This is a genomic window from Serratia sp. Ser99, from assembly GCF_024519545.1.
In the GTDB taxonomy this organism is placed as follows: domain Bacteria; phylum Pseudomonadota; class Gammaproteobacteria; order Enterobacterales; family Enterobacteriaceae; genus Serratia; species Serratia liquefaciens.
In genome coordinates this window covers 1-57,671 of record NZ_JALJRT010000010.1, presented here as the reverse complement: position 1 = coordinate 57,671, position 57,671 = coordinate 1, and the positions used below count along the sequence as shown (strand labels likewise).

Annotated in this window: 51 protein-coding genes, 2 tRNA genes, 1 pseudogene and 1 other annotated feature (1 of these 55 running past the window's edge); of the genes and pseudogenes, 17 read left to right on the top strand and 37 right to left on the bottom strand. The window is 56.2% G+C overall.

The genetic code is table 11. From position 1 onward, the window contains the following. Window positions 1-2,736 carry the 5' portion of an isoleucine--tRNA ligase gene (gene ileS, locus NR114_RS18990; protein WP_020825151.1) on the bottom strand. The gene continues 81 nt to the left of window position 1, outside the view, so the window shows 2,736 of its 2,817 coding nt (coding positions 1-2,736); its start codon is at window positions 2,734-2,736; its stop codon lies off the left edge, out of view. A gap of 156 nt (window positions 2,737-2,892) precedes the next feature. Then, the gene (gene ribF / locus NR114_RS18985; RefSeq protein ID WP_020825150.1) at window positions 2,893-3,831 is read right to left on the bottom strand and encodes a bifunctional riboflavin kinase/FAD synthetase; all 939 of its coding nucleotides are present in this window, start codon (window positions 3,829-3,831) and stop codon (window positions 2,893-2,895) included. Between the two features lie 390 nt (window positions 3,832-4,221). On the opposite strand from ribF, the gene rpsT reads away from it, so the two are divergent. Continuing rightward, window positions 4,222-4,482, top strand: a complete 261-nt coding sequence (rpsT, locus tag NR114_RS18980) for a 30S ribosomal protein S20 (RefSeq protein WP_012005147.1) — start codon at window positions 4,222-4,224, stop codon at window positions 4,480-4,482. A gap of 69 nt (window positions 4,483-4,551) precedes the next feature. Here the strand turns inward: rpsT and nhaR are convergent, their stop codons facing one another. The 4 genes from nhaR to dnaK form a co-directional block, all read right to left on the bottom strand. Continuing rightward, complete coding sequence (gene nhaR, locus NR114_RS18975) at window positions 4,552-5,451, bottom strand: transcriptional activator NhaR (RefSeq protein ID WP_004950031.1); 900 nt, start codon at window positions 5,449-5,451, stop codon at window positions 4,552-4,554. A gap of 194 nt (window positions 5,452-5,645) precedes the next feature. Continuing rightward, a complete protein-coding gene (nhaA, locus tag NR114_RS18970; RefSeq protein ID WP_234528915.1) occupies window positions 5,646-6,812 on the bottom strand; it encodes a Na+/H+ antiporter NhaA in 1,167 nt (388 codons plus the stop codon). Window positions 6,813-7,047: 235 nt separating this feature from the next. Continuing rightward, window positions 7,048-8,178, bottom strand: a complete 1,131-nt coding sequence (gene dnaJ, locus NR114_RS18965; RefSeq protein ID WP_020825148.1) for a molecular chaperone DnaJ — start codon at window positions 8,176-8,178, stop codon at window positions 7,048-7,050. A gap of 106 nt (window positions 8,179-8,284) precedes the next feature. Then, on the bottom strand, window positions 8,285-10,198 hold the full coding sequence (dnaK, locus tag NR114_RS18960) for a molecular chaperone DnaK (RefSeq protein WP_020825147.1): 1,914 nt from the start codon (window positions 10,196-10,198) through the stop codon (window positions 8,285-8,287). A gap of 324 nt (window positions 10,199-10,522) precedes the next feature. Between dnaK and satP the strand changes: the two genes are divergently transcribed. Then, window positions 10,523-11,122, top strand: coding sequence for an acetate uptake transporter (satP, locus tag NR114_RS18955; protein ID WP_041415204.1), 600 nt, complete (start codon window positions 10,523-10,525; stop codon window positions 11,120-11,122). 51 nt (window positions 11,123-11,173) lie between these two features. On the opposite strand, the gene NR114_RS18950 is transcribed toward satP, so the two are convergent. The 3 genes from NR114_RS18950 to tal all read right to left on the bottom strand — a co-directional run bounded on the left by NR114_RS18950 (window position 11,174) and on the right by tal (window position 14,296). After that, window positions 11,174-12,481, bottom strand: a complete 1,308-nt coding sequence (locus NR114_RS18950; RefSeq protein WP_020825145.1) for an MFS transporter — start codon at window positions 12,479-12,481, stop codon at window positions 11,174-11,176. Window positions 12,482-12,604: 123 nt separating this feature from the next. Then, window positions 12,605-13,192, bottom strand: a complete 588-nt coding sequence (mog, locus tag NR114_RS18945; RefSeq protein WP_020825144.1) for a molybdopterin adenylyltransferase — start codon at window positions 13,190-13,192, stop codon at window positions 12,605-12,607. 150 nt (window positions 13,193-13,342) lie between these two features. Next, window positions 13,343-14,296: a transaldolase gene (gene tal / locus NR114_RS18940; protein ID WP_020825143.1), complete on the bottom strand. Its 954-nt coding sequence runs from the start codon at window positions 14,294-14,296 to the stop codon at window positions 13,343-13,345. Window positions 14,297-14,677: 381 nt separating this feature from the next. Here tal and NR114_RS18935 point away from each other — a divergent pair, with 381 nt between their 5' ends. Further along, entirely contained in the window at window positions 14,678-16,102 is a 1,425-nt protein-coding gene (locus tag NR114_RS18935) for a sodium:alanine symporter family protein (protein ID WP_048762902.1), read from the top strand. 104 nt (window positions 16,103-16,206) lie between these two features. Then, window positions 16,207-16,980, top strand: coding sequence for a peroxide stress protein YaaA (yaaA, locus tag NR114_RS18930; RefSeq protein WP_046374550.1), 774 nt, complete (start codon window positions 16,207-16,209; stop codon window positions 16,978-16,980). A gap of 63 nt (window positions 16,981-17,043) precedes the next feature. Here the strand turns inward: yaaA and thrC are convergent, their stop codons facing one another. From thrC to NR114_RS18905, 5 genes are all read right to left on the bottom strand, one after another. Next, entirely contained in the window at window positions 17,044-18,333 is a 1,290-nt protein-coding gene (gene thrC / locus NR114_RS18925; RefSeq protein ID WP_256814463.1) for a threonine synthase, read from the bottom strand. Window positions 18,334-18,336: 3 nt separating this feature from the next. Then, window positions 18,337-19,266 (bottom strand): homoserine kinase, encoded by a 930-nt coding sequence (gene thrB / locus NR114_RS18920; protein WP_020825139.1) that lies wholly within the window; start codon window positions 19,264-19,266, stop codon window positions 18,337-18,339. Between the two features lies 1 nt (window position 19,267). Then, window positions 19,268-21,727, bottom strand: coding sequence for a bifunctional aspartate kinase/homoserine dehydrogenase I (gene thrA, locus NR114_RS18915; protein WP_122077094.1), 2,460 nt, complete (start codon window positions 21,725-21,727; stop codon window positions 19,268-19,270). A 25-nt stretch (window positions 21,728-21,752) separates the two neighbouring features. Further along, window positions 21,753-21,871, bottom strand: a sequence feature (Thr leader region). Beyond that, on the bottom strand, window positions 21,810-21,878 hold the full coding sequence (gene thrL / locus NR114_RS18910) for a thr operon leader peptide (protein WP_071998276.1): 69 nt from the start codon (window positions 21,876-21,878) through the stop codon (window positions 21,810-21,812). It overlaps the preceding feature by 62 nt. A gap of 212 nt (window positions 21,879-22,090) precedes the next feature. Continuing rightward, window positions 22,091-22,777, bottom strand: coding sequence for a tRNA/rRNA methyltransferase (locus NR114_RS18905; RefSeq protein ID WP_020825137.1), 687 nt, complete (start codon window positions 22,775-22,777; stop codon window positions 22,091-22,093). A gap of 633 nt (window positions 22,778-23,410) precedes the next feature. On the opposite strand from NR114_RS18905, the gene arcA reads away from it, so the two are divergent. Continuing rightward, window positions 23,411-24,127 carry a two-component system response regulator ArcA gene (gene arcA, locus NR114_RS18900; RefSeq protein ID WP_004949989.1) on the top strand — a complete coding sequence of 239 codons (717 nt, stop codon included), beginning with the start codon at window positions 23,411-23,413 and terminating at the stop codon, window positions 24,125-24,127. Between the two features lie 44 nt (window positions 24,128-24,171). Here arcA and creA read toward each other — a convergent pair whose 3' ends face one another. Further along, the gene (gene creA / locus NR114_RS18895) at window positions 24,172-24,651 is read right to left on the bottom strand and encodes a protein CreA (protein WP_020825136.1); all 480 of its coding nucleotides are present in this window, start codon (window positions 24,649-24,651) and stop codon (window positions 24,172-24,174) included. A 342-nt stretch (window positions 24,652-24,993) separates the two neighbouring features. On the opposite strand from creA, the gene robA reads away from it, so the two are divergent. Then, complete coding sequence (robA, locus tag NR114_RS18890) at window positions 24,994-25,863, top strand: MDR efflux pump AcrAB transcriptional activator RobA (protein WP_020825135.1); 870 nt, start codon at window positions 24,994-24,996, stop codon at window positions 25,861-25,863. Here the strand turns inward: robA and gpmB are convergent. Then, complete coding sequence (gpmB, locus tag NR114_RS18885) at window positions 25,860-26,507, bottom strand: 2,3-diphosphoglycerate-dependent phosphoglycerate mutase GpmB (protein ID WP_020825134.1); 648 nt, start codon at window positions 26,505-26,507, stop codon at window positions 25,860-25,862. The two genes, robA and gpmB, sit on opposite strands and share 4 nt — an antisense overlap. Window positions 26,508-26,618: 111 nt before the next feature. Between gpmB and yjjX the strand changes: the two genes are divergently transcribed. Continuing rightward, window positions 26,619-27,158 carry an inosine/xanthosine triphosphatase gene (yjjX, locus tag NR114_RS18880; RefSeq protein WP_020825133.1) on the top strand — a complete coding sequence of 180 codons (540 nt, stop codon included), beginning with the start codon at window positions 26,619-26,621 and terminating at the stop codon, window positions 27,156-27,158. Window positions 27,159-27,179: 21 nt separating this feature from the next. Here the strand turns inward: yjjX and trpR are convergent, their stop codons facing one another. Then, window positions 27,180-27,509, bottom strand: a complete 330-nt coding sequence (gene trpR, locus NR114_RS18875; RefSeq protein WP_234528916.1) for a trp operon repressor — start codon at window positions 27,507-27,509, stop codon at window positions 27,180-27,182. A gap of 55 nt (window positions 27,510-27,564) precedes the next feature. Next, window positions 27,565-29,493 carry a murein transglycosylase gene (gene sltY / locus NR114_RS18870; RefSeq protein ID WP_256824847.1) on the bottom strand — a complete coding sequence of 643 codons (1,929 nt, stop codon included), beginning with the start codon at window positions 29,491-29,493 and terminating at the stop codon, window positions 27,565-27,567. 737 nt (window positions 29,494-30,230) lie between these two features. On the opposite strand from sltY, the gene NR114_RS18865 reads away from it, so the two are divergent. The 4 genes from NR114_RS18865 to ettA all read left to right on the top strand — a co-directional run bounded on the left by NR114_RS18865 (window position 30,231) and on the right by ettA (window position 34,430). Then, on the top strand, window positions 30,231-30,845 hold the full coding sequence (locus NR114_RS18865) for a YfiR family protein (RefSeq protein WP_020825130.1): 615 nt from the start codon (window positions 30,231-30,233) through the stop codon (window positions 30,843-30,845). Further along, window positions 30,842-32,089, top strand: a complete 1,248-nt coding sequence (locus NR114_RS18860) for a diguanylate cyclase domain-containing protein (RefSeq protein WP_020825129.1) — start codon at window positions 30,842-30,844, stop codon at window positions 32,087-32,089. The genes NR114_RS18865 and NR114_RS18860 overlap by 4 nt, the downstream gene beginning before the upstream one ends. A gap of 35 nt (window positions 32,090-32,124) precedes the next feature. Further along, window positions 32,125-32,622 (top strand): OmpA family protein, encoded by a 498-nt coding sequence (locus NR114_RS18855; protein ID WP_020825128.1) that lies wholly within the window; start codon window positions 32,125-32,127, stop codon window positions 32,620-32,622. A gap of 140 nt (window positions 32,623-32,762) precedes the next feature. Continuing rightward, window positions 32,763-34,430, top strand: coding sequence for an energy-dependent translational throttle protein EttA (ettA, locus tag NR114_RS18850; RefSeq protein WP_041414175.1), 1,668 nt, complete (start codon window positions 32,763-32,765; stop codon window positions 34,428-34,430). 30 nt (window positions 34,431-34,460) lie between these two features. Here the strand turns inward: ettA and NR114_RS18845 are convergent, their stop codons facing one another. Next, on the bottom strand, window positions 34,461-35,372 hold the full coding sequence (locus NR114_RS18845; RefSeq protein WP_256824846.1) for a LysR family transcriptional regulator: 912 nt from the start codon (window positions 35,370-35,372) through the stop codon (window positions 34,461-34,463). A gap of 98 nt (window positions 35,373-35,470) precedes the next feature. Between NR114_RS18845 and NR114_RS18840 the strand changes: the two genes are divergently transcribed. Next, a complete protein-coding gene (locus tag NR114_RS18840; protein ID WP_234528917.1) occupies window positions 35,471-36,472 on the top strand; it encodes a zinc-binding alcohol dehydrogenase family protein in 1,002 nt (333 codons plus the stop codon). Between the two features lie 33 nt (window positions 36,473-36,505). Here the strand turns inward: NR114_RS18840 and nadR are convergent, their stop codons facing one another. The 3 genes from nadR to serB form a co-directional block, all read right to left on the bottom strand. Continuing rightward, the gene (gene nadR / locus NR114_RS18835) at window positions 36,506-37,762 is read right to left on the bottom strand and encodes a multifunctional transcriptional regulator/nicotinamide-nucleotide adenylyltransferase/ribosylnicotinamide kinase NadR (protein ID WP_234528918.1); all 1,257 of its coding nucleotides are present in this window, start codon (window positions 37,760-37,762) and stop codon (window positions 36,506-36,508) included. 56 nt (window positions 37,763-37,818) lie between these two features. Next, on the bottom strand, window positions 37,819-39,204 hold the full coding sequence (radA, locus tag NR114_RS18830; RefSeq protein ID WP_020825123.1) for a DNA repair protein RadA: 1,386 nt from the start codon (window positions 39,202-39,204) through the stop codon (window positions 37,819-37,821). Between the two features lie 65 nt (window positions 39,205-39,269). Next, window positions 39,270-40,247, bottom strand: coding sequence for a phosphoserine phosphatase (gene serB, locus NR114_RS18825; protein ID WP_020825122.1), 978 nt, complete (start codon window positions 40,245-40,247; stop codon window positions 39,270-39,272). A 104-nt stretch (window positions 40,248-40,351) separates the two neighbouring features. On the opposite strand from serB, the gene NR114_RS18820 reads away from it, so the two are divergent. After that, the gene (locus tag NR114_RS18820) at window positions 40,352-41,038 is read left to right on the top strand and encodes a YtjB family periplasmic protein (RefSeq protein WP_048762896.1); all 687 of its coding nucleotides are present in this window, start codon (window positions 40,352-40,354) and stop codon (window positions 41,036-41,038) included. Between the two features lie 111 nt (window positions 41,039-41,149). Here the strand turns inward: NR114_RS18820 and NR114_RS18815 are convergent, their stop codons facing one another. The 14 genes from NR114_RS18815 to NR114_RS18750 all read right to left on the bottom strand — a co-directional run bounded on the left by NR114_RS18815 (window position 41,150) and on the right by NR114_RS18750 (window position 53,840). Beyond that, a complete protein-coding gene (locus NR114_RS18815; protein ID WP_234528919.1) occupies window positions 41,150-41,356 on the bottom strand; it encodes a helix-turn-helix domain-containing protein in 207 nt (68 codons plus the stop codon). A 139-nt stretch (window positions 41,357-41,495) separates the two neighbouring features. Beyond that, window positions 41,496-42,227: a purine-nucleoside phosphorylase gene (deoD, locus tag NR114_RS18810; protein WP_020825118.1), complete on the bottom strand. Its 732-nt coding sequence runs from the start codon at window positions 42,225-42,227 to the stop codon at window positions 41,496-41,498. A 111-nt stretch (window positions 42,228-42,338) separates the two neighbouring features. Further along, window positions 42,339-43,562, bottom strand: a complete 1,224-nt coding sequence (deoB, locus tag NR114_RS18805) for a phosphopentomutase (protein ID WP_020825117.1) — start codon at window positions 43,560-43,562, stop codon at window positions 42,339-42,341. Window positions 43,563-43,631: 69 nt separating this feature from the next. Beyond that, on the bottom strand, window positions 43,632-44,954 hold the full coding sequence (deoA, locus tag NR114_RS18800; RefSeq protein ID WP_116691316.1) for a thymidine phosphorylase: 1,323 nt from the start codon (window positions 44,952-44,954) through the stop codon (window positions 43,632-43,634). 68 nt (window positions 44,955-45,022) lie between these two features. Then, the gene (deoC, locus tag NR114_RS18795; RefSeq protein ID WP_020825115.1) at window positions 45,023-45,802 is read right to left on the bottom strand and encodes a deoxyribose-phosphate aldolase; all 780 of its coding nucleotides are present in this window, start codon (window positions 45,800-45,802) and stop codon (window positions 45,023-45,025) included. Between the two features lie 366 nt (window positions 45,803-46,168). Continuing rightward, complete coding sequence (locus NR114_RS18790; RefSeq protein ID WP_020825114.1) at window positions 46,169-47,446, bottom strand: NupC/NupG family nucleoside CNT transporter; 1,278 nt, start codon at window positions 47,444-47,446, stop codon at window positions 46,169-46,171. 195 nt (window positions 47,447-47,641) lie between these two features. Further along, complete coding sequence (locus tag NR114_RS18785) at window positions 47,642-48,418, bottom strand: TatD family hydrolase (protein ID WP_129941564.1); 777 nt, start codon at window positions 48,416-48,418, stop codon at window positions 47,642-47,644. Beyond that, complete coding sequence (locus NR114_RS18780; protein ID WP_041414172.1) at window positions 48,415-49,536, bottom strand: patatin family protein; 1,122 nt, start codon at window positions 49,534-49,536, stop codon at window positions 48,415-48,417. Before NR114_RS18780 ends, NR114_RS18785 begins: the two co-directional genes overlap by 4 nt. 10 nt (window positions 49,537-49,546) lie before the next feature. After that, window positions 49,547-49,732 carry a hypothetical protein gene (locus NR114_RS18775; protein ID WP_020825111.1) on the bottom strand — a complete coding sequence of 62 codons (186 nt, stop codon included), beginning with the start codon at window positions 49,730-49,732 and terminating at the stop codon, window positions 49,547-49,549. Window positions 49,733-49,790: 58 nt separating this feature from the next. Continuing rightward, entirely contained in the window at window positions 49,791-49,952 is a 162-nt protein-coding gene (locus NR114_RS18770; protein ID WP_004857650.1) for a DUF1328 domain-containing protein, read from the bottom strand. A gap of 155 nt (window positions 49,953-50,107) precedes the next feature. After that, window positions 50,108-50,722: a molecular chaperone OsmY gene (gene osmY / locus NR114_RS18765; protein WP_020825110.1), complete on the bottom strand. Its 615-nt coding sequence runs from the start codon at window positions 50,720-50,722 to the stop codon at window positions 50,108-50,110. A 532-nt stretch (window positions 50,723-51,254) separates the two neighbouring features. Then, window positions 51,255-52,844, bottom strand: coding sequence for a peptide chain release factor 3 (gene prfC / locus NR114_RS18760; RefSeq protein ID WP_020825109.1), 1,590 nt, complete (start codon window positions 52,842-52,844; stop codon window positions 51,255-51,257). A 170-nt stretch (window positions 52,845-53,014) separates the two neighbouring features. Continuing rightward, a complete protein-coding gene (gene rimI, locus NR114_RS18755) occupies window positions 53,015-53,458 on the bottom strand; it encodes a ribosomal protein S18-alanine N-acetyltransferase (protein ID WP_234528920.1) in 444 nt (147 codons plus the stop codon). After that, complete coding sequence (locus NR114_RS18750) at window positions 53,403-53,840, bottom strand: DNA polymerase III subunit psi (protein WP_020825107.1); 438 nt, start codon at window positions 53,838-53,840, stop codon at window positions 53,403-53,405. The genes rimI and NR114_RS18750 overlap by 56 nt, the downstream gene beginning before the upstream one ends. A 281-nt stretch (window positions 53,841-54,121) precedes the next feature. On the opposite strand from NR114_RS18750, the gene rsmC reads away from it, so the two are divergent. Then, complete coding sequence (gene rsmC, locus NR114_RS18745) at window positions 54,122-55,165, top strand: 16S rRNA (guanine(1207)-N(2))-methyltransferase RsmC (RefSeq protein ID WP_020825106.1); 1,044 nt, start codon at window positions 54,122-54,124, stop codon at window positions 55,163-55,165. 61 nt (window positions 55,166-55,226) lie between these two features. Here rsmC and NR114_RS18740 read toward each other — a convergent pair whose 3' ends face one another. Then, on the bottom strand, window positions 55,227-56,219 hold the full coding sequence (locus NR114_RS18740; RefSeq protein WP_234528921.1) for an aldo/keto reductase: 993 nt from the start codon (window positions 56,217-56,219) through the stop codon (window positions 55,227-55,229). A 132-nt stretch (window positions 56,220-56,351) separates the two neighbouring features. Here NR114_RS18740 and NR114_RS18735 point away from each other — a divergent pair. The 3 genes and pseudogenes from NR114_RS18735 to NR114_RS18725 all read left to right on the top strand — a co-directional run bounded on the left by NR114_RS18735 (window position 56,352) and on the right by NR114_RS18725 (window position 57,576). Beyond that, window positions 56,352-57,296: pseudogene (locus NR114_RS18735) on the top strand (LysR family transcriptional regulator). Between the two features lie 72 nt (window positions 57,297-57,368). Continuing rightward, window positions 57,369-57,455: transfer RNA gene (locus tag NR114_RS18730), tRNA-Leu, on the top strand. Between the two features lie 34 nt (window positions 57,456-57,489). After that, a tRNA-Leu gene (locus NR114_RS18725) sits at window positions 57,490-57,576 on the top strand. The last annotated feature ends 95 nt before the right edge of the window (window positions 57,577-57,671 follow it).

The following is a 57,671-nucleotide window of genomic DNA, read 5'->3' as shown; positions in this document are numbered from 1 at the left end:
GCCGATATCGGTGGTGTAATGCCAGCAGCGCGGGCACTTCTCACCTTCTGCGGTGCTGAAGGCAATTTTCAGACCTTTCACCAATTCTGCTGTTTGTGCATCCGCCGGCGCATCGGCCAGTGGAGCAACGCGCGCCGCCGAGGTCAGCAACACAAAGCGCAGCTCATCCTGCAGACTGTTAAGACGTTCGGCCAGTTCGGTATCGGCATACAGCGTGACTGCCGCTTCCAGAGAACCCCCCAGGCGTTTGTCGGCACGTGCCTGTTCCAGCACTTTGTTCACTTCGCCGCGCACTTTCAGCAGCTCGGCCCAGAAGGCGTCGTTCATGCCTTCACCTTCGGCCAAACCGAAGAGACCGTCGTACCATTCTTCAGTGAACACGTACTGCGCACGTTTGCCTGGCAGGAAGCTCCAGATTTCATCGGCGGTGAACGACATGATCGGCGCCATCCAGCGAACCAGCGCTTCCGCGATGTGGAACAATGCGGTCTGGCAGCTGCGGCGAGCAACGCTGTCGCTCTTCGCGGTGTACTGACGATCCTTGATGATATCCAGATAGAAGGAGCCCATCTCGACCGAGCAGAACTGCATCAGGCGCTGCACCACTTCATGGAAGTCATAGTTGGCGTAAGCCTGTTCGATATCCTTCTGCGCCGCCAGTGCACGGCCCACCGCCCAGCGATCCAGTACCACCATGTCTTCCGGGGCCACGCAATCGGTGCTTGGCTCAAACCCGTTCAGGTTGGCCAACAGGAAACGCGCGGTGTTACGGATGCGACGATAAGAATCGGCAGAACGTTTGAGGATCTCGTCGGACACCGCGATTTCACCGGTGTAGTCGGTAGACGCCACCCACAGGCGCAGGATGTCGCCACCCAGCTTGTTCATCACGTCTTGTGGACTAACGGTGTTGCCGATGGACTTGGACATCTTGCGGCCCTGACCGTCAACGGTGAAACCGTGGGTCAGCACTTCTTTGTATGGCGCCTTGCCCTTCATCGCGGTGGAAATCATCAACGATGACATAAACCAGCCGCGGTGCTGATCGGAGCCTTCCAGATACATGTCGGCACCGTGGCCCTGGAATTCCGGACGCACGTCAACCACGGAAGAGTGGGTAGAACCGGAGTCGAACCACACGTCCAGGGTGTCTGGCACTTTGACGTAGTCGGCAGCATCCGCGCCGAGAATATCGGCAGCGTCCAGATCCCACCAGGCTTGAATGCCGTCTTGCTCAACGCGCTTCGCCACTTCTTCCATCAGCTCAACGCTACGTGGGTGCAGTTGTTCAGTGTCTTTGTGCACAAACAGCGACATCGGCACGCCCCAGGTACGCTGACGCGAAATACACCAGTCCGGGCGATTGGCCACCATGGTTTCGATACGTGCCTGGCCCCATTCCGGGATCCACTGCACGCCTTTGATCTCTTCCAGCGACTGCTGACGCAGGCCTTTCTGGTCCATGCTGATGAACCACTGTGGCGTTGCACGGAAGATGATCGGCGTTTTGTGGCGCCAGCAGCATGGATAGCTGTGAACCAGTTTTTCAACGTGCAACAGTGCGCCTTTCTCACGCAGCAGGTCTACGATCAGATCGTTGGCCTTGAAGACAAACTTGCCGTCCAGCAACGGATGAGTGCCGGTCAGGTAGCAGCCGTTCGGCCCTACCGGGTTGGCAATCTCCAGACCGTATTTCTGGCTGATGACAAAGTCATCCGGACCGTGGCCACCGGCGGTATGGACCGCACCGGTACCGGCATCCAGCGTGACGTGTTCGCCCATGATCGCCGGCACGTCGAAGCCCATGAACGGGTGTTCGAAACGCATCAACTCCAGATCGGCGCCTTTGCAGCTGCCCAGCACGGTCCATGAGCTGATACCGGCGCGCTTCATCACGCTTTCTACCAGCTCAGCCGCCAGGATCAGGCATTGGCCTTCGACCTGCACCAGTTGATAAGCAAATTCAGGGTGCAAAGAGATCGCGCGGTTAGCCGGCAAGGTCCACGGCGTGGTAGTCCAGATCACCAGAGAAACCGGGCCGTTGAAGCTGGTGACGCCAAATTTGGCCGCCACGGCAGCCGCGTCAACCGCGTGGAAAGCCACATCGATCGACGGCGAAGTCTTGTCGTAATATTCCACTTCCGCTTCCGCCAGCGAAGAGCGGCAGTCGGTACACCAGTGCACCGGCTTGGCGCCTTTCAGCAGGTGGCCGTTGTCGATGATTTTGCCCAACGCGCGGATGATATTGGCTTCGGTTTTGAAGTCCATGGTCAGGTACGGGTGATCCCAGTCGCCCAACACGCCCAGACGGATAAAGTCTTTTTTCTGGCCTTCAACCTGCTCAGCGGCGTACTCACGGCACTTCACACGGAATTCCGCGGCGGTGAGTTTCTCACCCGGTTTGCCGTATAGCTGTTCAACTTTCAGTTCGATCGGCAGGCCATGGCAGTCCCAACCCGGAACGTAAGGCGAGTCGAAGCCGGACATCCCTTTCGACTTGATAATAATGTCTTTGAGAATCTTGTTAACCGAGTGACCAATGTGAATGCTGCCGTTCGCATACGGAGGGCCGTCATGCAAAATGAAGGATTTTTTGCCCTTTTTGGCAGTACGAATAATCCCGTACAGATCCTGTTCATACCAACGTTGCAGCATGCCAGGTTCACGCTTGGCCAGATCGCCGCGCATCGGGAACCCTGTTTCCGGCAAGTTCAGGGTATTCTTGTAGTCACTCATGAGATTCTCGTTTCCGTTTTCGGCTATTTACCCGTCACACTTCAAGCTGCATCTTTGTTGGCTGCCCTTTCTTACCCGAATCACTTGCCTGTGCAAGCTCATCGGGGTTCGCGCGGTTGCCGCCACGATGCCACTCGAATTGTTTAGGGTAAACGATTAAACCAGTGTTTTTAACCCGAAAAACTTTCGGGCCGTCACCACATCATTGGCGATTTGCTGCTTCAGGGCATCGAGCGAAGCAAAACGCTGTTCATTGCGCAATTTCGCGCGGAGCACCACGTCTATATGGCGCCCGTAAAGATCCATTGTGACATCCAGCAGGTGGACTTCCAGCTGCTGACGCACACCGGCAACGGTTGGGCGCGTGCCGATATTGGCTACGCCAGGGAGCGGCTCAGGCCCCAGACCATAAACTTCTACCGCATAAACCCCTTTCACCGGGGCAACCAGGCGCTTCAGCGGCAGGTTGGCGGTCGGGAAGCCGATGGTGCGACCCAGCTCATCGCCGTGCACCACCCGACCAGAAATGCTGTACGGGTGGCCCAGCAGCGTCTCCGCCTGCGCCAGGTCGTCATCGCGCAGCGCATTGCGGATCGCCGTGCTGCTGATGCGTTGATCGCCCTCGCGGAAGGTCGGCGTGCTGATCACTTCAAAGCCGTATTCTTTCCCGGCTTTTTGCAATAGCGGAAAATCGCCCTGGCGGGTAGCGCCAAAGCGAAAATCATCCCCGACCATCAGGAATTTCACGCCCAGTTTTTCCACCAGCAGGTCGGCGACGAACGCCTGTGCCGTGTTGGCGGCAAAACGCGGATCAAACTTGACGCACAGCAGGTAATCAACGCCCGCCTGCGCCAGGTATTTAGCCTTGTCACGCAAACGCGTGAGACGGGCCGGTGCCTTGTCCGCTGCAAACATTTCCAGCGGCTGCGGCTCAAAGATCATGACCATCACTGGCAGCCCGAGGCGTTGCCCCTCTTGTTTCAGCTGCTCCAGCAACGCTTGGTGACCGCGGTGTACGCCGTCAAAGTTGCCGATGGTGAGCACGCAACCATGGTGGCGTGCCCGGATATTGTGAATGCCGCGAATTAGCTCCATAGCTGGCTCAAAACAGTGGAAATCGCCGGATTATACCTTGTACAGCGGTTAAGGTTAACCCGCGATTGGTGCCTTTATGTAATAGACATACCATACCGGAGATAATCTGCAGGTGAAACGCCCTAACCGCAGTTTATCCGGCGTCATCCGGGTGATTACCGACTGCGGCCAATGGGTTGCGACCACCGTGGCAAATCATTGGTGAATTTTCTCGCGAAAGACTGTATTCCCATGACCGAAGCTGGTAAAATCCTGCGCCATCACAACGTAGCAAGTGCCGCCCGTACAAACGGCGCTTATTTGCACAAATTCATTGACAAACGCAGGCTAAAAGGGCATATTCCTCGGCCTTCGAATTGTCCTCAATAGAATATATTTGGGAGTTGGACCTTGGCTAATATCAAATCAGCTAAGAAGCGCGCCGTACAGTCTGAGAAGCGTCGTAAGCATAACGCTAGCGGCCGCTCAATGATGCGTACCTACATCAAGAAAGTAGAAGCTGCTATCGCCACTGGCGACAAAGAAGCTGCGCAAGCTGCTTACGCTGTAATGAAACCAATCGTGGACCGCAAGGCTGCTAAAGGCCTGATCCACAAAAACAAAGCAGCACGCCATAAGTCAAACCTGTCGGCGCGCATCAACGCTTTGTAATAAGCATCGTGTTGTCTGCTTGAAAAAAAACCGGCTCAGGCCGGTTTTTTTACGTCTGCGCTACCCGGTCTAGTAGGCAAACAGCGCAGAGAAGTCCTTGTTGCACACCCGCTGTACCGCCGGATGCTGGATCATGCGCTCGGCAAAGATGATGTAGTACTCTTCCTGCACGCTATCAATACGTCCAATCTCCACCACGTCATCGTCGTTATAGGTATCTTGCGCATACAGCGTCGGAGCAACGAAGATCGCGTTGTGGTACATGCCAAAGGTTTTCATCAGGGCCGCATCGTCAAACTCGCCCAGGATTTCCACCTGAATGCCTTGGGTGTTAAACCAGTTAAGCAATTTACGCCCCAGCATCGAACGTCGGCCAGGGATCAACAATTTGCGCTGTTCCAGGCAGGCGGGGAACGGCAGATCCGGCGCCGGCTGACGACAGAAGAAGCTGATGCCGCACTCACCCAGCTTGAGTGAAAACAGCCCTTCCTGCTGGCTGGAGTCCACCGGGCAGTCTGACAGGATCATATCGAGCTTATGCTGGCTGAGCTGCTCCAGCAGCATCTCATGCGTCGACTCAAAGCAACGCAGGTGAATTTGCTCATTATCCACCACCACCGCCGTTTCCAGCACCTGGCTCACCAAACGCTTGGACAGCGCATCCGCCACCCCTACGTCGAACAGCAGGTTGGATTCCTTGCGGTAGTTGACGATATCCAGCATTTCCTGGCTGAGCATAAACATCTTGTCGGCATAGCGGAACACCAGCTGCCCCAATTCAGAAGGCACCAGCCCACGCCCCTGCCGCTTGAACAGCTTGCCGTCCAAACGCTCTTCCAGCGCTTTGATCTGGCCTGTGATGGTCTGCGGCGTCAGAAACAACGCTTCGGCGGCGCCGACCACAGAACCTTCCTTGCAGACCTGCCAGAAGTAGTAAAGGTGATTAAAGTTGATATGCGACATCCTCACGAGGTGCTCTCCTTAACATTTCATCGCGGCGAACTTTCGACCGTGACGAGCGACTAATGTCCTTTCCCTGTTTCAGACAACCTGTTGCTGCATTCGTCCCAAACAGAACGGCCGAAGCTGCACATATTTTATACTGTGCAGCTCCGACCAGCTATTGTAGTGTGTCCCCGCAAACAGGGGATACCCTAAAGGGGTTATCTGACCCTTGGTAACGACATGCGCAACAGAGCGTACCCGACCACCGCCGCCGTAGTTGACCCAATCAGGATCCCCAGTCGCGAATAGGTGCTTAGTACAACATCCGCATCACCAAACGCCAGTGACGCGATGAAAATCGACATGGTGAAACCAATACCACAGAGCACAGAAACGGCAAACACCTGTTTGAAACCAATTCCTTCAGGCAACCTGGCAATCCCCAGCTTCACTGCCAACAGGCTAAAGGTGAAGATGCCCAACGGCTTACCGATAAACAGACCCGCCGCGATCCCGACCGGCAATAGCGAGGTCAGCCCGCTCAACGACACGCCCTGTAATGAAACGCCGGCGTTAGCGAAAGCAAACAGCGGCAGGATCATAAAGGCCACCCACGGATGCAGTTCATGCTCTAACGTTTCTGAAGGCGACGGGCCTTTCTTCACGTTCAGCGGGATCATAAAGCCGACGATCACCCCGGCGAGCGTTGCATGCACCCCGGATTTGAGGATAGCTACCCACAGTACCAGGCCGACAATCATATAGAGTGAGGTTTTCCCCACCCCGCACCAGTTCATAAACGCCAGTACCGCAACAGCCGCCGCCGCCACGCCCAGCGCCGCCATCGAGACTTCGTGGGTATAGAACAGCGCGATAATCACGATCACGCCCAGGTCATCAATAATCGCCAGCGCCAGCAGGAACACCTTCAGGCTGGTTGGCACACGGTTACCCAACAGCGCCATCACCCCGAGGGCAAACGCAATATCGGTCGCCGCCGGGATTGCCCAGCCCTGACGAGTCACCTCGTCCGCGCCGTTGAACATCAGGTAAATCAGCGCCGGTGCCAGCATGCCGCCCAGCGCGGCAATTGCCGGGAAGACCGCCTTGTCGCGCCCGGCCAATGAGCCTTGCATCAGCTCACGCTTAACCTCCAGCCCCACCACCAGGAAAAAGATCGCCATCAGGCCATCGTTAATCCACAGCAGCAGCGGCTTGGCAATCTCCAGTGAAGACACCTTCACCATAACCGGTAAATTGAGGAAAGCGTGATAGATCCCCTGAGCCGGGGTATTGGCCATGATCAACGCAATAATCGCGGCGACTATCAGGATGATACCGCCCGCGGCCTCCTGACGTAAAAACTGACGAATAATGTTGGTCACAATACGTCTCTCCAGATTTGTGCGTAGCACATGGGCCCCGCAGACAAAGTAATGGAACGAGTATAGACGGCGATTTAGCTCGATAAAATACGTTTATAAATGCTTTAAACATCGTTAAAACCGATCTATCAACGATATATATCACACTTTTTATAGGGATATTGGTAAATGAATGTCAATAAAAAACCCCGGTTTTGACACCGGGGTTATGCAGAACGCTAACGGAGACAGAAGCTTAACGCGTCAGGTCATCAAAAAACTTTTTCACGCCGTCGAAGAAACTTTTCGAACGCGGACTGTTTTTATCACCGGAAGGGCCACCCAGGCTCTCCTCCAGTTCCTTCAGCAATTGCTTCTGCTTGTCGTTCAGGTTAACCGGGGTTTCCACCACTACACGGCACAGCAGGTCGCCCTGGCTGCCGCCACGTACCGATTTAACACCCTTGCCGCGCATGCGGAACAGTTTGCCGGTCTGGGTTTCTGTCGGTACTTTCAGCTTCACGCGGCCATCCAGCGTCGGCACTTCGATCTCACCACCCAATGCTGCCATCGCGAAGTTAATCGGTACTTCACAGTACAGGTTGTTGCCTTCACGCTCGAAGATCGGGTGAGCCTTCACCTGAACCTGAACGTACAGATCGCCAGCCGGTGCGCCGTGTTCGCCTGCTTCACCCTCACCCGCCAGGCGGATGCGGTCACCTGTATCCACGCCGGCCGGGATTTTCACCGACAGCGTTTTGGCTTTCTCTACCCGGCCGTGGCCATGGCAGCTGTTGCAAGGGTCTTTGATGATCTGACCGCGGCCATGACAGTGCGGACAGGCCTGCTGCACGGTAAAGAAGCCCTGGCGCATCTGCACCTGGCCCTGACCGTGACAGGTTGGACAGGTCACCGGCGAGCTGCCTGGCTTCGCGCCGCTGCCGTGACAAACACCACACTCTTCCAGCGTCGGAATGCGGATCTCTTTGGTCACGCCACGAACAGCTTCCTCGAGGGACAGCTCCATGTTGTAGCGCAGATCGGAACCGCGGCTGGCGCGTTGACGGCGGCCACCACCGAAGATGTCGCCAAATACGTCGCCAAAGATATCGCTGAAGTCGGCACCGCCGCCGCCAAACCCACCGCCACCGCCCATGCCGCCTTGTTCAAACGCCGCATGGCCGTATTGATCGTAGGCCGCACGCTTTTGATCGTCGGTCAGAACTTCGTACGCTTCCTTGACCTCTTTAAATCTGGCTTCGGCGTCCTGATCCTGGTTGCGGTCAGGATGGTACTTCATCGCCAGGCGTTTATACGCCTTTTTGATCTCACGTTCTTCCGCCGTCTTGGAGACGCCGAGAATCTCGTAATAGTCTTTCTTCGCCATTATTTCTGTAACCCTTAACATGCGTGCACGGGCGTAGAGTTGCCTCGACGCCCGTGCTGGTTTCCGGTAACGGCCTCTCAGCCGTTCCGTGCCCGCTTAAGGGCGATTATTTTTTGTCTTTAACTTCTTCGAACTCAGCGTCAACCACGTCGTCGTCTTTCTGCGCCGCGTTATCAGCACCGGCATCAGCACCTTGCTGAGCCTGCTGCGCCTGAGCCATTTCCAGCAGCTTGCCGGAAACCTGCACCAGAGCCTGGGTCTTAGCTTCGATCTCGGCTTTATCTTCGCCTTTAACCGCAACTTCCAGATCTTTCAGCGCCGCTTCGATAGCCGTTTTGTCTTCCGCCGGCAGTTTGTCGCCCGCTTCTTCCAACTGCTTACGGGTACCGTGGATCAGGTGGTCGGCCTGGTTACGGGTCTGCACCAGCTCTTCGAACTTACGGTCAGCTTCGGCGTTCACTTCAGCATCGCGCACCATTTTCTGGATTTCTTCTTCGTTCAGACCAGAAGAAGCCTTGATGGTGATCTTCTGCTCACGGCCGGTATTCTTGTCTTTGGCAGACACGTGCAGAATACCGTCGGCGTCGATGTCGAAGGTCACTTCGATTTGCGCCATACCGCGTGGAGCCGCCTGGATGCCGTCCAGATTGAACTGGCCCAGTGACTTGTTATCGTTAGCGCGTTTACGCTCACCCTGCAGCACGTGGATGGTTACCGCAGACTGGTTGTCTTCAGCGGTAGAAAACACCTGGCTGTGCTTGGTCGGGATGGTGGTGTTTTTGGTGATCAGCGGAGTCATCACGCTGCCCATGGTTTCGATACCCAGCGACAGCGGGGTAACGTCCAGCAGCAGAACATCCTTCACATCACCGGCCAACACGCCGCCCTGTACCGCAGCACCCACCGCAACGGCTTCGTCCGGGTTAACGTCTTTACGCGGTTCTTTACCGAAGAAGTCAGCGACTTTCTTCTGAACCATTGGCATACGGGTCTGGCCGCCCACCAGGATCACGTCCTGAATGTCGGAAACCGACAGGCCAGCGTCTTTCAGAGCGACTTTCAGCGGCTCGATAGAACGCGCAACCAGATCTTCTACCAGCGACTCGAGTTTTGCACGGGTCACTTTGATGTTCATGTGTTTTGGACCGCTCGCATCTGCAGTAATGTACGGCAGGTTTACGTCGGTCTGCTGAGCGGAAGACAGTTCAATCTTCGCTTTCTCAGCGGCTTCTTTCAGACGCTGCATCGCCAACGGATCGTTGCGCAGGTCGAAACCTTGTTCTTTCTTGAACTCTTCCACCAGATAGTTGATCAGGCGGCTGTCGAAGTCTTCACCACCCAGGTGGGTATCACCGTTGGTTGCCAGAACTTCGAAGGTTTTTTCGCCGTCAACTTCGTCGATTTCGATAATAGAGATATCGAAAGTACCGCCACCCAGGTCATAAACCGCGATGGTACGGTTGCCGACTTCTTTGTCCAGGCCGTAAGCCAGAGCCGCTGCGGTCGGTTCGTTGATGATACGTTTTACTTCCAGACCTGCGATACGGCCGGCGTCTTTGGTCGCCTGACGCTGTGCGTCGTTGAAGTATGCAGGTACGGTGATAACTGCTTCAGTTACCGGTTCACCCAGGTAATCTTCCGCCGTTTTCTTCATTTTCTTCAGCACTTCTGCAGAGATCTGCGGTGGTGCCACACGCTGGCCTTTCACTTCTACCCATGCGTCGCCGTTATCAGCAGCCACAATTTTGTACGGCATGATGTCTTTATCACGCTGTGCTTCTTCATCCTGGAAGCGACGGCCAATCAGGCGCTTGATCGCAAACAGGGTGTTTTGTGGGTTAGTAACAGCCTGACGCTTAGCAGGCTGGCCAACCAGAATTTCACCATCCTGGGTATATGCGATGATCGAAGGTGTAGTACGATCGCCTTCGCTGTTCTCCAGCACGCGCGCTTTACCACCATCCATAATTGCTACACAAGAGTTGGTAGTACCCAGGTCGATACCAATGATTTTGCCCATCTAAACGTCTCCACTAATAAATTCATATTCGGTCAGGTTGCTAACCTATATGCGGGCGAATTTTTGCTTTTCAACTGCCCGACATTTCAGACTTACCCGCGGTCAGCAACTGCGGTTGCAAATAAGATGGGGCCATACAATCCAGCATCAAGGGGCAGGGCAAAAAAAAATTCGTTTTTATCGTCACTCAGATCATTGTTTCCTGTTCTGGGGATCATTATGATGCCGCGCGCTCTGATGGAAGTTATAGGTTTTTCGGCCATTCAGACCATTTATGAATTTACCTATCCATTTTCGTTAAAATTCTGTTATCGCAGAGGACATATGCACACCAACAAGTTGGCGAATCCCGGCCCTCTCGGCCTGATGGGCTTCGGGATGACCACCGTCTTGCTGAACCTGCACAACGCGGGCTTTTTCCCATTGAACTCTTCCATCATCAGCATGGGGATTTTCTTCGGTGGACTGGCCCAGATTATGGCTGGCCTGCTGGAATACAAGAAAGGCAATACCTTCGGCATGACGGCCTTTATCTCTTACGGCAGCTTCTGGCTGAGCCTGGTCGGGCTGCTGCTGCTGCCACGCCTGGGCCTGGCTGAACCAACCGACGCCAGCGTGCTGGGGATCTATCTGGCACTGTGGGGCGTCTTCACCCTGTTCATGTTCTTCGGCACTCTGCGCGCCAACCGCGTGCTGCAGTTCGTGTTCGGCAGCCTGACGCTGCTGTTCGCCCTGCTGGCCGTCGGTAACATCACCGGCAACCCTGCGCTGCTGAAATTTGCCGGCTACGAAGGCATCATCTGCGGTGCCAGCGCCATCTACCTGGCTATGGCGGAAGTGCTCAACGAGCAGTTTGGCCGTACGGTGCTGCCGATTGGCGAACCCAGCGTCAACAATGTAGAACCTATCCGGGCAGTGGCATAAGCGTCATTGACCTGAAATGAAAAGCCCTGCGGTTGATTGCAGGGCTTTTTTTTAGCTGTAAGAACCGGCGCGTTGCGCCCTGGTTTCGCTGTTCAGATCGCGATGGAGGTAAATCCCCAGCAGCAGTCCTATCCCCGACAACGCCAATACGTAGTAAGCGGGTGCTAACGGGGTTAACTTCATGATCAACGTCACAAATATTGGGGTTAAACCCCCAAAAATAGCGTATGCGACATTATATGAGAACGAAATACCGGTAAATCGCACTTCCGCCGGGAAAGCCCGCACCATCACATAGGGTACAGCGCCCACCACGCCCACGCTGAAGCCTACCAGCGCATAGCAGGCGAACAGCATTTCCGGGTGTTCTCCCACCGTCCGATAAAACAGCCAACTGCAGCCGGCCAACAGCAAACTGCCAACGATAAAGGTTTTGCTGGCGCCGAAGCGATCCGCCGCCAAACCGGCGGTAATGCAGCCGGCAATCAGCATGATGGTGGCAATGCTGTTCGCCTGCAGCGACAGCGCCGGGGCAATGCCAAATTGCTTTTGCAAGTAAGTCGGGGTCATCAGGATCACCACCACGATACCGGCGGACAGCAGCCAGGTCAGCAGCATCGACACCACCACTTCCTTGCGATGGTTAAGCACCACGGATTTCAGCGGCAGCTCCTCCGCCAGGGCTTTGCGCGCCTGCATCTCGATGAAAATTGGCGTTTCCTGCAACCAACGGCGCAGGTACATCGCCACCAGGCCGAAAATGCCGCCCAGCAGGAAAGGAATGCGCCAGCCCCCCTCGGCGATGGTCTGTTGGCTGAGCGTAGTGTTGATCACCGTCGCCACCAACGAGCCCAGCAAGATACCGACCGTCAGACCGGCGGTCAGGGTACCGCAGGCAAAACCAATGCGGCGGCGCGGCACGTGTTCGGCAACAAACACCCAGGCCCCCGGCACTTCACCACCAATCGCTGCGCCCTGCAGCACCCGCATCAGCAGCAGCAAGAGCGGCGCGGCAATACCTATGCTGGCGTAGGTCGGTAACAGGCCCATGCCAAGCGTCGGTAGCGCCATCAGCAGAATGCTCAGGCTGAACATCTTCTTACGGCCGACCAAATCGCCGAAGTGTGCCATGACGATGCCGCCCAACGGCCGGGCCAGGTAACCGGCGGCAAAGATGCCGAAGGTTTGCACCTGACGCAGCCATTCAGGCATATCCGCCGGGAAGAAAAGTTCACCCATCACCGCAGCAAAGAAGACGAAAATGATGAAGTCGTAGAACTCCAGCGCTCCGCCCAGGGCAGCTAACGTCAGAGTTTTGTAGTCTTGCCGGTTTAACCGGCGATTATTATCGTGAGGCATAGGGTACCGTCAGAGGAGACTGTTAAAATAAAAGCCAGCGGCTTCTGTAAACGAATCCTTACTATAACGGCAAAATATTTTCACACCAGAACGCTTGGGGCTTATCTCACATAACGCTGAAATTTAGAGGTTTATCTCGCGACGCGCATTCTTCGGCCTAAATGCTGCTACCACTTCGGCCTGAGTTTCCACATAAGGCCCCTCGAGCAACTGAATGCAGTACGGCACGCTGGCGAAGATACCATGCACCACCACCTTGCCCTGTTCGTCCTTGACCCCTTCCAGCGTTTCCTTGATTGACTTCGGTTGTCCCGGCAGGTTGATGATCAGCGCCTGCTTGCGGATCGCCCCCACCTGGCGTGAAAGAATTGCCGTTGGCACATAGTGTAGGCTGATTTGACGCATTTGCTCGCCGAAGCCAGGCATCACGCGATCGGCGATCGCCAGCGTGGCGTCTGGGGTCACGTCACGTCGCGCCGGCCCGGTACCGCCGGTCGTCAGCACCAGATGGCAGCCCATTTCATCCACCAGCTCACACAGGGTTTGCTCGATTAACGTTTGCTCATCGGGGATCAAGCGGGTTTCCAGTTTGAACGGCGTGGCCAGCGCGTCGGTCAGCCACGCTTCCAAAGCCGGTATGCCTTTGTCCTGGTAAACGCCGCCGGAAGCGCGGTCAGAAACTGAAACCAAACCAATACGTAATATGTCCATGCGTAACCTCTACAGCCTAATGGGGTTCGAGCGGGTTCGCTTCCCGCCCTGTTATTCATCCCGACAGTATAAGGTGTATGCCCGCGCCGGGGATCTGCGGGCATAAAAAAAGGCGGCCTAAGCCACCTTTTTCTGCGCTGACTGCCTGAATTACAGCAGATCGGCGATCATTTTTTCCAGCTTGCCCTGGTCTACGGCAAACTTGCGGATACCGTCGGTCAGTTTCTCAACTGCCATTGGATCCTGGTTGTGCTGCCAGTAGAACTCAGGCTCGGTCAGCGCCGCAGGACGCGCTTTCACTTCGCCGGTGTAAGCCAGTTTACGCTCCAGGGAACCTTCGCTCTCTGCCAGCTCTTTCAGCAGTGCAGGGGCGATGGTCAGACGGTCACAGCCAGCCAGTTCGATGATTTCACCGACGTTACGGAAGCTGGCGCCCATCACCACGGTTTTGTAACCGTGCTCTTTGTAATACTGGTAGATCTCGGTAACGGAAACCACACCTGGATCTTCGTTTGGCGCGAACTCTTTCTTGTCGCCGTTGGCTTTGTACCAGTCGAGGATACGACCAACAAACGGAGAGATCAGGTACACGCCAGCTTCGGCACAGGCACGCGCCTGAGCGAAGGAGAACAGCAGCGTCAGGTTACAGTTGATGCCTTCTTTCTCCAACTGCTCTGCCGCGCGGATGCCCTGCCAGGTAGAAGCCAGTTTGATCAGGATGCGGTCGTTACTGATGCCGGCATCGTTGTACAGCTTGATCAGGCGCTTGGCCTTGGCAACGCTGGCCACGGTATCGTAGGACAGACGTGCGTCCACTTCGGTAGAGATACGGCCAGGAACCAGCTTAAGGATTTCCAGACCGATGTTGACGGCCAGCTTGTCGGCGGCGTCGGCGATCTGCTGTTCGCGATCGCTGCTCTGCTCACGCGCCCAGGCAATGGCTTCGTCAATCAGTTTGCGGTATTCAGGAATTTGGGCTGCATTGAGGATCAGCGAAGGGTTGGTTGTAGCATCTTGCGGTTGATACAGCTTCATTGCCGCGATATCGCCCGTATCTGCAACCACGGTAGTGAGTTGGCGCAGGGAAGTTAATTTATCGGTCATGTTGGCATTATCTCATCGTTTGTGCATGAACTTTTGGCATCGTTCAACCATGCCCTGCCCTGATAATAACATGCGCAAGGCCCGGTGCAAGGCTGGAAAATCGCGGCCCGGCGGCGCTGGTTTTATCCTTGAGCGAGCAACCGTTTACGCTCGTATCTTTCGTCATTCCCGAGCTGAAGAAAAGGCAATAACGTGCTATCGACTGAATAAATTATGTTAAATTCGCGAAAATTGATGCAATAGGGCCAGTAATCTGAGAAAAATCTCAATTGCTCGGAACCCGACTGGTTTCAGCTAAGCTCTTGTAAAAATTCAATCAATATATCTTCACCCGCGGTGGATGCGGCGCGGTGCACAAAAAATAACAACAAGGAGGGATCCGTGACGGACCTGATGAATTTTATAAATAATATTTTGTGGGGTTCGGTACTGATTTATTTACTGCTTGGCGCAGGCATTTATTTTACCCTGCGTACCCGCTTCATCCAGGTTCGCCATTTCGGCCACATGTTCTCGGTGCTCAAACACAGCAACAAAAGCGACAGCGCGGGCATCTCCTCTTTTCAAGCTTTATGTACCACCCTCGCCGCACGCGTTGGCACCGGTAACCTGACAGGCGTAGCCATCGCCCTTACCGCCGGCGGCCCCGGGGCCATCTTTTGGATGTGGGTGGTGGCGTTCATCGGCATGGCCACTTCCTTTGTCGAAAGCAGCCTGGCGCAGCTCTACAAAACCAAAGACGATCAGGGTAACTTCCGCGGCGGGCCAGCTTACTATATGGAAAAAGGGCTGGGCATGCGCTGGATGGGCGTACTGTTCTCCATCTTCCTGATCGTAGCCTTCGGATTAGTGTTCAATGCCGTGCAGGCCAATTCCATTGCCCAGGCCTCCGCCGTTGCCTTCAACGTGAAGCCTCTGTATATCGGTATCGGTCTGGTCGTACTGAGCGGTCTGGTCATCTTCGGCGGTATCCGCTCGGTTGCCCGCGTGGCTGAATGGGTGGTGCCACTGATGGCTGCGGCTTATCTACTGCTGGCATTCTGGGTGATTGGCCAGAATATCGAGCATATGCCGGCAATCTTGTCGCTGGTGTTCAAGAGCGCCTTCGGGCTGCAGGAAGCGGCGGCAGGTGCCGTCGGCTATGGTATCTCGCAGGCAATGACCCAGGGCGTTCAACGTGGCCTGTTTTCCAACGAGGCCGGTATGGGTTCCGCGCCCAACGCGGCGGCTTCCGCCTCCCCTTACCCACCGCACCCTGCGTCTCAGGGCTACGTGCAGATGCTCGGTGTCTTTATCGATACCATCGTGATTTGCAGCGCGACCGCCGCGATCATCCTGTCGTCCGGCGTACTGGATCAGCCGGTAGCCAATGTCAGCGGTATCGACATGACTCAGCGAGCCTTGTCCGCCGCCGTCGGCAGTTGGGGATCTCCCTTTGTTGCCATTGCCATTTTCTTTTTCGCCTTTACCTCGATCATCGCCAACTATGCCTACGCCGAAAGTAATCTGGTGTTCCTCGAGCGCAACCACCCGGCCGGCCTGCTGGTTTTCCGCTGCGCCGCACTGGGCATGGTGATGTTTGGTGCGCTGGCTGAATTGCCGGTTGTCTGGAAAATGGCTGACACCTCAATGGCGTTAATGGCCATCACCAACCTGACGGCGATCCTGCTACTGTCAAAAGTGGCGCTGAAACTGGCCGACGATTATCACCGCCAGCGTACGCTGGGCAAATTGCCGACTTTCGACGCCAACCGCTTCCCTGAACTGAAATCTCAGTTGGAACCCGGCGTGTGGGATAAAAACTGAGTTTTACGGGCGCGTCTGGCTCGCGCCCTGCCTATCAGACCCATTGACCCTTTTTCCCGCGCTTTTTGCTACAGTACCCCTTCTTGGATAAACAGGATCTGGCCATGCTCGTTATTATTTCACCTGCAAAAACCCTTGATTACGAAAGCCCATTGGCGACAGAACGCTTCACTCAGCCGGAACTGCTGGACAAATCTAAGCAGCTGATCAAAATCTGCCGCGAGCTGACGCCGGTACAAATCTCCAAACTGATGGGCATCAGCGACAAACTGGCCGGGTTGAACGCCGCTCGCTTTGGCGACTGGCAGCCAAAGTTCACCCCAGACAATGCTCGCCAGGCCCTGCTGGCTTTCAAAGGCGACGTCTATACCGGTTTGCACGCACAGGACTTCAGCGAGGGCGATTTTGACTTCGCCCAGCAGCACCTGCGCATGCTGTCCGGGCTGTACGGCGTGCTGCGCCCGCTCGATCTGATGATGCCTTACCGTCTGGAGATGGGCATCAAACTGGAGAACGCCAAGGGCAAGGATTTGTACAGCTTCTGGGGCGAGCAGATCACCAAAAAGCTTAACGAAGCGCTGGAGCAACAGGGCGACGACGTGGTGGTCAACCTGGCTTCCGACGAATACTTCAAATCGGTGAAGCCGACCAAACTGCACGGCACGCTGATTAAACCGGTGTTCCTCGACGAAAAGAACGGCAAATACAAAGTGATCAGCTTCTACGCCAAGAAGGCGCGTGGATTGATGAGCCGCTATATCATCAAGAATCGCCTGACGCAGCGCGAACAACTGCTTGGTTTCAACCTGGAAGGTTACGCCTTCGATGAAGCCGACTCCAAAGGCAACGAACTGGTGTTCAAACGCCCCGAGCAGTAATCCGCCACGCCCATAAAAAAAGCCGTCGCAATGACGGCTTTTCGCTTTATGCCCCCAGCGGGATCAGGCAGGCAAAGCCATCAGGAACTTACGCAGTTCGCCAAAGCTGGCCGGCAGATTGTGGGACAACAGCGGCAAATCGGCGCGCAGCGCCAGCGCCTTCGGCAGCGGCAGCTCCTGACCGAGAATTTCCTCTACGCTCTCTTTGAACTTGGCCGGATGCGCAGTACCGAGGAACAAGCCAAACTCCCCTTCCTTCAATTGGTCACGCAACGCGCGATAAGCGATTGCCGCATGCGGCTCAGAAAGGTAGCCCAGTTGCGCCAGCTCACGCATGCTGTCCTTGGTGGTTTCGTCACTCACCGTTGCGTGCCCCAGTTCTTTCAACTGCCAGATCTTGCGACGGAACAGCTCTTCTACGCGCGGCCAGTTATTCGGCTGGCTGACGTCCATCGCATTCGACAACGTTGCCACCGTGGCGTGCGGCTGCCACTGACCATTCGTCAGGAAGCGCGGCACGGTATCGTTGGCATTGGTCGCAGCGATAAAACGCTTCACCGGCAGGCCCAGTGATTTGGCCAACAAGCCGGCGGTCAGATCGCCGAAGTTACCGCTGGGTACCGAAATCACCAGTTGATTACGCGCTTCCTGCGGCAGTTGCGCTACCGCTTCGAAGTAGTAGCAAATCTGCGCCAGCAGGCGGCTGATGTTGATCGAGTTGGCCGAGTTCAGGTGCAGCGCTTCTTTCAGCTCATGATCGTCAAACGCCTGCTTGACCAAGGCCTGGCAGGCATCGAAGTCGCCATCAATCGCCACGGTGTGAATGTTACCGCCCAGGGTGCAGAACAGTTTTTCCTGCAACGGGCTGATTTTGCCCTGCGGGTAAAGGATCACCACGCGAACATTCTTCTGGCCGTAGAAAGCATGTGCCACCGCCGCGCCAGTATCGCCGGAAGTCGCCGTCAGGATAGTCACCGGCTGATCGCCTGCCACTTCCGCCAGCATTTGCGCCATAAAGCGGCCGCCGAAGTCTTTAAAGGCCAGCGTCGGGCCGTGGAACAGCTCCAGGCACGCGATGTCGTCTTCCACTTGCGCCACCGGTGCCGGGAATTCAAAGGCCGCCGCTACGCGCTTATGCAGAGCTTCTTCGGAAACTTCGTCGCCAATAAATGCCGACAGGATACGGCTGCTGCGGGTGACAAAATCCTGTTCCAGCAGATGATCGATTTCGGTCAATTCAAATTCCGGCAACTCCAGCGGGAAAAACAGCCCTTGCTGTTTGCCCAGGCCTTGTTTGATCGCCTGCGCGAAGCTGACCTGCTCGTTGTGATCCTTAAGGTTGTACAGTTTCATGCGTTATCCCAGTAGTCGTGCGCCTGCGGTATCCAGACGGCAAATATGAACAAAACCTTCGTCGTTTTGCAGATAGTGATTAGTCAGCCAATCGGCCATGCGTTGAGCCGTGGCGCCATCATCACAGACGGCGAACAGCGTCGGGCCGGAGCCGGAAATACCGCAAGCCAGCGCACCTATATCCTGCGCAGCTTTACGCGCATCGGCAAAGCCCGGCAGCAGGCGGGTGCGGTACGGCTCGGCAATCACGTCCTGCATCAGTTTGGCGGCCAAACGCGGCTGCTGGGTGTGGCAGGCATGGATAAAGCCCGCCAGATAGCGACCGTGACTGACACAGTCCTGACGACGATACTGCGCGGGTAAAATCGCGCGCGCTTCGGCGGTGGACACCTTGATGCCCGGATAGGCCATCACCCACAGCCAGTCTTTAAAGCATGGCACTTCCTGGCTGATGAAGCCTTCTTCTTCCAGCATCAGTTGCAAGCCGCCAAGGTAGCAAGGCGCCACGTTGTCGTAATGCACGCTGCCGGAGATGCGGCCTTCCAGCTCGCCCATCAGGCTCAGCAGGGTCATTTTATCCAGCGGACGGTTGCAGAATTCGTTCATCGCCATCAGCCCGGCAACCACCGAGCAGGCGCTGGAACCCAAGCCTGAACCGATCGGCATGTTTTTCTCCAGCCGCATCGCCACCGGGATCTCACGGCCGATCTCCTGACAGAAACGCTGCCAGCACTGATAAACGATATTCTCTTTTGGATCGTCCGGCAGTTTGCTGACAAAGCGACCGGCGTTCTGCAGGCTGAACGTGGCGGCAGCCTCGACGCTGACGCAGTCGCCCAGCAAGGTACCGTCGATCGGTGACACCGCTGCACCCAGAACGTCAAAGCCGACGCTTACGTTGCCAATTGAGGCCGGCGCATACACCTTAACCATATTAAACTCCCAACTTCCATGACAGTGTGCGCAACAGATCGGCGAAGACCCCTGCTGCAGTCACATCGTTACCGGCACCGTAGCCACGCAGTACCAACGGCAACGGCTGATAGTAACGGCTGTAGAAAGCCAAGGCGTTCTCGCCGTTCTTCACTTTATACAACGGATCGTTGCCATCTACCGCATCTATGCGAACCTGACAGCGGCCATTTTCAATGACGCCGACGTAGCGCAGCACCTTGCCCTGCTCAGCGGCGTTGGCCACATTGCGAGCATACTCTTTATCCAGTTCCGGCAGGCGCGCCATAAAGGTTTCCACATCCCCGGAGGCGTCAAAGGAAGGCGGCAGCGCCGACTCGACCTCAATATCTTCCAGTTCCAGTTTGTACCCCGCTTCACGGGCCAGGATCAGCAGCTTGCGGGCCACGTCCATACCGGAAAGGTCGTCACGTGGATCCGGCTCGGTATACCCTTTGGCCTTGGCCTCCAGGGTCGCCGCCGACAGCGACATGCCCTCGTCCAGTTTGCCGAAAATAAACGACAGCGAACCGGACAGGATGCCGGAGAAACGCGTCAGCTCATCACCGGCGTTCAGCAGGTTTTGCAGGTTTTCGATCACCGGCAAGCCCGCACCGACGTTGGTGTCGTACAGGAACTTGCGGCGCGAACCGGCAGCGGCGGTGCGCAACTGTTGGTAGTAGTTCATCGACGAGGTGTTGGCCTTTTTGTTCGGCGTCACCACGTGGAATCCGTCGGCCAGGAAGTCCGCGTATTGATCGGCAACCGCCTGGCTGGAGGTGCAATCGACAATCACCGGGTTCAGCAGGTGGTACTCCTTCACCAAACGAATCAAACGCCCCAGGTTGAACGGCTCTTGCGCGCCGGCCAGCTCATCACGCCAGCTTTCAAGCTGAATGCCGTGAATGTTGGTCAACATGGCGCGCGAATTGGCAATGCCGCACACCCGCAGATCGATATGCTTTTGTTTCAGCCAAGGTTGCTGACGGTAAATCTGCTCGATCAACGCGCCACCCACGCCACCAACGCCTATGACAAACACTTCAATCACCTGATCGGTGTTGAACAACATCTGATGACAAACGCGCACCCCGGTGGTCGCGGAATCATTGCTGACCACCACCGAGATGGAGCGTTCAGAAGAGCCCTGAGCAATAGCGACAATGTTGATATTGGCGCGAGCCAGCGCAGAGAAGAAGCTGGCCGAAATGCCGCGCAGGGTACGCATGCCGTCGCCGACCACCGAAATGATCGCCAACTGTTCCATTACGTCCAGCGGCTCCAGCAGGCCGTCTTTCAATTCAAGATAGAACTCGTCTTCCAGCGCACGACGCGCACGTTGCAGTTCGCTCTGCGGCACGCAGAAACTGATGCTGTATTCGGAGGACGACTGGGTGATCAGCACCACAGAAATGCCGGCACGCGACATTACGGCAAACACCCGCGCCGCCATGCCGACCATGCCTTTCATCCCCGGACCGGAGACGTTGATCATCGCCATATTGTTCAGGTTGGTGATGCCCTTCACCGGCGTATCAGAATCCAGATTTTCGCCGCCAATCAGCGTGCCTGGCGCCTGTGGATTAGCGGTGTTTTTGATCAGGCAGGGGATTTGGAACTGGGCGATGGGGGCAATGGTGCGGGGGTGGAGAACGCTGGCGCCGAAATAGGAAAGCTCCATGGCTTCCTGGTACGACATCGATTTCAACAGCCTGGCATCCGGCACGGTGCGTGGGTCACAGGTATAAACGCCGTCAACGTCGGTCCAGATCTCGCAACAGTCGGCGCGCAAACAGGCAGCCAGCACCGCGGCAGAGTAGTCGGAACCGTTACGGCCCAGCACCACCAATTCGCCCTTGTCGTTGCCAGCGGTGAAACCGGCCATCAGCACAATGTGATCCGCCGGGATGGCCGATGCGGCGATACGCAATGTGGATTCTGCGATATCTACCGTGGACTCCAGGTAATGCCCCTGTGCCAGTAGCTTTTCAACCGGGTTAATCACCGTGACCGGGAAACCTTTGGCGCGAAACACCCCTTCCATAATGGCGATGGAGAGCTTCTCACCGCGGCAGATAATGGCCGCATTCACGCTGTCCGGGCACTGTCCAAGCAACGCAACGCCATGCAGCACCTGCTTGAGCTGGGCGAACTCCTGATCGACAAACGTCTTGAGGCGATCGTACTCAAAGCCGGGCAACGCCTGCGCCAGCCCGCTCAGCAGGTCGGCGAAGATGCGCTCTGCATCGCTCATATTTGGCAGAATGTCTTGCCCCGCTACCGTTTTTTCAATCATCGCCACCAGGTGGTTAGTGATTTTAGCCGGAGCGGACAAGACCGTGGCCACCTGTCCCTGACGTGCATTACTTTCCATGATGTCGGCAACGCGCAGAAAACGTTCTGCATTCGCTACCGAGGTTCCGCCAAATTTCAGCACTCGCATTTCTTGTCTCTCCCGAATTTAAGCCGAAAAAAAAGCCCGCACTGGTTAGGTGCGGGCTTTTTTCTTTTGTTTCCTGTACGCGTCAGCCCGCCCCGTTACCTGTGGTATCGGTGGTGGTAATAATTGTTGTGTTCAGGCTGATGTTTCGCATTTTGTCTGTCTGTCTCATTAAATACTCTGTCCCCTCTATTGGTTAAAGCAATCGCTATCCCAAGTCAAATTATTTCTTGTTTTTGCTTATTTATCGTCCAACAGGCTAACCGGGCGATGCGAGAGATGAAAAGCCAGATGACAGAACAAAAAGACAAGCAGGCGGCAAATTTGCAGTGGATCACACTGCAAAATTAGCCATGTTTACGGGTATCACTTTGTCAGTTTTTTTTCGATATCGTGCAACAAAGTATGCAGCATCGCCGTGTCCCGCTGTTGCAGAACACCAAGGCGTTGATGCAGCCAGTCGCGCAATTTTTGATCGTCGCTGACCTCCAGCGCCGCCAGTAATCCCTCGGCGCGCTGACGTAATGCCTTGAGTTGCCCCTCGTTGGCTACCGGCTCTTGTGGCGCACTGACGTTCATCAGCTCTGACAGTTGATAACAGTACACCATCACCGCCTGACCGAGATTGAGCGAAGGGTAATCCGCCTGCATAGGTACGCCGGTCAGCAAATCCGCCAGTTCCAGCTCCTCATTGGTCAGGCCGGAATCTTCACGGCCAAACACCAGCGCCGCCTGGTTCACCCACTGGCTGCGCTCACTCAGTTGGCCCAACAGTTGCTGCGGCGTACAGTAATAATGAAAACGTGCCCGGCTGCGGGCCGTGGTGGCCACGGTGAAATCTACGTCCGCCAGTGCCTGTTCCAGAGTGGCAAAAGTTTGCACGCCGTCGAGGATGTCTCCCGCCCCGTGAGCAACCCAACGCGCCGCCGGCTGCAGGTGCGCTTCGCTGTCGACAATGCGCAACGAAGTAAAGCCCATGGTTTTCATTGCCCGCGCCGCAGCGCCGACGTTTTCCGGCCGTGCCGGAGCCACTAAAACAATATGCAGCTGCATCAATACTCCACTGAATAAGGGATCGCAGGTTTTTGACTGTTCAGGATACTCTGATTATATTTACAAGTGTGCAACAATAATCCCGCGCACCGCGATAGACAGGGGTAAATGCGCTATTGGCCTTATAAATGGCACGGAATACATATTATTACTTCTTATGATTTACTACTCTTATTAATCAAGGTGTTAATATAACTGCTTTATCAATAAGCCGTTAATTCTACCTCATTAGGCACAACAATGCTGAATCGTACACAGAATTTATGGTTCTGTGACTTAAGCTGGCATTTCTGTAAGTGTTTTTCACAAAACTGTTAACGTGCTACAATTGAATTTGATATATGTCAACAAAGCTTAGTTTTGTTGGGTGATGAATTCGGTACGCACTGTTATATTGCTGTTAATAGGGTTAGGATATGCGCCGTTTTGGCACCTTTGGGGATGTAAGGAATAGCACCCCCACCAAGCTAGCGATCTTGTTGACATGAGATGGAAAGTGCATCAAGAACGAGTTTACGTACTGTAGTCATTTGGTAAGAGGGAACGTGAGCGCTAATCTCTGCCCTCCGCTAAGAAAACAAAGACTTCTGTACTTCCTATTTTCTATTTTGTTGGCAATTTTAGGTAGCAAATATGCAGACCCCGCACATTCTGATTGTCGAAGACGAGTTAGTCACTCGTAACACCCTGAAGAGCATTTTCGAGGCGGAAGGCTACGTTGTTCATGAAGCCAATGATGGTGCAGAGATGCACAACATCCTGTCTGAAAATGATATCAATCTGGTTATCATGGACATCAATCTGCCAGGCAAAAATGGCCTGCTGCTGGCGCGTGAACTGCGCGAACAGGCCAGCGTTGCGCTGATGTTCCTGACCGGCCGTGATAACGAAGTTGATAAGATCCTCGGATTGGAAATCGGCGCTGATGACTATATCACCAAGCCATTTAATCCACGTGAACTGACCATTCGCGCGCGCAACCTGCTGTCCCGCACCATGAACCTGGGCAGCGTCGGCGAAGAACGCCGTCTGGTTGAAAGCTATAAGTTCAACGGTTGGGAGCTGGACATCAACAGCCGCTCACTGATCAGCCCAGCGGGCGAGCAATACAAATTGCCGCGCAGTGAATTCCGCGCCATGCTGCACTTCTGCGAAAACCCGGGCAAGATCCAATCCCGTGGCGAACTGCTGAAGAAGATGACCGGTCGCGAGCTGAAACCGCATGACCGCACCGTGGACGTGACCATTCGTCGCATCCGCAAGCACTTCGAATCCACGCCGGACACGCCTGAAATCATCGCTACCATTCACGGTGAAGGCTACCGTTTCTGCGGCGATCTGGAAGAGTAAGTCTCGCGTTAAAATAGTTGGGGTTCAGTTGAACCCCAAGTCTCTTATTTTGCCTCACCCCAAGGGATGATCGGCACCGCGCTCAGCGCGTTCTTCGGCGAACCATCCACCACACGATCTGAGTAGCTCAGATAAATCAACGCATTACGAGCTGAATCGTAGAAGCGTACCACCTGCAGCTTCTTGAACACCAGCGACGTCCGCTTTTGGAACACCACAGTCCCTTCCGCCTTGCCGTTTTTGATTTTATCGTTCAGCGCAATCGGCCCGACCTGCTGGCAAGAAATGGCCGCATCCGCAGTATCCTCCGCCAATCCCAGCCCGCCTTTAATGCCGCCGGTTTTGGCTCGGCTGATATAACAAGTTACATTTTTAACATCAGGATCGTCGAACGCTTCCACCACGATTTTGTGGTCCGGACCGAAGAGTTTAAATACCGTATCCACTGAGCCAACCTGTTCTGCTTGCGCACTATTTACCGTTGCGCAAACTAAACCAAACAAAAATATCCATCCTTTTTTCATTCACTTAACTCCAATAACCTGAATCATGAAACTGAGTTCAGGCAATTAATATTGTTTATGTTTTAGGTCACAGAATGGGCCTTTTTCTGGTCCGCACCGGTCTTTTTAGCACAGAGCGTGAAAAAAATCTTTGAGAGTCTCGGAGGAAAAAAATTGCTATTATGCGGCGTCGTTATTTCTTTGCGCCCTTTAAGGTGTGCCCCTGTCCAACTCCCGCACAACCCGCTGCGAGAGGCAAAGAGTGCTACGCAAAATGGCTCATGGATTGGTCTGATAGCGCAAGCACCAGCGTGACGAATAAACAGTTCGGGTCTCAACCCTAAAGCTCTACGAGGAAGATCTATGGATCAAGCCGGTATCATTCGTGATCTGCTTAGCTGGCTGGAAAGCCATTTGGACCAACCTTTGTCGCTGGACAACGTGGCGGCAAAAGCGGGTTACTCAAAATGGCATTTACAACGGATGTTCAAAGATATTACCGGTAACGCCATCGGCGCTTATATCCGGGCAAGGAGATTATCCAAGGCTGCGGTGGCGCTGCGTTTAACCAGCCGCCCTATTCTGGATATCGCCTTACAGTATCGCTTCGACTCGCAGCAGACATTCACGCGCGCATTTAAAAAACAGTTTGCGCAAACGCCGGCGTTGTATCGTCGCGCCGAAGACTGGAGCGCATTCGGCATCTGTCCGCCAATTCGCCTGGGCGCCTTTACCCTGCCGCAGCCAGAGTTTGTCACACTACCGGAACTGCACCTGATTGGCCTGACGCAAAGCTATTCGTGCACGCTGGAGCAAATTTCCAACTTCCGTACCGAGTTGCGGTCGCAGTTCTGGCGCCAGTACCTGGGCGAAGCGGAAACGTTGCCGCCGGTGCTGTATGGTCTTCATCATTCGCGCCCGAGCCAGGAAAAGGATGACGAGCAGGAAGTGCTGTACACCACGGCGCTGGAACCGCATCACGTTCCGAAGGAAATTCAGGCTGGGCAGCCGCTGACGCTGCAGGGTGGCGAGTATGCGATGTTCAGTTATGAAGGCCCAGCCTCTGGCCTGCAGGACTTTATTCTGACGCTGTACGGCACTTGTCTGCCGGCACTCAAACTCACGCGCCGCAAAGGGCACGACATTGAGCGCTTTTATCCCAAGGGTGACCGTCGGCCACCCCAACCGCCGACCGAGATCAACTGCGACTATTTGATCCCGATCCGCCGTTAACGTTGCAGTTCGTCGAGTGCGGGCATGTCCAGATGCGTGATATCGCCCGCCGTTTCGACAATCCAGCCGGAAGCCAGCCAAGGGCTCTGCTGATAGTCGACACGCGACAGCGAACAGTTGCGCAAACGCAGGCGACGTTCGGCATAGGCCGGTAACCCGAGTACGGTGCTGATCAAACAACCCAACGCGATACCGTGGCTCACGATCAGCGGTTTGCTCCCCTCCGGCAGCATCAGGCAGCTTTCCAGCGCCTCGCGCATCCGGCCACCCAGCTCGCTCATGGATTCACCTTGAGGGATACGGCCATCAGCAGTACCATCGACCATCTGCTTGCGCCACTGCTCTTCCTGCGGCGTCAGGCTGTCGATCAGGCGTTCTTCCAGAACCCCCATGTGTAACTCGCGCAAACGTGGATCGTTTATCACCTCGCAACCGCAGGCTTCTGCGATGATTTGCGCGGTGCGTCGGGTACGCCCCAAATCGCTGGTAATCACGTGCGTGATGCCGAGCTTGCTGACGCGTTGGGCAACCAGATGAGCCTGATGTTCACCGTGGGCGGTTAACGGGCTGTCGGACTGACCCTGGATACGGCGAGCCGCATTCCATTCCGTTTCGCCGTGGCGAACGAGGTATACCTGTAACATTTTGCTTTTCCGTTATACTGCGTGAAACCTGAGTTTATCTTCGTCACAGGCCGCTTGCGCAAGCGTCTGACGTATTGAATAGGCTCTTAGCTTAAGGATGCTAAACCCGTTATGTATCATGTTGTCGCTGCAACTACCAACCCGGCAAAGATTAAGGCTATTCAGTTGGCCTTTGAGGACACCTTTGGCGTAGACCAATGCCGCATTGAATCAGTCGACGTCGCCAGCGGTGTCTCACTGCAACCCATCGGCAATCTCGAAACCCGTACCGGTGCACGCCAGCGCGTCATGGAAGCACGCCAGGTACGCCCGGAGGCCGACTTTTGGGTCGGCGTGGAAGCGGGTATCGAAGAGAATATGACCTTCGCCTGGATGACGGTGGAAAACCCGTATACCCGGGGCGAATCGCGTTCAGCCAGTCTGATGCTGCCGGAGACGATTTTACAGGGAATTCGCGCCGGCCGCGAATTGGGGACGGAAATGGCGACCATCACCGGCAATGCCGAAGTGAAGCGCCAGGGCGGCGCTATCGGTATCTTCACCGATGGGCGGTTGAGCCGCACCAGCGTTTACCATCAGGCTCTGCTGTTGGCGCTGGTGCCCTTCCACAACCCGATCTACCAAAACCATAACAACGCGCCGCAAAAATAAGCGCATGCGGGCGTGGCGCGACTAAGGTGCCTCGCCCAGCAATTGCTGCTCCAGCCACTGCTTCAACGCCGGCGTCGCCGCCTTCAGGCTGTTCGAACCGCGAGTGATGGTGGCAATACCGGCCCCCAGCTCGTTCTTCAGCTCACGCTGGCTCATCTCACCGCGCATCAGTTCCTGAATAATCCGCACCCGCGTCCCCAAGGCCGTTCTTTCGTCCGGCGTCAGCAGCAGTTGCAGCAGCGGTTGATGCAGATCGTGGGCGAACGAATTCTGCAGCAGCTCGACAAAGCGCAGCCAATCCTCATTGCCTTGTTCTGAAAGAGCCGGGTCGTTAAGCGATAATTGCGTCATGGCAAGCCACCATACTATTTAACTAGTACAGCAGCATACCATAGCGCCGCAAAAATCAATAACGCCTCTGCCACTCGGCATCGGTCAGCACCTTGGCCGGACGATGCATGAGGTAGCGATAAAATGCGTCATAGGCCAGTACGTTCTTCACATAAGAACGGGTTTCCGAGAACGGGATGCTTTCGACAAACGCCACCGCATCTACCCGCCCTTCGCTGTTGCCCAACCAGGTATTCACCCGCGATGGACCGGCGTTGTAGGCCGCCGATGACAGAATGCGGTTACGGCCGAACTGCTGGTACACATACTCCAGGTAGCTGGTACCGATGGTAATGTTAACCCGGGGATCAAGCAGCTGGCTTGGGCTTGAGTAGCCGGGAATATTGTACATCTGCACCGTATGCTGCGCGGTACGCGGCATCACCTGCATCAGGCCGCTAGCCCCTACCGGTGACTGGGCTTTCGGGTTCCAGGCGCTCTCCTGACGGGCTATCGCCATGGCGTAGCTCGGCGTGATCCCCTTGTCATCGGTCGCGGCCCGGAACTCTTGCGGCCAGGCTACCGGGAAGCGCTCTTCAAGGTGATCCCACAGTTTGCCAACGATGGTTGCCTGCACGCTGAGATCGGCCCATTTTTGCTCGAATGCATAACGCGCCAGCGCTTCCTGTTCCGGACGACTGCGGCTGGACACAAACGAGGTCCACTCGCTGCGCGCCAGATTATCCATATTCCAGTACATCAGTTCGCGTACCCGGGCAATCTCCGGTCCGTCCACCAGCGAAGCGCGAGGTTTCGCCGCCACGGCCACCATTACCGGGTAAGGCTTATTCAGTTTCTGCGCCGCCACCATTGGATAGAAACCGCGTTCGTTCATCAGGCGACGCAGGATCTCTTCACCTTCACTGCGTTTGCCTTCATCCAGCAGCAGGCTTGCACGCCAGTAACGCCACTCGTCTTTATTGCGTGACTCCGCCGGCAGGCGGGCCAGCCAGGTAGCCACCCCCTGGCGATCGCCATTGCCCAATGCCATACGCACACGACGTTCCAGCAGAGCCGGAGACTGACTGCGCAGGATCACCTTATCGCGCCATTGGGTCTGTTCGAAGGTGGCATCACTGCCCATCAGGCGCCAGGCCACCGCCTCTTCCAACCCCAACTGCTCGCTGTCGCTCATTTTCTGCAGGCGCACCAGCGTCGGGATCATCGCGCGAGCATTTTCTACATCCTGGCGCGCCAGGCGTTCAAAAGCGATGCCGGTCGCGGCACGGGTAAAATCTGTTGGCCCTACGCTACGGGCAAAGGATTCTACCGTGGCCGGATCGTTTTGCAGACGCACCAACGCATCGCCCATGGTTTGGTAATCTGACGGCAACTGACGGTACAAGCTGTTGACCAGGCCGCTGTTGCCCTCTTTCAACGCCAGCTTCATGCGCTCCAGTACCGCCGATGGTGTCTGTTTGCCGGAGCCCTTCCAGACGCTGAACAGCTTGTCACAGGAGCCCGGTAACGATTTACCGCTCATCCAAACGTCTTCAGCACCGCTCCAGGCCGCCTGTTGATCGCCGGTGGCCCATTTGGCGTAGTAGTAGTTACAACGCGCAGCTATAGGTTTAGGCGCCTGTGGGCTAAAGGCCAACAGAGTCCGCCAGTCTTCCCGCCGTGCCAGCTCGTTAACAAAGCGCGGGGCCAACGATTTGGCCGGCGGCAGCGTCGGATGCTGTTTGATAAAATCGTTCACCTCGGAGAACCCGGCCTGACTGAGATCTTGCGTCAGCTCACGGTATTCCAGATAAGGGTATAGCGGGTAATCACGCAGCGTCGGCATCAATTGCGCCACGACGTCCATCTGCTTACTGTCCCACGCCTGTTTAATCTGCAGGTAACGCTGACGCTGGGCGTCCAGCGAGTCCGCCAATGCGGCGCCTGAGAATGCCGTCAGGCACAGGCCCACAGCAAAAAACCGCCACTTGTCTACCTTGACCATACTGACTCTTTCCTCGCTAATGCTGATGGTGTTGCCAGAGCCGATTCCCCCGTTGCCGCGCTACGCCAGCAGCCAACGGGCAGTGAAACGGCTCTCCGAGTGTTTCGCGCTCTGTCGTGGGATATCGCTTCATCCGGCACGCCAGAACAAAAGGAGGCGCTGAGTGACTGGCTCAGCCATCTACCATAGACAGCGCGATCGCTTATCCATTCACTACTGTAGATGAAGTTTATCGTCACGAAGGGCTTCAGGTAAAAAAGGTTTACCCTCGCTGACAAATAAAATAAAGCCGGCGCCAAAGACAGCGTATTAATCATTAACCCGAGGTTAACACTGGAAACGAGCAGCTCATTTATTATTAATAAGCGCTGCCGACAATAAGATGAAGTCATCTGAAATAATTAGTCATGCAGGATATATTTCCTGGCCGACGACAACGCCGTTGCGCAAATGCCCCAAACCTCAGGCCGGGCGGGCTAACTTTGCAGAAAACGCCTGGCAAACCCTGACGGACGTTTTTATACTATTAAAAAAAGGTAAGATAATTCTGAGAAAACGGCACATAAAGCGCGCAACCGGGATATCTTATAATACAATCCGCGCCAATAATGGGTAGATAGTGTTCATCAGGCAGTGCGATTGACAGTTTTCAGTAAGGCAATTATCCCTTCGAGCGGGTCAGGCTTCTCATTGTTATGTTGCCGCATCGGTACTGCGGATCTGGGCAGGAATGGCAGATGAAGATGGCAAATAATGCCGCGTGGTTAGCGACCTGCGCAAAAAATTCTCTTGCGAGTTTCATTTGCGCACGTCTGGACTACGGCCGCCTGTTGTCGCTGGTGCTGCTCACCCTGCTGGCCTTTCCCGGTTCAGCCCGCCCCGAAACCGGTGATCCTTATCAAAATCGCATCCATGCCGTCACCACCGTGGTGGTAGGCATTATCAGCTATGCCCGCTGGCCCAGCGAACCCAATCCGATCCGACTGTGTGTGACGGCACCCACCCAGTATGCCGAAGGCCTGTTCGATCCGATCCTGCTTAGTGCTCCGCGGCCCATTAAGGCCGAACGCGTATCCTTTGACAGTCCGCTGCTGAGCACCGGCTGCGATGTTATTTATTTGGGCAATGTTAACGCTGGTCAGAAGCAGAATTTTATACAGCGTATCAGCGGCCATTCCATTCTCAGCATTAGCGAGAACGATGTTGAATGCTCGGCCGGCAGCGCGTTCTGCCTGCAAATCGAAGGGGATACCGCGAGTTTTAAAGCCAATCTCGATGCGCTGGCACGTAGCGGCGTGCGCGTTCACCCCAACGTGTTGCAGTTGGCACGCAAACAGGCGCCCCCGCTATGAAGTGGTTGCGCAAGAACCGTTCGGGTCAGTCACGCCCTACGCTGGGCCGGGTACTGCAAAGAGTACACCTTGGGCTGGCGCTGATTGCCGTGGGTACTGCGGGGATCTTCCTGACCCTGGTGGCGCTGTTTGCACTGCGCGCCTATGCCAACCATAACCTGCATCTGATCGCGCGCTCCATCAGCTATACCGTTGAAGCCGCCGTGGTGTTCGAAGACCGTGCCGCCGCCCGCGAAGCCCTGGTGCTGATCGCCTCTAAAGAGGAAGTGTCGGAAGCCAGAATTCTGAACAACAACGGCAAAGTGCTTGCGACCTGGCACCATCCCAAGGATGGCCCACTGCACGGCATGGAGCAAGTCGTGGCGCACTGGGCGTTGCCACAACCGGTGATCCTGCCGATCACTCACGAAGGCAAAGAGGTCGGCAAAGTGTGGTTAAGTGGCCACGGCGGCAGCCTGCTGCGTTTTTTGCTACGCGGTATGGTAGGCATGATCGCCTGTCTGGTGCTCAGTACCCTGTGTGCGCTGGTACTGTCGCGCCGCATGTTGCAGGGGATCGTCCGCTCGCTGGACGATATCGCTAACGTGGCGCATGCGGTACGGCGCGATCGCGCCTTTGGGCTGCGGGTACCTTCGGCACCGATTGCCGAACTGCATGAGCTGAGCAGCGACTTTAATGGCCTGCTTGACGAACTGGAGGCCTGGCAGGCGCACCTGAAACAGGAGAATGACTCGCTGACCCACCGGGCGACCCACGACAGCCTGACCGGCTTGCCAAACCGCGCTTTCTTCGAAGGCCGACTGAGTCGCGCGCTGGGAGACATCGAGTCACCCGAAAAACTGGCGGTGCTGTTTATCGACGGCGATCGCTTCAAGGAAGTTAACGACAGCTACGGCCACGCCGCCGGCGACGTAGTGCTGACCACCATTGCCGGGCGTATCCGCGCGCAGTTACGCGAGAGCGACCTGGTTGCACGTTTAGGAGGTGATGAGTTCGCCGTACTGTTGGCACCGGTCCACACTACGGAAGATGTACTGCAGATTGCCGATAACATTATCGACTGCATGACCCAACCGGTAATTTTACCGAACGGCGAAGAGGTCATTTCCTCTTTGAGTATCGGTATTGCACTTTACCCTGAACATGCGGTGACGCCTCAGGGGCTCTTGCACGAAGCTGACGATGCGATGTACCAGGCCAAGCATCGTTATAACGGAGGCTGGCGGCTGGCAATACAGAAATAAAGCCCCGGCTATACAATAAAACTAGGGATTTGATTATGATACAGCAAACACTAAAAAACCGTTTTTCACTGCTGACGATGATGTTTATCGCCCTGCTGGCGCTCGCCGGCTGTCAGAGCAAGCCGCAGGGCCTGACGCCCGAGCAGATTGCCCTGTTGCAGTCGCAAGGGTTCAAACTGACGGATAACGGCTGGGAATTTGGCCTGTCCGACAAGGTGCTGTTCGGCAACAACGTGGGCAAGCTGAACCCGGAAAGCACCGACACGGTACAGAAAATGGGCCGTGCACTGATGAGCGTCGGCATCACCAAATTCCGTCTGGACGGTCACACGGATAATTACGGTGAAGACAGCTATAACGACCAGCTCTCGCTGCGCCGCGCCAATGCGGTGGCCGACCTGCTGGCCAGCGTAGGCATCCCACGCGCTAACATCGAAACTCGCGGCATGGGCAAACGCGACCCGGTCGCCGATAACCGCACCTCCAGCGGCCGGGCGGAAAACCGCCGCGTCGCGATCGTCGTCACTCCTTAAGCGACCAATATGCGCCTTCACGGGCGCATAACCGGTTATACTTAGCGATCGCTGAGTGATGTCTGGGATCCGCTTTCGAAACGGGCTACACTCCGCAGCCAGACATCCTATAAAAACTGATATAGAGAGGCTAGAGCACCGTGGCTCAATACGTCTATACCATGCACCGCGTCGGCAAAGTGGTTCCGCCGAAGCGTCATATTCTGAAAAACATCTCTTTGAGCTTCTTCCCTGGCGCCAAAATCGGCGTGCTGGGTCTGAACGGCTCGGGTAAATCCACTCTGTTGCGCATCATGGCCGGCATCGACACCGATATCGAAGGTGAAGCTCGCCCGCAGCAAGGGATCAAAATCGGCTACCTGCCTCAGGAGCCGCAGCTGAATCTGGAGCACACCGTCCGCGAGTCGGTCGAAGAAGCGCTGGCGGAAGTGGTCGGTGCCCTGAAACGTCTTGATGAAGTGTACGCGCTGTACGCTGAAGAAGGCGCGGACTTCGACAAGCTGGCCGCTGAACAGGGCCGTCTGGAAGAAATCATTCAGGCCCATGATGGCCACAACCTGAATACCCAGCTTGAGCGCGCCGCCGATGCGTTGCGCCTGCCGGAATGGGACGCAAAAATCGCCAACCTGTCCGGTGGTGAACGTCGCCGTGTCGCGCTGTGCCGCCTGCTGCTGGAAAAACCGGACATGCTGCTGCTGGACGAACCGACCAACCACCTGGATGCGGAATCCGTGGCCTGGCTGGAACGCTTCCTGCACGACTTCGAAGGAACCGTTGTGGCGATCACCCACGACCGTTACTTCCTCGACAACGTGGCCGGCTGGATCCTCGAGCTGGACCGCGGCGAAGGCATCCCGTGGGAAGGCAACTACTCTTCCTGGCTGGAGCAGAAAGACGCACGTCTGGCGCAGGAAGCCTCTTCCGAAGCCGCACGCCGCAAATCCATCGAGAAAGAGCTGGAGTGGGTGCGTCAGGGCGCTAAAGGCCGTCAGTCCAAAGGCAAGGCGCGTTTGGCCCGCTTTGAAGAGCTGAACAGCACCGAATACCAAAAGCGTAACGAAACCAACGAACTCTTTATTCCACCTGGCGCACGCCTGGGCGATAAAGTGGTTGAAGTCAGCAACCTGCGCAAGTCCTACGGCGACCGCGTGCTGATTGACGATCTCTCCTTCGCCGTGCCGAAAGGCGCGATTGTCGGCATTATCGGCCCGAACGGCGCCGGTAAATCCACGCTGTTCCGCATGATGTCCGGTCAGGAACAGCCTGATTCCGGCAGCATCGTGCTGGGCGACACCGTCAAGCTGGCGTCGGTCGATCAGTTCCGTGACAGCATGGACAATTCAAAAACCGTTTGGGAAGAAGTCTCCGGCGGCCAGGACATCATGCGTATCGGCAACACCGAAATGCCAAGTCGAGCTTACGTCGGTCGCTTTAACTTCAAAGGCGTCGATCAGGGCAAGCGCGTGGGCGAACTGTCCGGCGGTGAGCGCGGTCGTCTGCACCTGGCCAAGCTGCTGCAGGTTGGCGGCAACGTACTGCTGCTCGACGAACCGACCAACGACCTGGATATTGAAACCCTGCGCGCGCTGGAAAACGCCCTGTTGGAGTTCCCGGGCTGCGCGATGGTTATCTCGCACGACCGTTGGTTCCTCGACCGTATTGCGACCCACATTCTTGATTACCAGGATGAAGGTAACGTCGAGTTCTTCGAAGGTAACTTCACCGAATACGAAGAGTACAAGAAACGTACGCTGGGCGCCGAAGCGCTTGAGCCGCACCGTATCAAGTACAAGAGAATCGCCAAGTAATCCGAAAGGCGCCGCATGCGGCGCCTTTTTTTATTCCCGCGCCAGCTCGCGGGCATAATCGTCAAATACCGGGTGTTGCAACACCACGTCAATAAAACAGGCCAGCGCGGGGGAATTGAGCTTGCGACTGGGATAAACCAGATAGAGTTCATTGCCTTCCGCCTGCCATTCCGGCAACACCTCCACCAGCTGTTTTTGCGCCACTACCTCGCGGCTGAGAAATGCCGGCAACAAAGTAATACCCGCGCCGTAAATCGCACATTCTCGCGCGTACAGCAGATTATCGGTGATATGCAGCGTCGGCAGTTGCCAGCGAAAATACTCATCGCCCCGGCGCAGATTCCATGCGGGCCAGGAACGATGCGCGATGCAGCGGTGCTGCTGCAACTGTTGCGGATGCAGGATCGGCGGGGACTGCGCCAGATATGCCGACGATGCCAGCAAATAGCGCGGCGCATGCCCCAAACGCCGGCCAATCAGCGAGGAGTCCTGCGGTTTGCCGGTGCGTAATGCGGCGTCAAATCCGTCCTGCACCATATCCACCATCGCATCGGATACCGACACCTCCAGTGACACGTCCGGGTATTGGCGCTGAAAATCCGCCGCCAGCCGCGCCAGCAACGTCGCCCCCAGCCCGGCAGGGGTTGAGATGCGCAATCGACCACTCGGGTTGTCACGCAGCCGTTGCAGCGCAAAATCGGCGCGTTCGGCAGCATTCAGCATCTCCTGGCAGTGTTCCAGATAGCGTTCGCCGGCAAAGGTCAGGTTGAGCTGGCGGGTGGTACGGTTCAGCAAGCGCAGGCCCAGCGTCTGTTCCAACTGGCTGATGCGCTGGCTGACGCTGGACTTCGGCAAAGCGGCGCGTTTGGCGGCGGCGGTAAAACTGCCGCACTCGGCCACCAGCGCAAACAGCGCCATATCCTGCAGCTGCTTAAACCTCATTGTTCACCTCAAACGAACACTTAGTTAGTTATTGTCCATCTTATCACTCCCTCTCAAGAGGTCTACACTGAGGTTATTCATTCGAAAGGAGCACAGTCATGCCGATTAAAGCCATTGCCGTAGACCCGAAAAACCCCGCCGCCTTCATAGAGATCAGCCCGGAAAAGCCCACGCCGGGTCAGTACGATCTGTTGGTGGAAGTGAAAGCGGTGTCGGTCAACCCGGTGGATACCAAGGTCCATGCCGGCCTGCAAAAAAGCGGCCTGCAGCAGCCACGCATTCTCGGTTGGGACGCCAGCGGCGTCGTAGTTGAAGTGGGCAGCAGCGTCAGCGGCTTCAAACCCGGCGATGAGGTTTGGTACGCCGGTGATATCACTCGCCCGGGCAGCAACAGCACCCTACAATTGATCGATTCACGTATTACTGCCCACAAGCCTCGCAGCCTGAACTGGGCCGAGTCTGCCGCCATGCCGCTGACTGCCCTGACTGCCTGGGAAGCACTGTTCGAACATCTGAAAATTCAGGATGCGGCACCGGGGAAAACTCTGTTGATCATCGGCGGCGCCGGTGGTGTTGGTTCGCTGGCGATCCCGTTTGCGGCACAGCGCAGTCAGGTGAAGGTGATTGCGACCGCCTCTCGTCCCGAGTCGGCGGCCTGGTGTCTGGAACGGGGTGCCGATCTGGTGGTGGACTACCGCGATCTGAAAGCTAACCTGGCGCAACAGGGCATTGAGAACGTGGATTATATTCTGTGCCTGAACGATACCGACGGCCACTGGCAAGCCATCGCCGATCTGATCGCGCCGATGGGCCATATCTGCACCATCGTGGAAAACGCCCAGCCGTTGGACCAGAGCGCACTGAAGCTGAAAAGCGCCGCGCTGCACTGGGAATTGATGTTTACCCGCAGTATGTTCAACACGCCGGATATCGCTCAGCAGGGCGAGATCCTCAAGCAAGTGGCGCAACTGCTGGATGAAGGGAAGCTGAGCACCACCCTGAGCGAAACGATGCACGGGCTAACGGTGCCGACGCTGACCGCCGCGCACCAAAAACTGCTCGACGGACATATGCAGGGAAAACTGGTGATTGTTTACTGATTACCGACGGGGCGCAGCCTGCGCCCCGCAGGCTTAGACTGCAACGCCAATCAGGCGGCTGGCATCGGCCGCCAGCAGCTGTTTGACCAGTTCTACACAGCGCAGGAAGCGCTCGTCGTAATCGCTGGACTCTACGTGTACGTATTCAATGTTGTTGGCCCGCAGCATCTCTTCCAGCAAATACTGAAATGCCTTGCGATCGTTCGGATTGCCCAGGCTGCGCAACCCATCCGCCACCCAGGGGGTGTTGTTCTCCAACAGGATCACCAGATCAAAGCGGTACTCGTCGATCAACGCCTGTACAAAGGGGTGCTCGCGTCCTTCGTACTTTTTGCAGAACGCCTGAGTGGTCACGAAGTCGGTATCGATAAACGCCACTTTATTGGCATATTTTACCGCAAAATCAACGTACTGCGCCTGGCCCAGGGCGATTTTGTCATAGTCGGAATACTGTAGCGCCATCTCATCCCCGCCGAGGTGCGAGAACACGTAGTCGCGGCCATATTCCCAGGCGCTGGTGGTGTTGAAGATGTTCGCCAGCTTATTGACCAGGGTCGATTTCCCGCTCGACTCGCCGCCGAGGATAGCTACGGTGCGTACAAAAAACGGCTTCACTTCGGTCGGGATATAGTCCCAATAGCGGAACGGATCCTGGCGGATTTGGCGGCCGCTGATGTTCATAAATGAACGTTCGGGATCGATCAGAATGGTTTCAATGCCCAGATGTTCGCGATAGCGCGGAGCATCCTGTGCTTCACTGGAATAGATAAAGCTCGGCACTATGGCCTTTTGCTCCAGAAAAGCTTTCACCCCGTCACTCCACACGTTCCAGCCGTGCGGATAGGGCTCGATACCCTGTTCGTCAAACGAGTGAATATGAATGTTTTTCTGATACTTGAAGGTTTGCAGCAGCCAGCGCAGACGATCGCTGACCGTCGGCTGTTGCGACATCGAGCTGTTGTCGAACAGCTCCCGATCGCGCGGTTCATCGTGACACAGGATCACGTGCAACTCATCCACCTGGCTACAGGCTCGCTGGATCAGGTAAATATGACCGGTGTGCAGAGGGTAAAATTTACCAAACACCACGCCGACCTTTTTCTCACGGCGTGGGAACTCAAGCCCGAGGTAACGGTGCAGCGCCTCCAGCTTCTGGGCGCTCGGACTTTTGATTTTGTCGTTTAACAGCTGGCTAAGATAGCCTTTGGTCATGCCACTGGCATCCGCCACCTGCTGCAGAGTGCAGTTCTTTTGCTTAATCGACGCCTTCAGGTAATCGAATTGCCGCATAGCCCCTCCGTTTAGTATGCTAAACAAAATAGCATAATCTGCGTACCGCGTGGCAATTAATAAAACTGTTCCAACACGTCCAGCGCATCCGCCAGTTTCTTCACGCCAAACACCTGCATATTGGCCGGCGGTTTTTTCGGCACGTTAGCGTGCGGCACGATGGCACGCTTGAAGCCGTGTTTCGCCGCTTCGGAAATCCGTTCCTGACCGCTCGGTACCGGACGGATCTCCCCCGCCAGCCCCACTTCGCCAAACACCACCAAATCGTTCGGCAATGGGCGGTCACGCAGGCTGGACACCAGCGACATCAGCAACGCCAAATCGGCGCTGGTTTCACTGACCTTCACCCCACCGACCACGTTAACGAACACGTCCTGATCGGACATCTGCAATCCGCCATGGCGATGCAGCACCGCCAACAGGATCGCCAATCGGTTTTGCTCCAGGCCGACCGCCACTCGCCGCGGGTTAGACATCATGGAATGATCCACCAGCGCCTGAATTTCCACCAACAACGGCCGCGTACCTTCCCAAACCACCATCACCGAACTGCCGGAGGTGACCTCATCGCCACGGCTGAGGAAGATGGCAGACGGGTTGCTGACCTCACGCAGGCCCTGCTCTGTCATGGCGAACACGCCCAGCTCATTCACCGCACCAAAGCGGTTTTTATGGCTGCGCAGGGTACGAAAACGTGAATCGGCGTCGCCGTCCAGCAGCACCGAACAGTCGATGCAGTGTTCCAATACTTTCGGCCCGGCCAGGGAACCGTCTTTGGTGACGTGACCGACCATGACAATCGCCACGCCGCGCGTCTTGGCGAAACGCGTCAGATAAGCCGCCGTTTCACGTACCTGCGCAACGCTACCCGGCGAAGATTGAATATCCGCCATGTGCATCACCTGAATGGAGTCGATCACCATCAGCTTCGGCTGTTCCTGCTCGGCGATCAGGCAGATCTGTTCGATGCTGGTTTCCGACAGCATATTCAGGCCGCCGGTTGGCAAGCCGAGACGATGGGCGCGCATCGCGACCTGCTGCAGTGATTCCTCACCGGTGACGTACAGGGTTTTCATCTGCTCGGACAGTTTGCACAGCACCTGCAGCAGCAAGGTACTTTTACCTGCGCCGGGGTTACCGCCGATCAGGATCGCACTGCCCGGAACCACCCCGCCGCCCAGCACGCGATCAAACTCCAGGAAACCGGTGGAAAAACGCGGCAGCTCTTCCAGGCTGATGTCCGACAGCTTTTGTACCTTGCTGATACCGGCATCGCCAGCGTAGCCGCTCAGACGCTCGTTGCGAGAAGAGGAAGACACGGCAGCCAGACGCACTTCTGTAATGCTGTTCCAGGCGTGGCAAGCGCTGCACTGCCCCTGCCAGCGCGGATAATCTGCGCCGCACTCATTACATACAAACGCCCGTTTTGCTGCTTTTGCCACGTATTACCTCTGCTTTATTACCACATTGCCGCTGACGGGCGTCATCGCCGGGTCAGGGGCCTACTTTAGCGTACTTCGTGTTTCAGGCTGCCGGTCAACACGCACAGCACGCCCATAAGATCGGCATGGCGAATCGACACCTGCGCCTTCTCATACACTTTCGGTTTGGCGTGATAGGCAATGCCCAACCCGGCAACCTGCATCATTTTCAAATCGTTGGCGCCGTCGCCGATGGCGACAGTTTGCTGCGGTGGAATACCCAGTTTTTCCGCCAGCGCTACCAGCGTATCGGCTTTGAACTGCGCGTCCACCACCGGTCCCAGCACCTCGCCGGTCAGCTTGCCGTCGCGGATCTCCAGCTCGTTAGCCACCACCGCCACCAGCTTCAGTCTGTCACGCAGATACTCGGCATAGTAGGTGAAGCCGCCGGAGGCAATCGCCACGTGCCAGTCCATCGCCTGCAGCTTGCGCACCAGGTTGGTCAGCCCGGACATCAGCGGCAGCTCGTCACGCACCTGCTTGAGGATATTGGCATCGGCGCCTTTCAGCGTACCGACGCGCTGACGCAGGCTGGCGGTAAAGTCCAGCTCGCCGCGCATCGCGCGTTCGGTCACTTCCGACACCTGCTCACCGACGCCCGCCAGTTTGGCAATCTCGTCGATGCATTCAATTTCAATCGCGGTGGAGTCCATATCCATCACCAGCAACCCGGGGGTGCGCAGATGGGGGATCTTGCCCAGCGGCGCCACGTCCAGCCCGCTCTCCGCCGCCAGCGTTTTGGCGCGTGCCGTCAGCGTGCCCGCCAGACGCACCACCTGATAATCCTCTACGCACCAGGCGGTGACGATCACCATCGCCGCGCCCAGCTTGCGCTGGAAATCGGTAATGCGCGTTTTGTTCAGTTCTCTGCCATATAATAGCCAACCGGTATGACCCGCCCGATAATCCAGCGGCATCACTTCGTCACCGCTCAGCGAAAGGGGAAGACCCGGCCATTGAGAGATCTCAGCCGGGAGATCGCAATAGGTCAGACTATTCGACATCCTTAACTCCTGAAAAAACACTGCATGATAAAACGACGCATCAAGCTATCCTATCGCCATTGCTTCTGGCAACATAAAGTGTCCAAGATGCCCAAGGAACCTGCATGGCCCGCGCTAAACTGAAATTCCGCCTGCACCGCACCGCTATTATCCTGATTTGCCTGGCTTTGCTGGTGCTGTTGATGCAGGGCGCTTCCTATTTTAGCCTGAGTCACCAATTGGCGCGATCCGAACAGGTGGAAGAACTGGCGCAAACGCTGACCAAACAGGTGGCATCCAGCCTGGCCCCCCTGATGGATGACGACAGCGACGTCGACAACCAACGCATCGACGCCATCCTCAAACAGCTCACCGACCACAGCCGCATTTTGGACGCCAGCGTCTATCAGTTGGACGGCTCCCTGGTTTCCCACGCCGGTGAGCAGATAAGTATACGCGATCGCCTGTCGCTTGACGGTAAACGCGCTGGCAGCTACTTCAATCATCAGTTGGTTGAACCCATTGAGAACAAAGACGGGCCGATCGGCTTTATCCGCATCACGCTGGACACCCACGTGCTGGCGACCGAATCCAAACAGGTGGATAACACCACCAACCTGCTGCGCTTGATGATTTTGCTGGCGCTGGCCATCGGCATCATCCTGGCCCGTACGCTGTTGCAGCACCGCCGCAGCCGCTGGCAGCAGTCCCCGTACCTGTTAACCGCCAACACGCCGTTGGAGGAAGGCAATACGGTGGAAGATGACGATGACGAAAAGCCGGAAGATAAGAAAGAAGAGAAGATGCCCTAGGCTTGCTTTAAGCCATGCGCTGGATGTGTTCATTCAACCCTTGAACCTGCATCAACATCTGGTCGGCAAGACTACGGAATGCCTCGCTGATCAACTCATGCTGTGCCCTGCTCATCCACCTGATAGAGCGGAAAATACGTCTCCCCCCACAACCCTGCGCAAGGCATAGCGAGTGGCTCGGCCTTTACCCATAGCCAGTACCGCTTCCGCCAGTACACGGATACGGCGCGACAGCGTCGGTTGGCTGATACCCAGCGCATCAATGAGTGCTTTCGACGCGGCGGGCCCCTTACGCAGAACTTGCTCGAGGCTGGTCATAGATGAATAGAGGAGTGAATAGATTGATGAATAGAGTAATAGCGCTAATTACCTATAAGGTAAAGCATTTCAAGAAAATGAGGGGAGCACGATGAATAGATTAGCTGGGGCGCAGCAGAACGCTACGCCCGCAGTATGATTAGGCTTTGTCGCCCAGCAGCACAGATTCCAACGCGATAATGATCATTTCATTAAAGGTGGTTTGACGCTCTGCAGCGGTGGTCGCTTCATGACGCAGAATGTGGTCGGAGACGGTACAAATGGTCAGTGCCTTGGAACCGAACTCTTCGAACAGCTCAGCCGCCACGCCGTAGATACCGGCCGCTTCCATTTCCACGCCCAGGATGCCGTACTTCTTCATCACCTGGAACATATCCGGATCCGGCGTATAGAACAGATCAGCGGAGAAGATGTTGCCCACACGCGCCGGGATACCCTGCGCTGCTGCCGCGTCTACGGCATTACGCACCATATCGAAGTCGGCGATTGCCGCGTAGTCGTGATCCTTGAAACGCAGACGGTTTACTTTGGAATCGGTGCAAGCACCCATACCAATCACCACGTCACGCAGTTTGATATCGTCACGCACCGCGCCGCAAGAACCCACACGGATGATTTTCTTCACGCCGAATTCGGCAATCAGTTCACGCGCATAGATGGAGCAGGATGGGATACCCATACCGTGGCCCATTACGGAGATTCTGCGGCCCTTGTAGGTACCGGTGAAGCCCAGCATGCCACGCACGTTGTTCACTTCCACCGCGCCTTCCAGGAAAGTTTCCGCGATGTATTTTGCACGCAGCGGATCGCCCGGCATCAGTACTACGTCAGCGAAATCACCCATTTCAGCATTAATGTGCGGCGTAGCCATAATTATCTTCCTTCAGAAATCATATTTAATAAAAACATCAAACATCTAAGCCTTGAATTTCGAGTTGCAGCCAGGCGCGTAGCAACAACGCTGCGGCTTGAAATACGGGGCTTAGAGCATGGATTTACCGTAATCCATCGGTGACACGCCAAAGTAGCTGGCTACGGTCTGGCCGATGTCGGCGAAGGTTTCACGGTGGCCCAACGAACCTGGTTTCACTTTCGGACCGTAAATCAGGACCGGAATGTGCTCACGGGTGTGGTCGGTGCCCGGCCAGGTCGGGTCGCAGCCATGGTCAGCGGTGAAGATAATGATATCTTCATCTTTCACCAGTTTCAGCAGCTCCGGCAGACGGCGGTCGAACAGCTCCAGTGCCGCGGCATAGCCCGCAACGTCGCGGCGGTGGCCGTAAGAGGAGTCAAAATCAACGAAGTTGGTGAACACGATGGTGTTGTCACCGGCTTTTTCCATTTCGGTCACGGTTGCGTCGAACAGCGCGTCGATGCCGGTAGCCTTGACCTTTTTGGTGATGCCCACGTTGGCGTAGATATCGGCAATTTTACCGATCGACACCACTTCGCCGCCCTTCTCGTCCACCAGCTTTTTCAGCACGGTTGGCGCCGGTGGCTCTACGGCCAGATCGTGACGGTTACCGGTACGCTGGAAGTTGCCCGGCTTGTCGCCCAGGAATGGACGAGCGATCACGCGGCCAATGTTGTAACCGCCTTCGGTCAGCTCTTCACGGGCGATTTCACAGAGTTCATACAGACGATCCAGGCCGAAGGTCTCTTCGTGGCAGGCGATCTGGAATACCGAGTCGGCAGAGGTATAGAAAATCGGCTTGCCGGTTTTCATGTGCTCTTCGCCCAGTTGGTCGAGGATCACGGTGCCGGATGAGTGGCAGTTACCGAGGTAGCCCGGCAGGTTAGCGCGCTCGACCAGCTTGTCCAGCAGCTCCTGCGGGAAGCTGTTGTGTTCGTCGCTGAAATAGCCCCAATCGAACAGTACCGGCACGCCGGCGATTTCCCAGTGGCCTGACGGCGTATCTTTACCGGAAGAGAGTTCGCTGGCGTAAGCATAGGCGCCGATGATGTCCGCATTGCGATCCAGCCCTTGCGGGAAGGTGCCGGTGGATTCTTCCGCGGCCTTGCCCAGGCCCAGACGGCTCAGGTTAGGCAGCGTCAACGGGCCCTGACGGCCAACGTTGGCTTCACCGCGCGCGCAGACCTCGGCGATGTGGCCCAGAGTGTCGGAACCCTTGTCGCCAAAACGCTCGGCATCTTCGCTCGCGCCAATACCGAATGAGTCTAATACCATAATAAATGTACGTTTCATCATGCTCTCCTGCGTGTTTTCACGCTGTGGGCGACAGCGAAAAGGCCGCTGCCGCTCCTGATTCGTTAATTATTCCGTGATGCGCTTGTAGACTACTGGCGTCACTTCCGGCGCTTTGTCGCTCAGCACCATCGCACTGCGTACCGCTTCGGCCGCCTGCTGCCAAGTCTCTTCGTCGTTGGCATGGATCACCGCCAGCGGCTGCTGGGTATCCACTTTGTCGCCCAGGCGCGCCATATCAGTCAGGCCCACGCTGTAGTCGATGCTGTCGGTTGCACGGCGACGACCGCCGCCCAGGGACACCACCGCCATGCCCAGTGCACGGGTATCCATTGCACTGATGATACCTTTTTTCTCAGCGTAAACCGGCTTGCTGAGGGTTGCGGCAGGCAGATAGCTGTCGTAGCGCTCGACGAAATCGGTCGGGCCCTGCTGTGCGGCGACCATACGGCCAAACACTTCTGCCGCTTTACCATTGTCCAGCACTGCCTGCAGTTTGGCACGCGCATCGGCATCATCTTTCGCCAGGCCACCGGAAAGCAGCATTTCCACGCACAGCGCCATCGTCACTTCCAGCAGGCGTGGGTTGCGGTATTCGCCGGTCAGGAAGCGCACGGCTTCGCGAACTTCCACGGCGTTACCGGCGCTGGAGGCCAGCACCTGGTTCATGTCGGTCAGCAGCGCGGTGGTTTTGCACCCGGCGCCGTTGGCCACGCCAACAATCGCCTGCGCCAAATCGGCCGACAGTGCGTAGGTTGGCATAAAGGCACCGGAACCGACTTTGACGTCCATCACCAACGCATCCAGGCCTTCCGCCAGCTTCTTCGCCAGAATAGAGGCGGTGATCAGCGGAATGGAATCTACGGTAGCAGTGATATCACGGGTCGCGTAGAAGCGTTTGTCCGCCGGTGCCAGCGAGCTGGTTTGGCCGATAATCGCCACGCCCACGTCCTGAATAATTTTGCGGAAGGCATTGTCGTCCGGGAAGATATTAAAGCCCGGGATCGCTTCCAGCTTGTCCAGCGTACCGCCGGTATGGCCCAAACCACGGCCGGAGATCATCGGCACATAGCCGCCGCAAGCCGCCACCATCGGGCCCAGCATCAGCGAAGTGACATCGCCCACGCCGCCGGTGGAGTGCTTGTCGACCAGTGGCCCGTTCAGTGACAGGCTTTTCCAGTCCAGCACGGTACCGGAATCACGCATTGCCATGGTCAGCGCCACGCGCTCCGGCATGGTCATATCGTGGAAATAAATGGTCATCGCCAGCGCGGCAATTTGACCTTCTGAAACGACGTTGTCACGGATACCATTGATGAAAAAGCGAATTTCTGCTTCGCTCAACGGCTGACCGTCACGTTTCTTACGGATAATTTCTTGGGCCAGGAACAAAGCGTCCCCCTGTTTTAGCTAGAGTAGAGTGCAGGCTGGCGATTATCTCGCCTTGCCGACGTAATCGTTCAGTAACCGCTGCCGGACTGCCCGGCACTGTGGCCCAGCGTCGTCAGCAGGCTGGCTAACAGACTGGAAGCCCCGAAGCGGAAATGACGCGCATCGGCCCAACCTTCGCCCAGAATACGATCGGCAAGTTGCAGATAATGCAGCGCGTCTTCCGCTGTGCGTACGCCACCGGCCGGCTTGAAGCCCACCGTTTTGGCAACGCCAAGATCGCGGATCACCGACATCATCAGCTCCGCGCTTTCGAGCGTTGCGTTGACCGGCACTTTACCGGTAGAGGTTTTGATAAAGTCAGCGCCGGCGTTGATGGCGATTTCCGATGCTTTACGGATCAGGCTGGCCTGCTTGAGCTCACCGGTTTCAATGATCACTTTCAACAGCACGTTGGCGGCCTGGCAAGCCTGCTTGCACTGTTTGACCAGTTCAAAACCCACCTGCTCATTACCGGCGATCAGCGCGCGGTAAGGGAACACCACGTCCACCTCATCGGCGCCATAGGCGATAGCCGCGCGTGTTTCCGCCAGCGCGATTTCAATATCGTCGTTGCCATGCGGGAAATTGGTGACGGTCGCAATGCGGATGTCCGGCGTCCCCTGCTCACGCAGAGCCTTGCGCGCCACCGGGATAAAACGCGGGTAAATACAGATGGCCGCCGTATGGCCGGCCGGGCTATTGGCCTGACGACACAGCGCGATCACTTTTTCATCGGTGTCATCGTCGTTCAGCGTGGTCAAATCCATTAAGGTCAGCGCACGTTGCGCTGCTGCGGTTAATTCGGTCATAAAACTCTCCAACTGAGTACCTGGGTGTTGGCGAGCGGACTTGGTTCCTTGAAGATAGCGCTGGGGAACGGGTTCCCACCGCGGCAACTGAGATCCTTCTCACCGCACATAACCCTTCGCATCGCGCAGGGTCAGTAATAGCTATTTGAACACGATCGCCGGGGGCAATTCGCGCTCAGGGTCACACTATATGAAATAACACTGTAACAGGCCGGAATTATATGTGAAGAACATCACAAAATAACGCGATATCGTTCACAAATTCGCTAAAGAAACGGACGCGGGCACGGCACGCTGTGTCCGTCTTAGAGTATAGGCGGTGTCCTGCAATAGGGCTCGCGGCGCTATCACAGGACAGGACCGGGGTTACAGCGCCAGGAAGAACCCGGCGATGGTCGCACTCATCAGGTTGGAGAGCGTACCCGCAGCCACGGCTTTCAGGCCGAAGCGCGCGATGTCATGACGACGGTTCGGCGCCATGCTGCCCAGACCGCCGAGCAGGATCGCCACCGACGACAGGTTGGCAAAGCCGCACAGCGCAAAGGAGATGATCGCCTTGGTGTGCGCCGACAGCACCTGCAGCCCTTCTGCCGCCACCACGTCGTCCGGACGCAGGTAAGCACCGAAGTTCATGTAGGCGACGAATTCGTTAACGATAATCTTCTGGCCAATAAACGAGCCGGCCGCCATCGCTTCATGCCAAGGCACGCCGATCAGGAAGGCGATCGGTGAGAATACCCAGCCAAGTATCAGTTCCAGCGACAGCTGCGGATAATCGAACCAGCCGCCGATACCGCCAAGAATGCCGTTCAGCAAAGCGATCAACGCGATAAACGCCAACAGCATCGCGCCGACGTTCAGCGCCAGCTGCATGCCGGAAGCCGCACCTGAAGCTGCCGCATCGATCACGTTGGCCGGGCGTTCATCTTCTGCGATCAATTTCATCGCGTCGTCTTTATCGTGGGTTTTTTCGGTTTCCGGCACCATCAGCTTGGCGAACAGCAAGCCACCCGGAGCAGCCATAAATGAAGCGGCGATCAGATATTCCAGCGGCACCCCCATCTGGGCATAACCTGCCAATACGGAACCGGCTACCGAGGCCAGGCCACCGCACATCACGGTAAACAGCTCAGACTGGGTCATGGTAGCGATATACGGGCGCACCACCAGCGGGGCCTCGGTTTGGCCGACGAAAATATTAGCGGTCGCCGACAGTGATTCGGTCCGTGAGGTACCCAGCAGCTTTTGCAAGCCACCGCCCAACACGCGGATCACCAATTGCATGATACCGAGGTAATACAGTACCGCAATCAGCGAGGAGAAGAACACGATCACCGGCAGTACGCGCAGCGCGAACACAAAACCGCCGCCGCCGAAGACTTCAAACATCTTGTCGGAAACCAGGCCACCGAAGATGAAGGAGATCCCCTGGTTGCCGTAGGCGATCACGTTAGCCACGCCCGCCGACATGCCGCCGAGAATCGCGCGACCAACTGGAACGTACAGCACCAGCGCGCCGATGGCGACCTGAAGAACAAATGCCCAAATAACGGTGCGCAGGTTAATCGCGCGGCGGTTGCTGGAGAGCAGCACCGCAATGGCGATCAGCACCGCCATGCCGACCAGGCTCATGATGAGTTGCATGCAAAGTATCCCTGTTGCGAAAAAGAAATGCATCCCTGTCAGAGAGGAACACGGGGCTGCTTTAGAGTAATTTCGGAGAGCGATTATACGGAGCGAGGTACCCCTCGTACCGATTTATGTCACAAATGCATACAACAGGAAGCAAATGAAAATCTTATAACGTGAGCATCATCACAGTTATGGCGGGTTAGACACCTAAAGGGTAAACAGGGCGTGAGTGTTGTGTTGCAACTGGGCGGCAATATCCTCGGCTGACTCGGGGCGCAAGCGGCACAGTTCCTGGAAAACTTCGGCGGCACGTTCAGGGCGGTTGGGCTGCCCCTGGTAACCAGCCAGCGGCATGTCCGGCGCATCGGTTTCCAACAGCAAGGAGGTCAACGGCAATTGAGCCATCACGCTACGGGTTTTCTGCGCCCGCTCATAGCTGATGGTGCCCCCCACGCCAATGTAATAGCCCAGGCGGATAAACGCCTGCGCCTGCGACAGGCTGCCGGCAAAACCGTGTACGACGCCGCGGCGTGGCACTTCGCTACGACGCAGCATCGCCGCCAGCTGATCGTGGCTGCGGCGGGAATGCAGGATCACCGGCAGGTCGTGTTCTTTAGCCAGTTTCAACTGGGTCTTCAATACCCGCTGTTGCCGTTCGAACTGCGGGTTCTCCATATACAGATCCAGACCAATCTCCCCCACCGCCACCAGCTTCTGAGGTCGGCTGGCCAGAAAACCCGCCAACTGTTCAAGCTCCGCTTCCTGATGCTGGGCAATATACAGCGGGTGCAGCCCGAGGGCTGCGAACAACGGCGGATAGTCGCGCGCCAGTTTTACCACCCGCGCAAAGCGGTCGGCAGTCACCGTCGGCACGATAATTCGCCGTACGCCCGCCTGCTCGGCCAACGCCAGGCTTTCAAGCTCCTGTCCGCTGAACGGCGGGAAATCGAAGTGGCAGTGGGTATCGGTGAAATCTGGGGTCACAGCAACCCCCCTTCACCCGGGGGTACGTCACCCGGCAGAATAATTTCTCTCGCGGCCAGATTGGGCTCCGGCTGCGTGGAAAGTTCGCGCGGGTGTGCCACGTCGGTGATGATCGGCGAAGGCATAACGACATTCTCAGGCTGGATCAAACGGCGCGACAGCGCCTTCTTCACCTTCATACCGTCCAGTTTGTCCTGCTCGACCAGCCAGTGCCCGACGGTCGCCAGGAAATAGCGTCCGCAGCGACGCCCCAGATGATAATCCTGATTGAGCGAGGTCAGCCGGCTGCCCAAGGCATTGCTGGCCAGCGGCTTCGGCGGGAAAATTTCAAAGATGCGCAGCTTGCCGGGCGGCTTCTCAATGAATTGCTGAATGCGGTGATAGCTTTGTTCGTGGTGTTGAAGGATGCGCACCATCTGCTGCAGGCTGCTTTCGCTCAGCCAGTGCTCCATGCGCTTCATCCACTGCGGGGTGTAATACATCTGCGAAGGCACGGTACGGATCACCACGATAGTGTCCGCGCCGCGTCGGTAGGCCTCTTCGACTGGGATCGCATCGCTGATGCCACCGTCCTGATAGCTGACGCCGTCCAAATCCACGCCCATACGGTAAAAACCCGGAATGGCGCTGGATGCCTTGATCGCCGGCAACCAGCTGGCACGCTGCGCCGGCAGGTAAGTGGGTTCAAAGTCATCGCTGCGGCAGGCGCACATCAGGAATTCACGGCCATCGATCAGGTGTTTTTCCGCCACGTCCATTGCCAGCGGCAGCTGTTGCGACGTGGTGTCGATCAGCCAGTCGAGATCGATCAAATGCCCGCCACGCACAAAGCGCAGCGGGTTAAAGAATTCAGCGGAGGTGGTGTAACGGGTGATCACCCGTCGCGCATAGCCCATCTGGCCACAAATAAAGGCCGAGAGATTTTGCGCGCCGGCAGAAGTGCCGATCATCAGATCAAAAGGATTAAAGCGGGCACGCTGAAACTCGTCCAGCACGCCGGCGGTAAAAATGCCGCGCTGCCCGCCCCCTTCACATACCAGCGCCATTTTGCCGGGCCGGTAAGGTTTATACGCCAGCGGTTCTATATTGCCGAGCGTGATGGGTATTCTGTATCCCAACCCTGCATCCTCAGTGAGACGTTTTACCCGAGGATACCTCGTCTTGCTCTCTTCCGTAATCCTCTTGCAGTATGCCAGAGAGGCAGTCATTGCTTCCCATCAGCCAGATGCAGTCATTGTCGGACCACTCCGCCAATGCCTGACACACCCGGCCCTTCAACTGTTTCCAGCGTCCGAGGATGATGTCGCTATTCATGACTGACCTCCCTGGGGTGAGAAAAGGAATTAAGCTTTGTTACACTTTGAGAGAAAAGCTAAGGACGTCGGCGGCCGGTAAACAGGCTGACCAGGAACAGAATGATCCCCACGACGAAGACGATTTTTGCAGCCCATGCGGCGGTACCCGCCAGAGAGCCGAAACCTAACGCAGCAGCAATCAGTGCGATGACTAAAAAGATAATGCCCCAACGAAACATAAGCTTCTCCTTACCATAGTGAAAAAACACATCGCAACCTGTGCCCTTTTCAGGCTCATCCAGGTTGCCGGTCAGTTTCTTTTTTTGATGGTGCTTCCTGGGTTAACCTTTCAGCCAACCCAGGATTTGGTGCTTATTGTTGCTCGTACTAAAACTTACGGCTTAACTACCAGGTCGTTTTTAACGCTTTTCACGCCGTCGATCGCTTTGGCGATGCTTTCTGCACGCTCAGACTGGGCCTGAGTTTTCACTTCACCGGAAAGCTGCACCACACCGTCGGTGGTTTCCACTTTCACGTTGCGTGAAGGCACGATGTCATCGGCCAGCAGTTTGGCTTTCAGTTCACTGGTGGTCGCGGTGTCACCGGCATAAGCCTTCACGGACTGTTTGCTTTCGTCTTTCACGTGCAGCTTGTCGCTGACGGATTTGACGCCTTCCACTTTACCGGCCACTTCAACCGCATGCTCGGCCTGCGCCTGGCTGCCGACAAAACCGCTCAGGGTGACGGTACCTTTTTCCGTTTTCACCGAGATATCGCTGCTGGTAATGGTTTTGTCATCCACCAGCGCACTTTTAACTTTAGCCGTTGTTGCGCTGTCATCCATGTAGCCGTCAACTTTTTTCATGGAGCTATCGATTTTGGCACCCGCGCTATCAGCGGCACTCGACGCTTTGTTGAGCAGCGTATCTTCAGCCAGCGCGCTGCCACTAACCAGAACGGAACCCAAAACAACAGCCATCAGTGATTGTGCAAATTTAGTATTTTTCATCGATCTCTTCCTTTGGTTATGGATCCAAAATGATTGCGGACCCTTCAGTCGCCATAACGCGACTCACTCAGTGAATACTTCACGATTTCTATACGTTCAAACATTCACGCTAAGACGATTGTTGCCACACCAGGAATATTGCAACGGCTGTGCCAACTTTAAAAAATCATTAAAAATCAATAACAAAATAAAAGTTGATTAATAATCGAACTAAAAACTGTCGCCTATTGACGACAACACCCGTCCGTTAAATCAAGGTTATAGCTATGTTATTGATATTAATAACATCACACTGTCTCTTATTGGCAACACTACCGAATAACTCGCTATTATCGTGGCAAAAAATAGTGAATTACGCTTACTGGCTAAATGATGCCCTATTAAATATAGACCATATGACAGAAAAAACAGGAAAGACCGGGTAAATGCTGGCGGATGCGGGGGAGACGAAACTGGTGAAGGAGATTTATTAATTAGCAGAATGGGGAGACGCAATATAACACAGGGCGCCCTAAGGCGCCCTGCTGATCTGTTAGTGCTCGCGCGTTTTGCGGAACACCACTTCCGGATAGCGTTCCTGCGTCAGATTCAGGTTAACCATGGTAGGCGCGATGTAAGACAGGTTGTCGCCGCCGTCCAACGCCAGGTTAAGCTCGTTCTTACGCTTGAACTCCTCGAATTTCTTCACGTCGCTGCATTCCACCCAGCGCGCCGTAGAGACGTTGACCGACTCGTACAAGGCTTCGACGTTGTATTCGCTTTTCAGACGCGCAACTACCACGTCAAACTGCAGCACACCCACCGCGCCCACGATCAAGTCGTTGTTGGCGATTGGACGGAAGACCTGTACCGCCCCTTCTTCAGACAGCTGAACCAGACCCTTCAGCAGCTGTTTTTGCTTCAACGGATCGCGCAGACGAATACGGCGGAACAGCTCCGGTGCGAAGTTCGGGATACCGGTGAACTTCATGTCTTCACCCTGGGTGAAGGTATCGCCGATCTGAATGGTGCCGTGGTTATGCAGGCCAATGATATCGCCCGGATAGGCTTCTTCCACGTGCGAACGGTCGCCCGCCATAAAGGTCAGCGCGTCGGAGATCACCACATCTTTACCGGTACGTACCTGGCGCAGCTTCATGCCTTTTTCGTAACGGCCAGACACCACGCGCATAAAGGCCACGCGGTCGCGGTGTTTTGGATCCATATTGGCCTGGATCTTGAACACGAAACCGGTGAATTTCTCTTCCGCAGCCACCACTTTACGGGTGTTGCTATCGCGCGGCATCGGCGCCGGCGCCCAGGCGACCAGACCGTCGAGCATGTGATCCACACCGAAGTTGCCCAGCGCGGTACCGAAGAAGACCGGGGTCAAATCGCCGCTCAGGAAGGCTTCATGATCGAACTCGTGCGAAGCGCCTTGCACCAGCTCCAGCTCTTCACGCAGCTGCGCGGCCAGATCTTCACCCACCGCGGCGTCCAGCTCTGGGTTATCCAGGCCTTTGACAATGCGTACTTCCTGAATGGTGTGGCCTTTACCGGTCTGGTAGAGGTAGGTTTCATCCTTGTACAGATGATAAACCCCTTTAAACAGCTTGCCGCAGCCGATAGGCCAGGTGATAGGCGAGCAGGCAATTTTCAGCTCACGCTCGACTTCGTCCATCACTTCCATCGGATCGCGGATATCGCGGTCCAATTTGTTCATAAAGGTCAGGATCGGCGTATCGCGCAGACGGGTTACTTCCATCAGCTTACGGGTACGATCTTCAACCCCTTTCGCGGCGTCGATCACCATCAGGCAGCAGTCGACGGCGGTCAGGGTACGATAAGTATCTTCGGAGAAGTCTTCGTGCCCTGGGGTATCCAGCAGGTTAACCAGGCATTCGCGATACGGGAACTGCATCACCGAGGTGGTGATCGAGATACCACGTTGCTTTTCCATTTCCATCCAGTCGGATTTGGCGTGCTGGTTTGAGCCACGGCCTTTTACCGTACCGGCGGTTTGGATCGCCTGTCCGAACAGCAACACCTTTTCGGTAATGGTAGTTTTACCGGCATCGGGGTGCGAGATGATGGCGAAAGTTCTTCTTTTCGAGACTTCGCGGGCAAATTCACTAGGAGACATGTTTTTCAGATTCTACAGTTAGTCCGCCCTGCGAAAGCATCAGAACGCGCCGCGCACGGCGCCAGGCAAAGCGGTAAATAAAAGATAATAGCCGGGCATTTTCGCTGATTTGTCAACCGGTGACAATCAATGCTTTTCCCGGCGGGAAGAAGTTAAAACCAAGACACCGGCTAAGCCAGCGGCAGCGCCATGACGATGGCGTCTTCACGCCCATTGGCGCTCGGATAGTAATTACGGCGGACGGTCACTTCGTTAAAGCCGAGATCTTCATACAACGCAATCGCCGCATGGTTGGAGGCGCGCACTTCCAGCCACAAAGTGACCACACCGCGGGTTTCCAACTGTGCAATCAAGGCTTCCAGCAACTGGCGGCCGAAGCCGCGACGCTGCCAGTCGGGGTGAATGGCGATGTTGAACAGGGTGGCCTCATCCAGCACGATCTGGGTAATGGCAAAGCCCGCCATCTGCCCGTCGGCGTCCAGTTTCAGGTTAAGATAACGATCGCCCTGATTGCTGGAAAAGGTGGCTTGCGTCCAGGGAAAGGCGTGACTGGCTTGCTCAATCTTGAAGGCCGTGGCCAGATCGGCCGCGGTCAGGGTAGAAATACTGTTCATGATGACAAATCTGCTGCCAGAGTGCGCGTTTGGCACCCGCATCGAGAGAAAGCTCGGCCAGCGCCGGGCTGTGTAGCTGTGCGCCGGCCACCGCGAGCGGCTCCGCAACGCCCAACCGCCAACTGTTGCATTCGGTATCTTCAGGCAGCATCGCCACCTGATCCGGCGTCAGGCCGTAGGTTTGCGCCGGGGTCAACCCCAGGCTGCGCAACACGTCGCAAAACAGCGGATCGTTATGCTCAGGCAGTGCCTGCGCTACGATCAGCAAACGCACTTCGGGCGGCAGGCTGACCGCTACTTCGCCCTGCAACACGCCCGGGCGGCGCAATGTCCACTGCGTAATACCCAGTTGTTGTAACAGCCAGTCGCGTTTTGATGCCATGCCGATTCCTGTCAGGATCTACCCGTTGTGGTGCGCCATGCCTGCCATGCGCCGCGCTATGCTAACAAACCCGCGCGGACTGCGCCAACATCCCCTTCATCTTTCAGGCTGCAGCGGCGTTGGCTTCCCTCGCTCATCCCAGTCACTGAGTTATCTCAGCTCCCGGGAACTCCCTCGATCCCCGCCTTGCTTGAGCCAGAAAGCTATTGGGCATAAACCCGTCGAACATATCGCCACAAAGCTCTATAATCCCCGGTCTAATTTCTAGGAGCCAAAACCTGATGTCTGCATTAACCCCCGCCAGTGAAGTCATGCTGCGCCACAGTGATGAGTTTATCGAACGCCGCGTTCTGTTTGCCGGTGACCTGCAGGACGCCCTGCCGGCCCAATTCGAGGCCGCGGATGTGCGTGTCCATACCCAGCAGTACCATCACTGGCAGTTACTGAACCGGGCGATGGGCGAAAACGTGCAGTTCGGGCTGACCGTGGACGCTGCGTTTGTCGCCGAGTGCGATACGTTGATCTACTATTGGCCGAAGAGCAAACAGGAAGCGCAATTCCAACTGTGCAACATTCTGGCGCTGATGCCGGTCGGCGCAGAAGTGTTCGTGGTCGGTGAAAACCGCAGCGGCGTGCGCAGTGCCGACCAGATGGTGGAAGACTATGCCACACTGGTGAAAATCGACAGCGCCCGCCGCTGTGGCCTGTATCACGGCCGTCTGGATACGCAGACCGAATTCAACCTGGAAGACTGGTGGGAAAGCTATCAGCTGCACGATCTGGAAGTGAAAACCCTGCCGGGCGTGTTCAGCCGCGACGGGCTGGACGTTGGCAGCTCACTGCTGCTGTCAACCCTGGAAAAACACATGAAAGGCAAGGTGCTGGACGTAGGCTGCGGTGCCGGCGTGATGGCTTCCGTGCTGTCCAAACTGTCGCCGAAGATGAAGCTGACCCTCAGCGACGTTAACGCCGCCGCCGTGGAGTCCAGCCGGGCTACGCTTGCCGCCAACGGCATTGAAGGCGAAGTGATCGTCAGTAACGTCTATTCCGACATTACCGGCCGTTTCGACCTGATCATTTCCAACCCGCCGTTCCATGATGGCCTGCAAACCAGCCTGACCGCAGCAGAAACTCTGATCCGCGGGGCGTTGAAGCACCTGCCGATCGGCGGCCGTCTGCGCATCGTGGCCAACGCCTTCCTGCCGTATCCGGACATCCTGGACGCTACCTTCGGCAGCCATGAAGTGCTGGCACAAAACGGCCGCTTCAAGGTGTACCAGGCGACCGTAGCCCGTGCGCCGCGCGATACCAAGAAAAAGAAGTAACGGCGACCCGCTAACGCGTCTCCGTATCAGGGCGCAGCGTTTAGACGCTGCACCCTTTTTATTAGCCGTTGATATAGGTCATCGACTCCGCACCGTAGCGTGCCCCTGCCGCGGCCTGCAGGGGGAACACCGCCTCAATGGCCGCCAATTCGGCGGCGCTGAGCGTCAATTCGGCCGCTGCGATATTCTCTTCCAGATAGCGACGGCGTTTGGTACCAGGGATCGGGACAATGTGCTCACCCTGCGCCAACACCCAGGCTAACGCCAACTGCGACGGCGCAACGCCTTTCTGCTTAGCCAGCTCGGTCACTTTTTCCACAAGCGCCAGATTGCGTGCAAAGTTTTCCCCCTGAAAACGCGGGTTGCTGCGACGGAAATCGTCAGCGTCCAGATCTTCTGGCCGTTGGATCGCTCCGGTCAGAAAACCGCGCCCCAGCGGGCTATAGGGAACAAACCCAATGCCCAGGCGTTCACAGGCCGCCAATACGCCCTGCTCGGCATCGCGTGTCCACAATGAATACTCAGTTTGCAGCGCCGTAATCGGGTGGACTTTATGCGCTCGCTCCAGCGTGGCGACCGAAGCTTCGCTTAGCCCGATATAACGGATTTTTCCTTCGCTAATTAGGTCCGCCATTGTACCTACCACCTCTTCAATCGGCACCTCAGGATCGACGCGGTGCTGGTAATAAAGATCAATCACCTCAACCCCGAGACGCTTCAGGCTGCCCTCCACCGATTGGCGGATGTACTCCGGTCGGCTGCTGACGCCCCGCGCTGCAGGGTTGGCCGGATCGCGCACAATGCCAAACTTGGTGGCCAGAAAGACCTGCTGCCGCTTGCCCTTGATCGCTTTGCCAATCAGCTGTTCATTGGTATGCGGGCCGTACACGTCGGCGGTATCCAGCAGAGTGACGCCCAACTCCAGCGCACGGTGCAGCGTGGCGATAGCTTCTTGTTCATCGTGAGCGGTCGAATAAAAATCACTCATCCCCATGCAGCCCAACCCTAGAGCGGAAACCAGCGGGCCAGTGGGACCTAATTTGCGTTGTTGCATTGTGTTGCCCTCTTGCGGTTTTTATCAGCGAAGATGCTGATGCAACAGAGTCTGGTTGTTTCGCTTAAAAAGATAAATAATGCAGATTACTCATCACTGTTCATAAATCACTAACAATACGGAGCGGGCAAGATGGATCAGATCCAGGTCATGCGCATTTTTACCCGTATCGTCGAACTGGGCAGTTTCAGTCGGGCGGCGGAACGCCTGCAGTTACCCCGCGCCACGGTCAGCAATGCCGTTAAGCGGCTGGAGCAGCGCCTCGGTGTGCGCCTGCTGCTGCGCACCACCCGTCAGGTACAGGTGACCAGCGAAGGCACCCTCTATTACTAGCGTTGCGTACAGTTGCTGGGCGCACTGGAAGAGGCGGACACCTTGTTCAGCCATCAAAAACTGCAGCCCTCCGGCAAAGTGCGTATCGATATGCCCCATTCGCTGGCGCGCGAAATCGTTATTCCGGCATTGTATGACTTTTACCGGCGCTACCCGGATCTGACCCTGGCATTGGGTGCCAACGACACCCACGTGGATTTACTGCGTGATGGAGTAGATTGCGTGCTGCGTGCCTGGGAAACCGAAGATGACAGCCTGGTGGCACGCCGCATTGCCATGTTGCCACAGCTGACCTGCGCCTCGCCTGCTTACCTGGCGGCGTTCGGCGTGCCGCAGTCGATTGACCAGCTACAGCAGCACCAGGCGGTAGGTTATTTTTCCCTCACCAGCAACCGGGATTATCCGCTGGAGTTTTGCCGCAACGGCAAAGTGGAATTGCGCGAATTGCCCGCCAAACTGAGCGTCAGCGGGGCTGATGCCTACACCAGCGGCTGCCGCGCCGGCATGGGGCTGATACAGGCAGCGCATTATTCGCTGGCACCCTGGCTGCAGAAAGGAGAATTGGTCGAAGTGTTGGCAGAAACCCCGCCACCGCCGATGCCCATTTACGTCATGTATCCCCCCGGCCGTTTCCTTGCGCCACGGGTCAGGGTGTTGATTGACTGGCTGATTTGGCTGTTTGAACGCTATCAGTCACCCAAAACGGACATTTTTCCAGCAAACGCCCGCAAACAGGGGAAATAACTATTGACGTACCCGCCAAAATCTCTAGAATTCGCCTCCGTGGTAACGTTACTCCGGTAATGTATCTGGTATGCGAAGGTGGCGGAATTGGTAGACGCGCTAGCTTCAGGTGTTAGTGTCCTTACGGACGTGAGGGTTCAAGTCCCTCTCTTCGCACCAAATAACCACATGATTTATATTGCACAGCATCAATGCGAAGGTGGCGGAATTGGTAGACGCGCTAGCTTCAGGTGTTAGTGTTCTTACGGACGTGAGGGTTCAAGTCCCTCTCTTCGCACCAAGCTGGTGATATAAATCGAAAGCAAAATAAAGATTATCGGCTGTGCGAAGGTGGCGGAATTGGTAGACGCGCTAGCTTCAGGTGTTAGTGTTCTT

Coding starts and splice junctions, on each gene's coding strand:
- NR114_RS18820 (WP_048762896.1), top strand. CDS start 40,352: ATGGCCCGCGCTAAACTGAAATTCCGCCTGCACCGCACCGCTATTATC.
- nadR (WP_234528918.1), bottom strand. CDS start 37,762: ATGCGGCAATTCGATTACCTGAAGGCGTCGATTAAGCAAAAGAACTGC.
- thrA (WP_122077094.1), bottom strand. CDS start 21,727: ATGCGAGTGCTGAAATTTGGCGGAACCTCGGTAGCGAATGCAGAACGT.
- trpR (WP_234528916.1), bottom strand. CDS start 27,509: ATGACGCAATTATCGCTTAACGACCCGGCTCTTTCAGAACAAGGCAAT.
- NR114_RS18840 (WP_234528917.1), top strand. CDS start 35,471: ATGCCGATTAAAGCCATTGCCGTAGACCCGAAAAACCCCGCCGCCTTC.
- NR114_RS18950 (WP_020825145.1), bottom strand. CDS start 12,481: ATGCCTCACGATAATAATCGCCGGTTAAACCGGCAAGACTACAAAACT.
- satP (WP_041415204.1), top strand. CDS start 10,523: ATGCACACCAACAAGTTGGCGAATCCCGGCCCTCTCGGCCTGATGGGC.
- thrB (WP_020825139.1), bottom strand. CDS start 19,266: ATGGTTAAGGTGTATGCGCCGGCCTCAATTGGCAACGTAAGCGTCGGC.
- NR114_RS18865 (WP_020825130.1), top strand. CDS start 30,231: ATGAAGATGGCAAATAATGCCGCGTGGTTAGCGACCTGCGCAAAAAAT.
- tal (WP_020825143.1), bottom strand. CDS start 14,296: ATGACCGATAAATTAACTTCCCTGCGCCAACTCACTACCGTGGTTGCA.
- thrC (WP_256814463.1), bottom strand. CDS start 18,333: ATGAAACTGTACAACCTTAAGGATCACAACGAGCAGGTCAGCTTCGCG.
- sltY (WP_256824847.1), bottom strand. CDS start 29,493: ATGGTCAAGGTAGACAAGTGGCGGTTTTTTGCTGTGGGCCTGTGCCTG.
- rimI (WP_234528920.1), bottom strand. CDS start 53,458: ATGAACAGTATTTCTACCCTGACCGCGGCCGATCTGGCCACGGCCTTC.
- yaaA (WP_046374550.1), top strand. CDS start 16,207: ATGCTCGTTATTATTTCACCTGCAAAAACCCTTGATTACGAAAGCCCA.
- NR114_RS18905 (WP_020825137.1), bottom strand. CDS start 22,777: ATGCAGCTGCATATTGTTTTAGTGGCTCCGGCACGGCCGGAAAACGTC.
- NR114_RS18750 (WP_020825107.1), bottom strand. CDS start 53,840: ATGGCATCAAAACGCGACTGGCTGTTACAACAACTGGGTATTACGCAG.
- NR114_RS18770 (WP_004857650.1), bottom strand. CDS start 49,952: ATGTTTCGTTGGGGCATTATCTTTTTAGTCATCGCACTGATTGCTGCT.
- NR114_RS18815 (WP_234528919.1), bottom strand. CDS start 41,356: ATGACCAGCCTCGAGCAAGTTCTGCGTAAGGGGCCCGCCGCGTCGAAA.
- ribF (WP_020825150.1), bottom strand. CDS start 3,831: ATGGAGCTAATTCGCGGCATTCACAATATCCGGGCACGCCACCATGGT.
- NR114_RS18790 (WP_020825114.1), bottom strand. CDS start 47,446: ATGCAACTCATCATGAGCCTGGTCGGCATGGCGGTGCTGATCGCCATT.
- NR114_RS18855 (WP_020825128.1), top strand. CDS start 32,125: ATGATACAGCAAACACTAAAAAACCGTTTTTCACTGCTGACGATGATG.
- NR114_RS18740 (WP_234528921.1), bottom strand. CDS start 56,219: ATGCAACAACGCAAATTAGGTCCCACTGGCCCGCTGGTTTCCGCTCTA.
- serB (WP_020825122.1), bottom strand. CDS start 40,247: ATGTCGAATAGTCTGACCTATTGCGATCTCCCGGCTGAGATCTCTCAA.
- yjjX (WP_020825133.1), top strand. CDS start 26,619: ATGTATCATGTTGTCGCTGCAACTACCAACCCGGCAAAGATTAAGGCT.
- deoD (WP_020825118.1), bottom strand. CDS start 42,227: ATGGCTACGCCGCACATTAATGCTGAAATGGGTGATTTCGCTGACGTA.
- deoB (WP_020825117.1), bottom strand. CDS start 43,562: ATGAAACGTACATTTATTATGGTATTAGACTCATTCGGTATTGGCGCG.
- dnaJ (WP_020825148.1), bottom strand. CDS start 8,178: ATGGCGAAGAAAGACTATTACGAGATTCTCGGCGTCTCCAAGACGGCG.
- arcA (WP_004949989.1), top strand. CDS start 23,411: ATGCAGACCCCGCACATTCTGATTGTCGAAGACGAGTTAGTCACTCGT.
- NR114_RS18845 (WP_256824846.1), bottom strand. CDS start 35,372: ATGAGGTTTAAGCAGCTGCAGGATATGGCGCTGTTTGCGCTGGTGGCC.
- mog (WP_020825144.1), bottom strand. CDS start 13,192: ATGGACATATTACGTATTGGTTTGGTTTCAGTTTCTGACCGCGCTTCC.
- deoC (WP_020825115.1), bottom strand. CDS start 45,802: ATGACCGAATTAACCGCAGCAGCGCAACGTGCGCTGACCTTAATGGAT.
- gpmB (WP_020825134.1), bottom strand. CDS start 26,507: ATGTTACAGGTATACCTCGTTCGCCACGGCGAAACGGAATGGAATGCG.
- NR114_RS18860 (WP_020825129.1), top strand. CDS start 30,842: ATGAAGTGGTTGCGCAAGAACCGTTCGGGTCAGTCACGCCCTACGCTG.
- osmY (WP_020825110.1), bottom strand. CDS start 50,722: ATGAAAAATACTAAATTTGCACAATCACTGATGGCTGTTGTTTTGGGT.
- creA (WP_020825136.1), bottom strand. CDS start 24,651: ATGAAAAAAGGATGGATATTTTTGTTTGGTTTAGTTTGCGCAACGGTA.
- NR114_RS18775 (WP_020825111.1), bottom strand. CDS start 49,732: ATGAATAGCGACATCATCCTCGGACGCTGGAAACAGTTGAAGGGCCGG.
- robA (WP_020825135.1), top strand. CDS start 24,994: ATGGATCAAGCCGGTATCATTCGTGATCTGCTTAGCTGGCTGGAAAGC.
- prfC (WP_020825109.1), bottom strand. CDS start 52,844: ATGTCTCCTAGTGAATTTGCCCGCGAAGTCTCGAAAAGAAGAACTTTC.
- dnaK (WP_020825147.1), bottom strand. CDS start 10,198: ATGGGCAAAATCATTGGTATCGACCTGGGTACTACCAACTCTTGTGTA.
- rsmC (WP_020825106.1), top strand. CDS start 54,122: ATGTCTGCATTAACCCCCGCCAGTGAAGTCATGCTGCGCCACAGTGAT.